The 57,671-nt window shown below is 61.8% G+C and carries 45 protein-coding genes and 1 riboswitch (2 of these 46 cut by a window edge); of the genes, 16 read left to right on the forward strand and 29 right to left on the reverse strand.

Annotated features, from left to right (window positions below):
* Both NCHOL11_RS15715 and NCHOL11_RS15720 read left to right on the forward strand, forming a co-directional pair.
* Positions 1 to 389 carry the 3' portion of a phage holin family protein gene (locus tag NCHOL11_RS15715; protein WP_097093518.1) on the forward strand. It extends 67 nt beyond the left edge of the window, so only the last 389 of its 456 coding nucleotides appear in the window; the start codon falls outside the window, past its left edge; its stop codon occupies positions 387 to 389.
* Positions 386 to 1,294: a DUF3618 domain-containing protein gene (locus NCHOL11_RS15720; RefSeq protein WP_097093519.1), complete on the forward strand. Its 909-nt coding sequence runs from the start codon at positions 386 to 388 to the stop codon at positions 1,292 to 1,294. Before NCHOL11_RS15715 ends, NCHOL11_RS15720 begins: the two co-directional genes overlap by 4 nt.
* A 59-nt stretch (positions 1,295 to 1,353) precedes the next feature.
* Here NCHOL11_RS15720 and NCHOL11_RS15725 read toward each other — a convergent pair whose 3' ends face one another.
* Together NCHOL11_RS15725 and NCHOL11_RS15730 are read right to left on the reverse strand one after the other, a co-directional pair.
* Positions 1,354 to 1,746: a VOC family protein gene (locus NCHOL11_RS15725; RefSeq protein WP_097093520.1), complete on the reverse strand. Its 393-nt coding sequence runs from the start codon at positions 1,744 to 1,746 to the stop codon at positions 1,354 to 1,356.
* Between the two features lie 70 nt (positions 1,747 to 1,816).
* Positions 1,817 to 4,240, reverse strand: coding sequence for a TonB-dependent receptor (locus NCHOL11_RS15730; RefSeq protein WP_097093521.1), 2,424 nt, complete (start codon positions 4,238 to 4,240; stop codon positions 1,817 to 1,819).
* A gap of 330 nt (positions 4,241 to 4,570) precedes the next feature.
* Here NCHOL11_RS15730 and NCHOL11_RS15735 point away from each other — a divergent pair, with 330 nt between their 5' ends.
* Entirely contained in the window at positions 4,571 to 5,992 is a 1,422-nt protein-coding gene (locus tag NCHOL11_RS15735) for an NAD-dependent epimerase/dehydratase family protein (protein WP_097093522.1), read from the forward strand.
* Between the two features lie 167 nt (positions 5,993 to 6,159).
* Here the strand turns inward: NCHOL11_RS15735 and NCHOL11_RS15740 are convergent, their stop codons facing one another.
* From NCHOL11_RS15740 to NCHOL11_RS15755, 4 genes are read right to left on the reverse strand one after another with little or no spacing between them, the layout of a single operon-like run.
* Complete coding sequence (locus NCHOL11_RS15740; protein WP_176502318.1) at positions 6,160 to 8,601, reverse strand: alpha-L-rhamnosidase-related protein; 2,442 nt, start codon at positions 8,599 to 8,601, stop codon at positions 6,160 to 6,162.
* Positions 8,601 to 9,593, reverse strand: a complete 993-nt coding sequence (locus NCHOL11_RS15745) for an alpha/beta hydrolase (RefSeq protein WP_176502319.1) — start codon at positions 9,591 to 9,593, stop codon at positions 8,601 to 8,603. Before NCHOL11_RS15745 ends, NCHOL11_RS15740 begins: the two co-directional genes overlap by 1 nt.
* An 11-nt stretch (positions 9,594 to 9,604) precedes the next feature.
* On the reverse strand, positions 9,605 to 12,472 hold the full coding sequence (locus NCHOL11_RS15750) for a glycosyl hydrolase (RefSeq protein ID WP_217991105.1): 2,868 nt from the start codon (positions 12,470 to 12,472) through the stop codon (positions 9,605 to 9,607).
* Positions 12,473 to 12,478: 6 nt separating this feature from the next.
* A complete protein-coding gene (locus NCHOL11_RS15755; protein ID WP_176502320.1) occupies positions 12,479 to 14,698 on the reverse strand; it encodes a glycoside hydrolase family 3 C-terminal domain-containing protein in 2,220 nt (739 codons plus the stop codon).
* 170 nt (positions 14,699 to 14,868) lie between these two features.
* Here NCHOL11_RS15755 and NCHOL11_RS15760 point away from each other — a divergent pair, with 170 nt between their 5' ends.
* Both NCHOL11_RS15760 and NCHOL11_RS15765 read left to right on the forward strand, forming a co-directional pair.
* Positions 14,869 to 15,504, forward strand: coding sequence for a TetR/AcrR family transcriptional regulator (locus NCHOL11_RS15760; RefSeq protein WP_217991106.1), 636 nt, complete (start codon positions 14,869 to 14,871; stop codon positions 15,502 to 15,504).
* Between the two features lie 58 nt (positions 15,505 to 15,562).
* Positions 15,563 to 15,874: a hypothetical protein gene (locus tag NCHOL11_RS15765; protein WP_097093526.1), complete on the forward strand. Its 312-nt coding sequence runs from the start codon at positions 15,563 to 15,565 to the stop codon at positions 15,872 to 15,874.
* 208 nt (positions 15,875 to 16,082) lie between these two features.
* Here the strand turns inward: NCHOL11_RS15765 and NCHOL11_RS15770 are convergent, their stop codons facing one another.
* The 3 genes from NCHOL11_RS15770 to NCHOL11_RS15780 are packed head-to-tail and all read right to left on the reverse strand — an operon-like array spanning position 16,083 to position 21,717.
* The gene (locus tag NCHOL11_RS15770; RefSeq protein ID WP_097093527.1) at positions 16,083 to 19,163 is read right to left on the reverse strand and encodes an efflux RND transporter permease subunit; all 3,081 of its coding nucleotides are present in this window, start codon (positions 19,161 to 19,163) and stop codon (positions 16,083 to 16,085) included.
* Between the two features lie 2 nt (positions 19,164 to 19,165).
* A complete protein-coding gene (locus NCHOL11_RS15775; protein WP_097093528.1) occupies positions 19,166 to 20,245 on the reverse strand; it encodes an efflux RND transporter periplasmic adaptor subunit in 1,080 nt (359 codons plus the stop codon).
* Entirely contained in the window at positions 20,242 to 21,717 is a 1,476-nt protein-coding gene (locus NCHOL11_RS15780) for an efflux transporter outer membrane subunit (protein ID WP_097093529.1), read from the reverse strand. Before NCHOL11_RS15780 ends, NCHOL11_RS15775 begins: the two co-directional genes overlap by 4 nt.
* A 92-nt stretch (positions 21,718 to 21,809) precedes the next feature.
* On the opposite strand from NCHOL11_RS15780, the gene NCHOL11_RS15785 reads away from it, so the two are divergent.
* Together NCHOL11_RS15785 and NCHOL11_RS15790 are read left to right on the forward strand one after the other, a co-directional pair.
* A complete protein-coding gene (locus NCHOL11_RS15785) occupies positions 21,810 to 22,460 on the forward strand; it encodes a TetR/AcrR family transcriptional regulator (RefSeq protein WP_176502322.1) in 651 nt (216 codons plus the stop codon).
* Positions 22,461 to 22,709: 249 nt separating this feature from the next.
* Complete coding sequence (locus NCHOL11_RS15790; protein ID WP_176502323.1) at positions 22,710 to 25,085, forward strand: TonB-dependent receptor; 2,376 nt, start codon at positions 22,710 to 22,712, stop codon at positions 25,083 to 25,085.
* 79 nt (positions 25,086 to 25,164) lie between these two features.
* Here NCHOL11_RS15790 and NCHOL11_RS15795 read toward each other — a convergent pair whose 3' ends face one another.
* Positions 25,165 to 26,187: a helix-turn-helix domain-containing protein gene (locus NCHOL11_RS15795; protein ID WP_176502324.1), complete on the reverse strand. Its 1,023-nt coding sequence runs from the start codon at positions 26,185 to 26,187 to the stop codon at positions 25,165 to 25,167.
* A gap of 224 nt (positions 26,188 to 26,411) precedes the next feature.
* Between NCHOL11_RS15795 and NCHOL11_RS15800 the strand changes: the two genes are divergently transcribed.
* The 5 genes from NCHOL11_RS15800 to NCHOL11_RS15820 are packed head-to-tail and all read left to right on the forward strand — an operon-like array spanning position 26,412 to position 31,855.
* A complete protein-coding gene (locus NCHOL11_RS15800; RefSeq protein WP_141397892.1) occupies positions 26,412 to 27,668 on the forward strand; it encodes a hypothetical protein in 1,257 nt (418 codons plus the stop codon).
* Entirely contained in the window at positions 27,665 to 29,320 is a 1,656-nt protein-coding gene (locus tag NCHOL11_RS15805) for a DUF1592 domain-containing protein (RefSeq protein WP_097093534.1), read from the forward strand. The genes NCHOL11_RS15800 and NCHOL11_RS15805 overlap by 4 nt, the downstream gene beginning before the upstream one ends.
* Entirely contained in the window at positions 29,320 to 30,675 is a 1,356-nt protein-coding gene (locus NCHOL11_RS15810; RefSeq protein ID WP_255254875.1) for a DUF1552 domain-containing protein, read from the forward strand. The genes NCHOL11_RS15805 and NCHOL11_RS15810 overlap by 1 nt, the downstream gene beginning before the upstream one ends.
* 26 nt (positions 30,676 to 30,701) lie before the next feature.
* Positions 30,702 to 31,163, forward strand: coding sequence for a c-type cytochrome (locus NCHOL11_RS15815; protein WP_176502325.1), 462 nt, complete (start codon positions 30,702 to 30,704; stop codon positions 31,161 to 31,163).
* Complete coding sequence (locus NCHOL11_RS15820; RefSeq protein ID WP_097093536.1) at positions 31,163 to 31,855, forward strand: cytochrome b/b6 domain-containing protein; 693 nt, start codon at positions 31,163 to 31,165, stop codon at positions 31,853 to 31,855. Before NCHOL11_RS15815 ends, NCHOL11_RS15820 begins: the two co-directional genes overlap by 1 nt.
* A gap of 84 nt (positions 31,856 to 31,939) precedes the next feature.
* Here NCHOL11_RS15820 and NCHOL11_RS15825 read toward each other — a convergent pair whose 3' ends face one another.
* The 15 genes from NCHOL11_RS15825 to NCHOL11_RS15895 form a co-directional block, all read right to left on the reverse strand.
* Positions 31,940 to 32,272 (reverse strand): SWIB/MDM2 domain-containing protein, encoded by a 333-nt coding sequence (locus tag NCHOL11_RS15825; protein ID WP_097093537.1) that lies wholly within the window; start codon positions 32,270 to 32,272, stop codon positions 31,940 to 31,942.
* Positions 32,273 to 32,361: 89 nt separating this feature from the next.
* A complete protein-coding gene (locus NCHOL11_RS15830; RefSeq protein WP_097093538.1) occupies positions 32,362 to 33,321 on the reverse strand; it encodes a YihY/virulence factor BrkB family protein in 960 nt (319 codons plus the stop codon).
* Between the two features lie 114 nt (positions 33,322 to 33,435).
* Entirely contained in the window at positions 33,436 to 34,272 is an 837-nt protein-coding gene (locus NCHOL11_RS15835) for an SDR family NAD(P)-dependent oxidoreductase (RefSeq protein WP_097093539.1), read from the reverse strand.
* A 20-nt stretch (positions 34,273 to 34,292) separates the two neighbouring features.
* Complete coding sequence (locus NCHOL11_RS15840; protein WP_097093540.1) at positions 34,293 to 34,664, reverse strand: PaaI family thioesterase; 372 nt, start codon at positions 34,662 to 34,664, stop codon at positions 34,293 to 34,295.
* A complete protein-coding gene (locus NCHOL11_RS15845) occupies positions 34,661 to 35,086 on the reverse strand; it encodes a PaaI family thioesterase (RefSeq protein WP_097093541.1) in 426 nt (141 codons plus the stop codon). The genes NCHOL11_RS15840 and NCHOL11_RS15845 overlap by 4 nt, the downstream gene beginning before the upstream one ends.
* 3 nt (positions 35,087 to 35,089) lie before the next feature.
* Positions 35,090 to 36,268 carry an acyl-CoA dehydrogenase family protein gene (locus tag NCHOL11_RS15850; protein ID WP_097093542.1) on the reverse strand — a complete coding sequence of 393 codons (1,179 nt, stop codon included), beginning with the start codon at positions 36,266 to 36,268 and terminating at the stop codon, positions 35,090 to 35,092.
* Complete coding sequence (locus NCHOL11_RS15855) at positions 36,265 to 37,323, reverse strand: acyl-CoA dehydrogenase family protein (protein WP_097093543.1); 1,059 nt, start codon at positions 37,321 to 37,323, stop codon at positions 36,265 to 36,267. The genes NCHOL11_RS15850 and NCHOL11_RS15855 overlap by 4 nt, the downstream gene beginning before the upstream one ends.
* Positions 37,324 to 37,549: 226 nt before the next feature.
* Complete coding sequence (locus NCHOL11_RS15860) at positions 37,550 to 38,035, reverse strand: Lrp/AsnC family transcriptional regulator (RefSeq protein WP_097093544.1); 486 nt, start codon at positions 38,033 to 38,035, stop codon at positions 37,550 to 37,552.
* Positions 38,032 to 38,511 carry an Lrp/AsnC family transcriptional regulator gene (locus NCHOL11_RS15865; RefSeq protein ID WP_097093545.1) on the reverse strand — a complete coding sequence of 160 codons (480 nt, stop codon included), beginning with the start codon at positions 38,509 to 38,511 and terminating at the stop codon, positions 38,032 to 38,034. Before NCHOL11_RS15865 ends, NCHOL11_RS15860 begins: the two co-directional genes overlap by 4 nt.
* Before the next feature lie 8 nt (positions 38,512 to 38,519).
* The gene (locus NCHOL11_RS15870; RefSeq protein WP_176502326.1) at positions 38,520 to 39,824 is read right to left on the reverse strand and encodes a spinster family MFS transporter; all 1,305 of its coding nucleotides are present in this window, start codon (positions 39,822 to 39,824) and stop codon (positions 38,520 to 38,522) included.
* A 5-nt stretch (positions 39,825 to 39,829) separates the two neighbouring features.
* On the reverse strand, positions 39,830 to 40,588 hold the full coding sequence (locus tag NCHOL11_RS15875; protein ID WP_097093667.1) for an SDR family NAD(P)-dependent oxidoreductase: 759 nt from the start codon (positions 40,586 to 40,588) through the stop codon (positions 39,830 to 39,832).
* Between the two features lie 16 nt (positions 40,589 to 40,604).
* Positions 40,605 to 42,104, reverse strand: a complete 1,500-nt coding sequence (locus NCHOL11_RS15880) for an amidase (protein WP_255254876.1) — start codon at positions 42,102 to 42,104, stop codon at positions 40,605 to 40,607.
* A 137-nt stretch (positions 42,105 to 42,241) separates the two neighbouring features.
* Complete coding sequence (locus NCHOL11_RS15885; protein WP_097093548.1) at positions 42,242 to 43,345, reverse strand: Rieske 2Fe-2S domain-containing protein; 1,104 nt, start codon at positions 43,343 to 43,345, stop codon at positions 42,242 to 42,244.
* A gap of 18 nt (positions 43,346 to 43,363) precedes the next feature.
* Positions 43,364 to 44,233, reverse strand: coding sequence for an amidohydrolase family protein (locus tag NCHOL11_RS15890; protein WP_097093549.1), 870 nt, complete (start codon positions 44,231 to 44,233; stop codon positions 43,364 to 43,366).
* A 15-nt stretch (positions 44,234 to 44,248) separates the two neighbouring features.
* Entirely contained in the window at positions 44,249 to 45,898 is a 1,650-nt protein-coding gene (locus tag NCHOL11_RS15895) for a class I adenylate-forming enzyme family protein (protein WP_097093668.1), read from the reverse strand.
* Between the two features lie 440 nt (positions 45,899 to 46,338).
* Between NCHOL11_RS15895 and NCHOL11_RS15900 the strand changes: the two genes are divergently transcribed.
* From NCHOL11_RS15900 to NCHOL11_RS15910, 3 genes are all read left to right on the forward strand, one after another.
* Positions 46,339 to 47,112 (forward strand): SDR family NAD(P)-dependent oxidoreductase, encoded by a 774-nt coding sequence (locus NCHOL11_RS15900; RefSeq protein WP_097093550.1) that lies wholly within the window; start codon positions 46,339 to 46,341, stop codon positions 47,110 to 47,112.
* Positions 47,113 to 47,221: 109 nt separating this feature from the next.
* Complete coding sequence (locus NCHOL11_RS15905) at positions 47,222 to 49,765, forward strand: TonB-dependent receptor (RefSeq protein ID WP_097093551.1); 2,544 nt, start codon at positions 47,222 to 47,224, stop codon at positions 49,763 to 49,765.
* Between the two features lie 257 nt (positions 49,766 to 50,022).
* Positions 50,023 to 51,555: a right-handed parallel beta-helix repeat-containing protein gene (locus NCHOL11_RS15910; protein WP_097093552.1), complete on the forward strand. Its 1,533-nt coding sequence runs from the start codon at positions 50,023 to 50,025 to the stop codon at positions 51,553 to 51,555.
* A 117-nt stretch (positions 51,556 to 51,672) separates the two neighbouring features.
* Here NCHOL11_RS15910 and fghA read toward each other — a convergent pair whose 3' ends face one another.
* The 4 genes from fghA to NCHOL11_RS15930 all read right to left on the reverse strand — a co-directional run bounded on the left by fghA (position 51,673) and on the right by NCHOL11_RS15930 (position 56,838).
* A complete protein-coding gene (gene fghA, locus NCHOL11_RS15915; RefSeq protein WP_097093553.1) occupies positions 51,673 to 52,515 on the reverse strand; it encodes an S-formylglutathione hydrolase in 843 nt (280 codons plus the stop codon).
* Positions 52,516 to 52,523: 8 nt separating this feature from the next.
* The gene (locus tag NCHOL11_RS15920; RefSeq protein WP_097093554.1) at positions 52,524 to 53,636 is read right to left on the reverse strand and encodes an S-(hydroxymethyl)glutathione dehydrogenase/class III alcohol dehydrogenase; all 1,113 of its coding nucleotides are present in this window, start codon (positions 53,634 to 53,636) and stop codon (positions 52,524 to 52,526) included.
* 407 nt (positions 53,637 to 54,043) lie between these two features.
* Positions 54,044 to 54,121: riboswitch (cyclic di-GMP riboswitch) on the reverse strand.
* A 127-nt stretch (positions 54,122 to 54,248) separates the two neighbouring features.
* The gene (locus NCHOL11_RS15925; protein WP_097093555.1) at positions 54,249 to 56,309 is read right to left on the reverse strand and encodes an NAD(+) synthase; all 2,061 of its coding nucleotides are present in this window, start codon (positions 56,307 to 56,309) and stop codon (positions 54,249 to 54,251) included.
* Positions 56,299 to 56,838, reverse strand: coding sequence for a CinA family protein (locus NCHOL11_RS15930; RefSeq protein WP_097093556.1), 540 nt, complete (start codon positions 56,836 to 56,838; stop codon positions 56,299 to 56,301). Before NCHOL11_RS15930 ends, NCHOL11_RS15925 begins: the two co-directional genes overlap by 11 nt.
* A gap of 149 nt (positions 56,839 to 56,987) precedes the next feature.
* Here NCHOL11_RS15930 and NCHOL11_RS15935 point away from each other — a divergent pair, with 149 nt between their 5' ends.
* Positions 56,988 to 57,671: the 5' portion of an enoyl-CoA hydratase/isomerase family protein gene (locus tag NCHOL11_RS15935; protein ID WP_097093557.1), read on the forward strand. Its footprint extends 405 nt past the window's final position; the window shows 684 of its 1,089 coding nt (coding positions 1-684); the start codon lies at positions 56,988 to 56,990; the stop codon falls past the right edge of the window.

A 57,671-nucleotide genomic window follows, 5' to 3' on the forward strand; every position in this document is an offset into this window, starting at 1 on the left:
ACAATATCGTCTCGCTTCTTAGGGACTTGACCAGTCAGGGGTCTCATCTTGCCGAACAGCAACTCGCGCTGATCAAGGCCGAAGTGCGCGAGACCGGCAATGACATGAAGAAGGCGATCGGTGCGATGGCAGGCGCGGCGGTCGTCGGCATTGCGGGCCTTGGCGTCCTGTTGATGGCCTTCGCTTATCTTCTTGCCGACGCGATCGACCATCTCGGCCTTGCGACCTTGATCGTAGGGGTCGTGACGCTGATCGTCGCCTACCTTCTTTACAGGGGCGGCGCGGCGAAGATGCGTGATGTCGATCTGGCCCCCGAACGCACCCAGCACAGCCTTGAAAGAACGCCCGCGGCCCTTCGCGGAGACCTTCACCCGGAGCATAAAAGATGACCGACACTCTCGAACGGGACCCCGATGCGATCGAGCGCGACATCCGCCGCACGCAGGAGGATATGAGCCGGACGATCGACAAGATCGGCGATCAGCTTACTCCCCGCAAGATTTTCGACGCTTTGCTGGACAAGGCGGACGAAAATAATGTCGATGCCCGCATGCTGCTCGACGGCGCGCGCCGCAATCCCATTGCCTTGGGATTGATTGCGGCAGGCACGATCTGGCTGATCAGCGACAAGGACTCCAAATTCCCCAGCCTTCCCTCCCGGAGTGGGGGGCGTGAGCAGCAGCCCCACGACCTTGACGTGCATCACCGCGATTATGTCAGCCACATGTCGGCGGTCGAGATGCGGGAGGGCGAAGATTTCGCCGCCTATCAGCGCCGCCGCGATCAGGCGCGCGCCAATTACCTGATGCTGGAACGGCGTGCCGATGAAGATGACAGCAGCTTCCGCCAACGGCTGGACGAACTGACCGACCGGTTCAGGGAGAAGCGCCATGCCTGGGCGGAAAGCTCCAGCAGAGCTGGGCAGGCAACGGCGCGCGGTGCGAGCCAGGCGGCAAGCAGAGCGCAGGATCTGTACGAAAGCAATCCGCTGGTCGGCGGCCTGATCGCTGCGGCTGTCGGCGCTGCTCTTGGTTCAGCCCTGCCGATCAGCCGGGTCGAGCAGGAAAAGCTCGGCTCCCTGGGCGAAAAGGCGCGCACAATGGCAAGCGAGCAAAAGCAAGGCCTGACCGACACATTGCGTGAAAAGAAGGACGATCTGGTCGGCCGCGTCGACGACAAGCTGCAACAGGGCGACAACACGGGAAGCCAGCCCGGCAACCAATCGACGGGAGACGCCTTCCACGCCCAACATGATCAGGGAAGCGCCCGGGATTTCGGAGCGCCCAAGATCTGACGACCGGCGGACATGGTTGGGAGTTGGCGGCGCGGGCTTCACCCATGCCGCCACTCGTATTATTTGGCCAGAAGCTCGACGACCTCGATCAGATGACCTTCGGGATCGGTCACGAAGGCGACCTTTACGCCATGCGCTTCCTTGACCTCGATCGGCTGCACCACGCCGCCGCCAGCTTTCTCGACCCGTTCGACAAAGGATACGAGATCTGTGGTCTGGAAACCCAGAATGACCTCATCTTTCGCGGGAGCGTCACGGTCGAGGAACTTGAACAGCACGAAGGTCGCGCCGCCCTCACCCGTGGCATTGAACAGGATTTCATCGATCTGCCGATCGCCGACCGCATCCTGCACGCGCGCCATTTCGACCAGGCCTGCGACTTCCTTGTAGAAGGTGCCCATGGCTTCGAGGTCCTGCACAACAAGCTTCGTGAAACCGAAATGTGACGTCATTCATCCTACCCTTGGTCATGCTTATGAAGAAGGGGCCGGTTGGTGATCCAACCGGCCCCTGCCTTTATCTTTAGAACTTGAAGTTGCCCGTCAAGCCAAACTCTCGTGGGTTGGTCACGTTGACCAGGCGATAGCCGGAGTCATAATCCAGTCCGGGAGTGGCTGTGCCAACGGTCGCATTGCCAAGGCTGATGTTGGCAATCCGCTTCTGGTTCAAGGCGTTCTTAGCGAACAGCGTGAACTCCCAACTGCTGTCCGGGGCGCGGACACCGACAAACAGGTTCAGCAGTTCGCGGCTGCGATAGTTGTAATCCACCCGATCCGAATAAAAGCCCGGGCGATAGGTGAACAATCCGCGCACGAACGGCGTGACATTGTCCATCGGGAACCGGATTTCCGTATTCGCGGTCAGGCTGAAGTCCGGCGTATCGCTGAGGCGGCCATTGCTGACGCAATAGCTGACATTGCCCGGCCCCCTGACGGTCGCCGGTCCATCCTGGTTGGGGCTACCCGTGCCCGCAAAGTCATTGCAGGGCAGGAGCGCATTCTTGAAGCGGGCCCGGGTATAGGCCGCGCTGATCCCGAAGTCCCAATCGCGCGTGATACGGCCGTCCAGCGATCCTTCGATGCCCTTGATCCGGGCATCGCCATTATAGTTGAAATCGAAGAAGCCGGTCGGCGGCGAGGCGATGGTCGATTCGTAATAGATGTTGGTGAAGCGGTTCAGGAAGTTGTTGAGCTTCTGATAGTAGACCGACACCGCATAATGCAGACGGCGGCCAGCGAAGCTGCCCTTGATGCCTGCTTCGATCGCGTCCGTCTTTTCCGGCTGGCCGACGATCAGATCATCGCTGAGCCCATCTGGCAGGCCGACACCGACAACGCCGGCACGGAACGAGTGGCCATAAGAGGCAAAGACGTTCATCGATGGCATCAACTGGTAGCTGATGGTCAGACCGCCGGTGATCGGCGTATCTTTCGTGCGGCGAAAGCGATCAGGAATGATTTCCGTAGCCGGATAGGTCGCAGGCAGGCAGCCGAAGGATACCGCATCAACCTGCGGATCGCCCGTGCAGGCCAGAATATTGCCCGGAGTGCTCAAGGTGAGCTGACTGCTGTTTACAGACTTGATGATCGAATAGCGGATGCCTCCTTCGATCGACAAGCCACCCCCACGGAAGTTCGCATTGGCATTGAACGACCAGACGCTACGGTCGACCGGGACTGCAATGGCAGTACCGATAGGCAGATAAGGCAAGGCACCGGCGGTATTCAGGCTGTCGTTCGGCTCCAGCGGGAAGAAGAAGCTGTCACCCGGCTGGTTGAGGCGTGTCGTACCACCCATCTTGTTGTAGAAAACGCCGATGCCGCCGCCGAAGCCTTCCTTGTTGTTCGTCGCCAGGCGCAGCTCGACCGTGTCATATTTGAAGGGAATGGATCCCGTCGAATTGGAGATGTATTTCGGAACGGCATTGGCGACATCCAGGTCGCGCTGGGTCTTCAGCTTTGTATATTGATGCGCGCCGACAAACGACAAGGTCGCCGGGCCCAGATCCCAATCCACCGCCAGGTTGACGATGTGACCTTCATTCTGGTTGCGGACCCTGCCTTCGCTGACTGCGGCATAGTCATCCGCCTCAAGCGGCGGACCTGAACGCACCGACGTGTTCGGCACAAGGACGCCGCCGAAGAACGGGCCGGCCTCAAACGTCGAATTATTGCCTGTCCCGATAACCTGCTGCGGCTGGAAGTTGTCTGCATACAGATACTGATAGGTCAAATAGGCTGTGACATTGTCCGTCGGACGCAGGCCTAGCGTCAGGCGCACGCTCTGGGTGCGGCTGCGCGAGCGTTCGCCGGTCGTGATGTTGCGCACGTTGTTCAGACGATTGCCATCCACCAGCGCCGCGACGCGCAGTGCCACCTTGTCAGAAAACGGCAGCGAAACGCCGCCCTGGACGTTGAAGCCGTCGCGCGTGGTCGCGGTAGCTTGCGCATAGCCTTCGATCTCGTCGAAGCTCGGGCGCGCCGTGGAAATGGTGATCGCACCGGCGGGGGCGGAGATACCACGCAGCTGGCCCTGCGGGCCGCGAAGCACTTCGATCTGCTTGATATCGTAAAGCGCCGTATAGACCGTCTGCGCATCAGTTGGAATTTCGTTGAAGTAAACCTGAACCGCCGGATCGGTACCCTGGTCAGGATCGAACGAAATACCACGCAGCGTGGTGGAATTGTTGCGGCCCGTGGTATTGGTCATTTCCAGCCCCGGAGCGAGCTGTTGCACGTCCTTGGCATCGAAAATGTTCAGTTTCTGCAACTGCTCGCCAGTGGCCACATTGACGCTCATGGGCACTGACTGGAGCGAGCGGGCTTCGCGCGTCGCCGTAACGACGATCTCGCCACCGCCATCGGCCGCATCCTGCGCCCGGGCGGCGGCAGGCACGATCAGCGCTGCACCGCACAACAACGCAGAAACATAATTCCCCTTTTTCATGACTGCTTCCTTCTATCTAGCAGGGCCAAGTCCACAATGTTGACAGTTGCTAACCATCGTGCAGGCACCCCGCAATCCGCGCAGTCATTTTTTTGTAAATTTTTCGAAATCCGCGTGCTTTATTAGCAACATCCCTTAATTCCGCAGCCGTGATATACGCGCATAAATCTGGCACGGGATGCGCATTTCTATGGAATACAACCAATATTATCGTGGAAATCGTGATATACCGCTCCTGTCGCTTTGGGGGCTGATCCGCGCCTGAAACCTCTCCCCTTGTTATTGATACGACGACGTGCGATTGTGTCGAAATTATTCGAGGGGAGCAAAATGATCGACACCCGCAAGACAGTTTTCCTTACCGGGGCCACCGGCAATATGGGCCGCGAGACGGTGAAGCGTATCGCCGCGAAGGCGGATTCGCTGCACTTGCGAATATTGGTGCGGCCGGAAGAAAAGGCGCATCCTGTGGTAAAGGATGTTCAGCGCCGGGGCCTTGCGGAGATCATCTGGGGGGATCTTACCGATCCGGCATCCATCCGCGAAGGCGTGAAGGGCGCCGACATCGTTCTGCACGTGGGCGCGCTGGTCTCGCCGCTCGCAGACCGCCTCCCCGCCGATCTGGTGACCCGCGTCAATGTGGGCGGCGCCCAGAACATCGTCGACGCGATCCACGCCGTGGGCGATCCCAAGCAGACCCGGCTCATATATATCGGTACGGTCGCCGAAACCGGCAGCCGCAATGCGCCTGTCCATTGGGGCAGGACCGGTGATCCGATCAAAATCAGCGCTTATGATCATTATGCGGTGACGAAGACGCAAGCAGAAGCGATCGTCGCGCAGAGCGGGATCACCCATTGGGCCTCGATACGCCAAAGCGGCATGGCGCATTTCGAGATGTGGAAGATTTTCGACCCCATCATGTTCCACAATCCGCTCAACGGCGTGTTCGAATGGTCCACCGCCAATGACAGCGGCCGCCTGATGGCCGCGCTCTGCGGCGATGATGTGCCCGGCACGTTCTGGCGCAACTTCTACAATCTGGGCGGCGGTGCTTCTTCGCGGGTGGTGAACCATGAGTTCATGGAGAAATCCATGCCCAACTACCGCAAGGTGCTGAAGCCGCACTGGTTCGCCACGCGGAACTTCCACGGCCAGTGGTACTCGGATTCCGATCGGCTCGAAGCCCTGGTGCCGTTCCGCGAACAATCGCTGGATGACTATTTCCGCGAAGCGCCCCGCCATATTCCATGGATCGCGCGCACAGTGCCAAAGCTGATGCCCGGCGTCGTGTCGAAGCAGATCGAAAAACTTGCGAAGGGGCCGGACGGCAGTCTCAACTGGTTCGCCACCAACAACGAAGCCAAGATCCGCGCTTATTTCGGATCGCGGGCAGCGTGGGAGGCCATTCCCCGCAACTGGGACGACTTCCGCTTCGCGCAGCCGTCGCGGGAACCGGCCTTGCTCGACCATGGCTATGACGAGAGCCGCTCGCCCGACGACTGGCGGGCCGACGACCTGAAGGCAGCGGCGGAATATCGCGGCGGCAAATATCTCGGCAGCTCGTTCGACGGCCCGGATGCGCCGGTGGAATGGCAGTCGGCGGCAGGCCATCGTTTCACCATGACGCCGCGCCTTTATCTCCAGGGCGGCCACTGGTGCCCGGTCACCATGCTGGATCCCGCAGCCTATGAAGCAGAGGCTGTGCGCAATCCCTTCTTCGCGCAGATATGGGGCGACGCAGCCGGTTAAGCTGCGCAGGGCCAGGGTGATCGGCCGTTCCGTCGGAGCGCAATGGACGATCCGCCTAACGCCAGCAGGGTGCGATCACCCAGGAGTGGACGGCGCGTTGTTCCGTTAAATCGACCTCAATGGCTTCGGGGCGAAGGACGCCCCGAAGCGCTGAGTGCGCTGCCCCTCTAGCGGAGCGGCACCTTGAGCTTTGTCGTCGTGCGAGTGAGCGGATAGCGCTTGCCGTTCCAAAGGAAATCCCCCGGCAATGCGGCTGGCCGGGTGATTTGCGCATTCAGGGTGCTGCCGGAAATCCGATAGCGAACGCTGACCGGCCCCTGCGGCGTGGCAGCGGTCGCGGACAGGCTCTTGAGCGAACCCAGCGCAGGCTCGACCTTCAGCCTCGCATAGCCCGGCGCGGCGGGGCCGATGCCTGCCACGATGCCGAGCAGATCGGCGCTTGGATGTGCGCTCCACGCGTGGCTGTCGGAACGGGTCGACTGGCCCTTCCCGCCTTGGCCCGCATCGTCGCGCTCTTCCGGCCAAGTCGTATAGTGCATTGCCAGCAGATCGCGCCACGTCTTGAGCATGTCGAGATAGCGGTCGTTCTTCCCGGCATGGACCAGAGCCTGAGCCAGATACCATGAGAAATAATAGCTGACGCTGGTGATCCCTTCCGGCGCGTCGATGCCTTTGCCCGGCACCATGATACGGTCGATGATCGCCCCGGCTTCGTCGCGGGTGGCGACATCATAGAGGATGGCCAGCGCATTCATATGCTGGCTGAACCGGTCGCCATCGGGATTGTCCGCGTAGAGACCCCGGGCGGGAACCCAGCAGCGGTTGCGGATCGCGGCCTTGACGGTGTCGGCACGCGCCGCGTAGCGCTGTGCCACGCTGCTGTCGCCAAAGGCAGTCTCGATCGCCGCCCCCTGCTGAAGCGCGCCAAGCCAGCTGACGCTCATCAAACAGCTTTCATCCGTCTTTCCGTAGGACGGGAAGATGGTGCGGTCGGTCGCCGGCTGGCCTACCCAATCGATGAAATTCCATTGCGGGTTCTTGCCGAGCAGGCCGCTCGGGCGGCGGTAGGCTTCGAACCAGTCCAACACCCGGCGCATGCGCGGGATGTTGCGGACGATCGGTGCAGCGTCAGGCTGGCGCAATCGCCAATCGTCCAGCATGCCTACCCACATCAGCGCGAAGGGCGCGATCACATTGTTGCCGCGCGTCGGCCATGCGCCTTCCATCAGGCCGCCTTCGGCATCCGACGCGGCGAAGGCGTCGATCGCCTGCTCGGCCAGGCGCGGATCGCCCGAAACGGCATAGGAAATCAGCATCTGAAGGCGCGTGTCGCCCGCATATTGCAGCTGTTCCCAATAGGCCGTGTCCATATAGGTTTCATGCGCGTCGATCCGCGCAGTGCGCCAGCCAATGTCGAAAATCCGTGCAAGTTCAAGATCATCGCTCGCGAACTTGCCAACCTGTTGAAACGGGTAGCCGGTTTCGTAGGCGCGCAATCCCTCTAATACCAGCGGCTGATCCTTGGTTTCGACCGTGATCTCCGCATAGCGCCAGGTCCGCCACCAGAGCGGCGCGAAGCTGCGCTTTTCCCCATCGGCTATGAAGCTGTCCCATATGCCGATCGGCTTGCGGTCCTCGATCAGGTTCCGGTCGCCCTTGCGGCTCTTCGCATCATACAGCGCCTCTGCCCACAGCAGCTTGATCGAAGCACCCTTCCCGCCCGACACATCGAGTTGCGGATAAGCTGAGACCATCGCGTCGCGCTGGATTAGCAATGTCGCCTTGCTGTTGGCGGGAATCGTCACCGCCCGCGCGGGGAAGGTCATGGCGGCGGGCAGGTCCGTCCGCACCACCTTGCCCGCTGCCACCGGGGTATAGGATTGCTGCGGCAGCCGGTCGGGCACCAACGTCCGCTTCGCCGCATCGGGAGCGGGAACCGCGTCCTGCCAGCCCTCGCCTTTCTCCTGCGGCCCGGCGGCGTCGAAGTCAGTCTTTGCCGCGTCGATCTTTTCGGGGTTTCCGGCGACATAATACCATCGCTTCACTTGCCCCCAGCCATTGACAAAGCCGCGGCCCTGGTCGCGCTTCACCCGCCAGCCCGCGCGATCTGTGGACAGCTCCGCCGCATCGCCTTCACCGATCAGGCGAAAGCCGGTCGCGACGCTCTGTTGAAACAACGGCGCTGTGTTGGTGAACAGCGAATTTCCCTGCGCCGCCGAAACTTGCGCAGGCGTTGGGTTAGCGGGCAGCTTCAGCGGCTGCACGCCGTTCCACACCGTCGCCGCGACGACATTGACGCCGCGCTTCATATAGGGGGCGAGGTCGATGCTCTCCTCACGCCAGTGAAGGATATCGCCTGTCGAAGGACCGGTCGCAACGCGGGCGCCGTTCACGAACAATATGAATCGGTTATCGGCCGTCACTCGCACCGTGTAGGCGCGCGGTTTGCCGGGCAGCGTGACGGTGCGGCGGAAATGCAGGACGATCGGACGCACCGCCGGCCCCGCCTCCGCATGACTGATCCAGCCCTCGGCTCCACCGGGCTGAGCGATAGCGGCGGGCGCAGCGCCCATCATCAGCGAAGCGGCCAGCAAGGTGCGCATTTTCATCATTTCTTCTCCGGCGATAAGGCACGGGCAAGCACTGTTTCCAGCGCGGCATTGAATTGCTGGGATATGGCCGCGCGCGGCGCGATCATCTGAAACCCGTGGAAGGCGCCCGGTATCACCAGCAATTCGGTAGGCACGTCCGCATCGATGAGGCGGCGGGCGAACTCCACATCCTCGTCGACGAACAGGTCGATCGACCCGACGCCGATGAAGGTCGGCGGAAGAGCCTTGAGGTTCTTCACGCGCGCGGGCACCGATCCTTCAGGCTGGGTGGCAGCACCGGGACGCCGCCCCAACAGCGCGTGCCAGCCCTTGCGGTTCGACTCCGCCGTCCAGATCAGCTGGCCGATATGCGGCGGCACCGGACGCGACGATCCCGTCCGATCGTCCAGCATGGGATAGACAAGCGCCTGGAACGCGACCGGCACTTCGCCCCTGTCCCGCGCGGCGATCGTCAGCATGGCAGCCAGGCCGCCGCCCGCGCTTTCGCCCATGACCACGATCCGGCGCGGATCGACGCCCAGCGTGGCGGCATTGCCGTGCAGCCATTTCAGGCCCGCATAGGCATCCTCTAGCGGCCCGGGAAAGCGTGTCCCCGGCGCCAACCGGTATTGCACCGACACGATCACGCAGTTCAGCCGCTCGGCCAGGCTCTTGAGCGCAGGCAGATTCTCCCGCGCGTCGCCGCCGATAAAGCCGCCGCCATGAACGAAGAAGATCGCCCCGCGCGGCGGCCCCTGCTCCGCACCGGCGTTCACGACGTAGACCGGCACGGGCGGATGCCCGCGCGATCCCGGCGCCTGCCGTTCCTCAACCCCTGCGGGCAGACGGCCGGGCTTCCAAGGCTTGTACGTCGCTCCTTTCCGCTGCGCCTGCATGATGCCGCGCGCGATAGGCCGCAACTCCGGGTTGACCGACTTCAGTTCCGTCTCTGGCGAAGGGGCGGCCGGGGCAGCCGCTATCAGCAGGCAGGAAGCAAGCGCAGCGGCCAAGCGCCGCCCTCTCAACGCTGTGCCTCCAGTTTCGCAGGTCCGACCCAGCCCGCCGGGACGGGCTTCAGCTTCTTGTAGATCGTGTCCTTGGGATCGATCATCGCATTTTGCGGAACGTTGGCGATCGCGACACTGATGTCGTTCTTGCCCGCGCGAACCAGCTTCGTCACATCGACGCGGAACGGAGCGCTGAACAGCGTGGGCAGGCTCTCCCCGTTGACCGTGACCGTCGCGACATCATGCACCTTGCCAAGGTCGAGGATGACGCGCGTACCCTTGGTCAGCCAGCCGGCATCGACGCTGATCGCTCGGCTATAGGTCGCCGTTCCCGCAAAGCGCGACAGTTCCGGCACCTCCGCCCAATCCTTCAAGCTGGCCGAAGCAAAGTCATGCGCATAGGGCTTGCGCTGCACATGACCATTGGCCTTAAGCCGCCAGCCATCCACCGGCAATGCCACGCTGCCCACCGTCGCCGCAGCCGCGATGGTGACAGCCTTGGTCTGCGGATCAAGCATCAGCAGGGCGCTTTCTCCCGCCGCCAGGCTAAGCGGCACGTCCGTGCCTTGTCCCCCGGCCTGCGCGGAAACGGGCGTCACCGTCCCATCCATCGCATTCCAACGCGTGACGCCGCCCGCGCCCGGCAACGTCACCGTCACCTGACGGTCGGCCTGCCCCCGGTTATAAACGAAGGTCGCCGTCCGGCCGTCGACGCGCCGCTGCACGAAATACAGGTCGGCTGCATCGCCGGTGAAGCGCAGATTGGCCGGGGTCGCCGCCGCGCGCAGACTATCCGTCAACCCGGCAGCGGGCACCACCTTTGCCCCCGCCTTCAAAGCGGCCGCGATCGCCTTCTTCACCCGCGCATCGCGTTGGCGCGCCTGGGCCAACCCCTCGTCACGTGATGGAGCGCGGTCGGTGAAGAATATCGGCAACCCCGCCTTTGCGAACCGCGCGATTGCCTCCGCCGTCTCTGCCTGGATGCCGTCGATCGGCGGCAGCACCAGCACCGGATAGCGCTGGCCGCCCTGCGAAACGAGCTGCTTTCCTTCGATCCGGGCATGCGCGATCGAATCGGGATTGATCCGGTCGAAATCATAGCCACCCGCCAGGAACGCCTTCTCGGCTGCCTGCTTGCCCGCGCCATCATCCTCGATGCCGATATAATAGCCGTAGCGGCCGTAGAAATAGGCGACCGGGACCACCGCCTCGCCTGCCTGCATCACGGCTTGCAAGCGGCCGATATAGGCCGCCATCGGCTTCATCGCGGGCCACACCGGATTGGTCTCGTTCAACATGCTGGAAAAGCCGCCCGCAAAGGGGCTTGGCTGGAAAGCGTGCCAACCGGGCCAGTCTTCGGCATGGAAACGGTAATTATATCCGTGCAGGATCATCGAATTGACCCCGCCCGAAATCAGCGCATCGATCCTGCGGCGCATCTCATCCGGCGTTACCTCATAGGGGCGGTTCGGCCATGCCAGGCTCTCTGCCGACACGATGGGCCGGCCATAAAGATGCGCGCCCGACCGCGCCATCCGCATGAAGAAGGGATCGCCTTCATGCGGCAGGTCCTCGGTCTCGGGGATATCAGCCAGCCCATATCCCCGGATCGTGTCGAACGCGCCACCATGCGCCTGGAACTTTGCCTTGAGCCCTCGCGCATGGTTCCATGCGACGAAAGGTTGGATGAACCCCTCGATCATCATGTCGGACACCGTGCGGCGATAGTCGGCGCGCACCCGCTCCGCCAGATCGCTGTTCGGCGTATCGAAATAGGGGGGCGACCAATGTTCGGCCCAGGCCTGCATCCATCCCGGCTGCACGACCAAAGGCAGATAGGGCGTCAGGTCATAGCCGCGCCGCTTCCTGAACTGCTGCAGCAATTCAGGTCCCCACTGAATATCCTGCATCAATTCCAGGCTGTCGACGAATGTCGACCGGATACCGGCCGGGTTCTTGCCCAATGGATCGCCAACCCTCGCGGCATGCGTCGCAAAGGCTTGCGGGTTCATATGGTCCAGGATCAGCTGCGGCCCCTGTCCCGCTGCACCCAGCACGCCGACATCGGACGCATATTGGCGGAACACGAAAATCTGCCAATCGCCCGGCGGCGGGGTCCAGTTCAGCGTGCCGTCATCGCTCATCTTGTCCGTAAGGAGGATGCTGGAGGACGGGTCCAGCGTTCCCGCCGTCACCACGTCCCGCCATGGCGTCAGTGTAAGGCCCATCGCGCCGGGCGCGGACGGCTGCAGCACAGGCGCCTTCCCCTTCACGGCAACCACAGCCACCGTGCGGGCGCGGGCGTCCATCCGCTTGCCCCAATCGGCAACCTTCGGGTCCTTGACGCGCGCATCCAGGAAACTCAGCGCACCCAGGCGGCGGGTGCGCTTGGGGATGTTCAGCTTGATTGGTCCTGCCTCGCCACCCTTCACCTCAGTGCTCGCCATGGCAAGCTCGGTAAAGGCCAGTTCCGGGGTGATGGCAAAGCCGCCGCCCGATGGCCAGGATGACCCAAGCGTATAGTCCAGCGTCAAACCAGCCTGCCTTGCGGCATCCGCAGCGGTGCGGACATGCGCGAAGAAGGACGGTTCGGCATATTGATTGACGCGCAGCTTCTCGTCCGGCGTCAACGTCACGAAATTGGGCGTGAAGGACTGAATTTCGGCACCGGCAAAGCCCGTGTCCGCCATCAACTTGATCTCACGCCGCAATTCTTCGTCCGTCACCGCATCGCCCGGCCACCACCAGCGTAGCCGGGGCCGCGCCTCCATGGGGGGGTGCTGGAAATGATCGTCGAGTGGAGCTGCAAAGGCCGGGGCCTCCGCAACCGCAAGTATCGCGGTGGCTGCCAGCAGGCAAGTTTTAATCAAACGCTTGGACATCATGGCTCAGGGCCTCCGGGTCATGCGGTTCAACCGAGCCGTGCCGGTCAGCACCGGATCGGCGGCAGATGTGCCCACCTCCACCTTGACGTCGCCCGCCGGGACCACCCAGCGCTTCGCCTTCGCATCATAGTCGGCCAGGACGCGCATGTCAGCGGTCACCGTGACTTCCTTGCTCTCGCCAGGCTTCAGGTTCGGTTTCGCCCATCCGATCAGCCGCTTGGCCTTGCCCGGCCGGGTCACATAGACCTGCGGCACGTCGGCGCCTTCCCGCTGGCCGCTGTTGGCCACGGTAAAGCGCACCGACAGCGTCTTGCCGCCGGTCACCTTCAGCCCTTCATAGCGGAACTGCGTGTAGCTGAGACCGTGGCCGAAGGGATAAAGCGGCTTCAACCCCTTTTTGTCGAACCAGCGATACCCGGCGTCCGATCCTTCGGGATATACGATGTCGAATGGCTTCAGACCGGCTTGCAGGCCATAAATGGCGCGGGTTTCCTTGTCCGCTGGCGGCGCGTCGGATCCCGGCAGCACCGGATTTGGCAACTGATCGACAGAGGCCGGGAAAGTCACGGGCAAGTGGCCGGACGGGTTCACCTTGCCGCTGATGACGCGCGCGATGGCTGCGCCGCCGCGTTGGCCACCATACCAGGCCGAAAGGATTGCCGGCACCTTGGCCTGCCAAGGCATCAGCACGGGATTGCCGGTTTCCAGGACGACGATCGTCTTGCCGTTCGCGCTTGCGACTGCATCGATCAGTTCGTCCTGACCTTCGCCCAGCGACATGTCCTTATGGTCCATTGCCTCGGTCGCATACTTCTCGGCAAAGGCGATGACGATGTCCGCAGCCTTCGCGGCCTGAACGGCGGCAGCGACGTCCTTACCGTCCAGATAGGTGATCGCCGCATTAGGGAATTCCGCGCGCAGTCCGTCGAGCGGCGGTGTGCCGCCATAGCCGCGCCGCGCAAATCCAGCGGCCGGACCACCCTCGGCAGGCTTGGAGACGCGCTTCAACCCACCCACGGGATTGACTTGGCTCGATCCGCCGCCGCTCGGGACGCCGACATCGGCATTTCCGCCGACAACCAGTATCTTCTTCGCCGTTGCGGCCAGGGGCAGGATGCCGCCTTCGTTGCGCAGCAGGACGATGCCTTGTTCGGCGGCCCGCTGTGCGATGTCGCCATTGGCGTCATAGTCGATCGGCTGCCCTGCCTTCAGCGGATTGTCGGCCACCCCATGGGCATAAATCGCGTAAAGGACGCGTCCTGCTGCCTTGTCTACAGCCGACTGCGGCACCTTGCCAGCCTTCACCGCTTCGACCATCAGGCTGGAGAAATAGGGCTTTCCATCGATCTGCTCGCCTGATTGCTGGTCGAGCCCGGCGACGATCGCTTCGGTCGAGTGCACCGCGCCCCAATCCGACATCACATAGCCCTTGAACCCCCAGTCGCGCCGCAGCACGTCGTTCAGCAGGAAGGGGTGCTCGCATGCATAAGTACCGCCGACGCGATTATAGCCGCACATGACTGAGCCAGGATTGCCGCGTTCCATGCCTATCTGGAATGCTAGCAGATCGCTTTCGCGCATGGCCTGCTCATCCATGTTTACCGACGCGATATTGCGTCCGGTTTCCTGATCGTTGAGCGCGAAATGCTTGATCGTGCCGATGATGTTGTTGGACTGCACGCCACTGATCTGATTGCCGACCAATTCACCCGCCAGCAGCGGATCTTCGCCCAGATATTCGAAATTGCGGCCCGCACGCGGATCGCGGACCAGATTGACGCCGCCAACCAGCATCACGTTGAAGCCCTTGGCGCGCGCTTCGGCACCAATCATCGCCCCGCCCGCGCGCGCGATTTCCGGGTCCCAGGTGGAAGCCAGCGAAAGTCCCGATGGCAGAGCCGTGGCCACGTCACCCTTGCGCTGTTCCATCAGATTGGACACGCCCAGGCTCGCATCGCTTTCGACCAGCATCGGAACGCCGAGCCGCTCGACGCCCTCGATATATCCCGCGCTGATGGGCACGTCCTTCGGCCTCTTGGCTACAGGCACCAGCGCGGTCATCGGCCCGTGGATCAGCCGGATCTTTTCTTCATCCGTCATTTTCGCGAGCGTTTCCGCCGCCCGGCGCTCTGCAGCGGTCTTGGTATCACGGGCATGTCCCGCAAGCGGCGTCAGCATCGTCCCGGCTATTGCGAGCAACAGGATTGATGAGGAATTCTTCATGATGTTCAGCCTCTCCGCTGGTGGGACATTTTGAGCATGTCGGCAGTTTTCATACTATGGGCTGAAACGACGGGCGTCAATATTCGATCGGGGGCGTTCGATTGATTTGGGACAGGCCATTGCTTCCGCCGATGGCTTGAGTCAGAGAAGTGATCATGCCAGCTACTAAGATGGAAAAAACCTTTACCCCCAAGCGGGGCCGCCCCGACGCAAAGCAGGTTGCGGCGATCGACAAAGCCATCCTTGCGACGGCGACGCGCATGTTCCTGGAATTGGGCTATGACGGCGTCGCGATGGAAAATATCGCGACGGAAACCGGCGTGTCCAAGGGTACGCTCTATGCGCGCTACCCTTCAAAGGAGGCGCTGTTCACCACCGTCATCCAGGACCGGGTCAGTCAATGGTCCCTCGCCTCGGCGCAGCAGGATCACCTGCTCACCGACGACATTGCCGAGCGGCTCCACCATCATGCCCAGACCATCGCCAGGTCCGTCCTTCAGACGGAGGTTCATGCGTTTCAACTCCTGACGCTCGCAAACCGGGAGCGATTCCCTGAACTTGCCCGCGCGATGTATGAGGCAGGCTATCTCTACATCGTCCGCCTGATCAGCAACGACATCAGCGAAGCGGCGAAGCGTGACGGCATTCCTGCGCGCGATCCCTCCGCGATCGCGCGGATGTTCGTATCCGCCATCACCGGGTGGGAATTGCAGGAAAGCAGCGCAGGCCCCATCAAGGAAGCGGAGTTCATTAAAGCTGCGCGCCAGACGGTCGAACTTTTTATGGCGGGCCGCGCAAGTTGGTGACTTGAATTTAGAACGTAGCCGTGCGATATAGGCCCGGTCATAATGGAGGATCCTGTTTATGCGTCTTTTGATTCTTGCCGCTGCTGCTCTGTCGGTTGCCACCCCCGCGCTCGCGCAGACGGCTGCCAGCCCGGCCCCCGCACATGCGGCCCATGCCAAGCTTAACACGACCGACACCGAACTCGGCGTCCTGCTGGACAACCCCGCCGCCAAGGCGATCATTGAAAAGCATATCCCGGGTATGACGGCCAATGATCAGGTCGACATGGCCCGCGCCATGACGCTGAAGTCGATCCAGCAATATGCGCCTGACGATGTCACCGACGCGCGCCTTGCCGCGATTGATGCGGACCTTGCCAAGCTGCCCTGAACCGGTCAGCCTGCAGCAATGAAAAGAAAAGGGGCGCGAAAGCGCCCTTTTTTGTGCCCGCTCCTCTTGCGTCCCATTGCAACAGGCAAAGAAAAGGCCGGCTTTTGGCCGGCCCAAGTAGGTGTAGGAGAGTGCCTAAAAGGCATCTCTAATTGAACATGCTTGTGCGATAGGTCAAGTAATTAGTGATCGCCTGTCAACTTTTTCATCATGTGGGAAAAGGATCGTCGTCCCCCGCTTGACGCGGCGTAACCAGGCGAGCGGCGCGCGGCGCGATCCACCTTTCGATACTATCGACAATCTCGTAAATCACAGGAACGAAGATGAGCGACAAGGCCGTCGAGGTGATCAGCCCCCCGATCACCGCCAGCGCCATCGGCTGACGGAACTCCGCGCCCTCGCCGATCCCCAGCGCAGTGGGCAACATGCCCGCGGCCATCGCGACCGTCGTCATGACGATCGGCCGCGCGCGCTCGCGGCAGGCATTGCGCAGCGCCTGCGTCATCGGCGTTCCCGCCCGCTCCTCCTCGATCGCGAATTCCACCAGCAGGATGGAGTTCTTCGCGCACAGCCCCAGCAGCATTAGCAAGCCGATCATCGCTGGCAGGTCCAGCGTCTTGCCGAACAGCACCAGCGCGGCAAAAGCGCCAAGCAGCGACAGCGGAAGCGCCGCCAGAATGACGGCCGGTTTGAAGAAGCCCTTGAACAGCAGCACCAGCACCGAAAATGTCAGCCCGATACCCGCCACGATCGCCAGCATGAAGCCGCCGAACAGTTCCGACATCGCCTCCGAATCGCCAACCTTGGCCTCTTGAACACCCTGGGGCAGGTTCCGCATCACGGGAAGCGCGGCGACCTCCTGCAGCGCCTGGCCAAGCGTTCGCCCGGCTACCAGGTCAGCCTCGACCGACACGCGCCGCTCCCGGTCATAACGCACGATCTTGCCCGGCCCCGCCTTGAACTGAATGTCCGCGACCGTCGACAAGGGCGTCGTCTGCCCATCAAGCGTGGGCACGCGCAGGTTCGCGATCGTGTCCAGATCCTGACGCGCGCCTTCGGGCAGGCGTACGCGAATCGGCACGCGTTCGTCGCCATCCGAATATTTGGCCACGCTGGCGTCGATGTCGCCGATGGTCGCGATGCGCAGTACCTGGGCAAGCGTCCGGCTGTCCACGTTCAGCCGCGCCGCTTCCTCTGCCCGAGGCGTCACGATCAGCTCGGGCCCGGCAGGCGGAGGCGCTGGGCGCGGGTCGGAAATGGACGGCACCTTGCGCATCTGTCGCAGCAATTCGGTCTGCGTGCGCTCCAGCGCCTGGCCGTCCTCACCGGCAAGGACGATGTTCACCGATGCCGATCCGAATGTACCCTGGTTCGACAGACGAACGTCCGGAATGTCGCGCAATTTCGGCCGGATGATCGATCGGAATTCGTCGGTCGTCACATCGCGATCATGCTTCAACACCACCGTCAACGTGCCGGTGCGCATGTCGTCGCCCGCGCTGAAGCCGCCCGATGTCGATCCCACCTGGGCGAAGACGCGCTCCACGGCGGGCTCTGCCGACAACATGCGGGTCGCATCATTGACCGCCCGCGCCATGTCGTCCCGCGTCGCGCCCGGCGGTCCCTGCACGGCGATGTAAAGATAACCCGGATTGCCGACTGGCTGGAAACCTACCGGAGCGAAGCTTGCGAGCAGAAGCGACAGGGCGAAAATTCCCGCGCCGATTCCCATCGTCTTCCAGCGATGCGCCAGCGCCCAATCCAATATGCGGCCATAGATCGGGTTGACCGGCCGCTTCTCCCGATGCGCGCGATCCTTCAACGGAACGAGGAAATAGGCAGCCATCAGCGGTGTCAACAGACGCGCGACCACCAGCGAGAAGAGCACCGCCACCGCGACCGTCAGGCCGAACTCGCGGAAAAACTGCCCCGCCTGTCCAGGGATAAGCGACACCGGCGCGAACACCGCGATAATCGTCGCGGTGGTGGCGATCACCGCAAGCCCGATGGCATCGGCACCGATCAGGGCTGCACGATAGGGCGTCTCTCCCGTCTCGATCCGCTTCTCGATATTCTCGACCTCCACGATCGCGTCATCTACCAGAATGCCGATGACCAACGTCAGTGCCAGCAAAGTGATGCTGTTGAGGCTGAACCCCATGGCCGACATCAGGACGAAGGTCGGGATTAGCGACAGGGGCATGGCCACTGCCGCAATGATCGTCGCGCGCCAGTTGCGCAGGAAGATGTAGACGACGATCACCGCCAGGAAGATGCCCTCGATCAGCACATGCTGGGTCGATGCAAAGGTCCGCCGCGTCGAATCCACCGTCGACACGAGCTTGGTGAAGGTGACGCCGGGATGATCGGCCTGAAGCTGGGCAATCACCTTGATCGCCCGGTCCTCGACACTGATGTCGCTTGCTTCACGCGTCTTGCTGACCTGAATCGCCGTAACCGGCCTGCCGTCCAGACGCGCAAAGCCGCGCTGCTCGGCCGATCCGTCGCCAATCTCCGCGATGTCGGCCAGGCGGACGTAGCGGCCCTGCACCGGAATGGCGAGTTCACGCAGTCGGTCGATGGTCATGGACGATCCAAGAACGCGGATCGTCTGTTCCACCGCACCCACATCGGCGCGGCCGCCCGGATCGTCGCTATGGAACGCGGCCAGGGCATTGTTCACCTGCGGCGCGGTGACGCCCAATGCCGCCATGCGCTGCGCATCCAGCACGATGTTGATTTCGCGGTCGGCCCCGCCAATGCGGTGAACCTGCGCGACGCCCGCCTGCGCCTGCAACGCGCGCGTCACCACCTTGTCGATGAAGCGCGACAGTTCCGTATCGCCCATTCCCGGCGCACTTACGGCATAAGTCAGGATCGGCGCGCTATCGATGTCCAACCGCTGCACCAGCGGCGGGTCGATGCCCGGCGGCAGATCGATGCGCGCTCTTTCGACAGCGGTGCGGACATCGTCCGTCGCCTTCTGCATGTCGCTGTGCAGTTCGAACTCGACCGTCGTGGTCGATGATCCCAGCACCGCCGTCGAACTGATGTGCTTGACCCCCGCGACGCTGCTCAGGGCATTTTCGATTGGCCGGGTGATTTGGTTTTCGACTTCGCTCGGCGCCGCGCCATTTTGCGTGACCGTCACGCTGACGACGGGAAAGTTCACATTGGGGAACTGCTTGATGGGCAGCCCCACATAGGCCACGATCCCCGCGATCGTGAGCAATATGAACAGCGAGACGACGGGGATCGGATTCCGGATCGCCCAGGCGGAAATGCGCATGTCTATGGCCTCCCGCTCGGCGCTATCCGCACGCGGTCGCCTTCGAGCAGGAAAGCGCCGCCGCCCAATACAGCCCGAACACCGGGCTTCGCGCCGCTCACTATCTCCACCATCCCTGCCGCGCGCCGTCCCGTGCGCACCGATGCGCGATGCACGCGGTCCTGTTTGTCGAGCAGCAGCATATAGGCGCCATCGGCATCATAATGGACCGCGCGTTCAGGCGCGCTCAGCACTGATCCTGTGGCCTTCACGAAATCCGCCTTGGCAAAACCGCCAGGGCGCAGTTCGGGATTTATCGGCAGCGCGATGCGCGCGCGTGACAAGCCTGTCTGATTATCCACCCGCGCGCCCAGCAGCCGGACCTTGCCGGTCAGCTTCGTGCCCGACGCCAAAGTCACCGCGACCGGATCGCCGATCGACAATGTGCCCATCGCCGCTTCGGGGACTTCCGCCTCCAGTTCGACCAGATCGTCCCGCGCGATGGTGAAGAGTATCGTGCCCGAGGCCGATGGTTCGCCCGGCCGTGCCGATCGTTGCAGCACCCGCCCCGCGACGGGCGACCGCACGATCAGCCTGCGTTGACGCGTCAGCAGGTCGTCAAGCTGCGCCTTCGCCACGCCGACGGCGGCTTGTGCCGACCGGGCAGCGATGCGGCGCTGGTCGATGGCTTCCTGTGAAAGCACGCCCTGATTGTCGAGCCCCGCGACGCGTCCTGCTTCCATGCGCGCTCGTTCATAGGCCACCTGCTGCTGGCTCAATTGCGCGCGCGCCTGATCGATCTGCGACCGCAGGAGTGTGTCGTCCAGCACCGCCAGCACCTGTCCGGCGCCTACGCGGGCATCCTCCTCCACCATGACGCGCGCAATGCGATAGCCGGAAAGCTCGGGCGCGACCGCCACTTCCTCGCGCGGGATCAACCGGCCCGAAGCGCTGAGCCCTCCTGCCAATCCCCGTTCGACGACCAGCGCGACACTGACGGTCGGCGGCGGCGGCTCCTTCGCCCCGTCCGTGCTCCCCCCGCAAGCGGCGAGCAGCAGCGTCAGGGAAAGCGTCATGGCAAGGGGACGCGGCTTGAAGATCACGGCAGTTCCTTGGACTGAATAGGCAAAGCGACGGCGGGCTGTTCAGGCGCCGTCGCGGGATCATCGGGATTCCATCCGCCGCCCAGCGCCCGGAAAGCGCCAACGACGTTGGTCAGCGCCTGCGTCCGCGCATTGGTGAGCGCCCGGCGCGCGGCGCGCCAGGTCTGTTCGGACTGGAGCAAGGTGGTGAGGTCGGTCAGGCCTGCGGCAAAGCCCTTGCGCCCAGCGTCGAACGCAAAGCGCGCCCGCTCCTCTGCAAAGCTGAGGTCAGCCAATCGCGCCCGATCGGCTGCAACCAGCGCAAGCGCGATGTCGGCATCGCGAAAGCCTGCCTGCACAGCCGCCTCATAGCTTACCACGGCGCGCTCACCCTGTGCCTGCGTGGCGCGCAGCTGTGCCATCAGCCGCGTGCGGTCCAGTACCGGCAGGCTCAATCCGGCTGCGATCGACCAGATGCTCGAAATGCCCACGGCCGGGCCGGCGGTGCGGCTGATATTGCCATTGCCTTGAAGGGTGAAGCGCGGGAACAGGGCCAGCCTGTCGACCTTGACCGCGCTCGTGGCTGCCGCGACCCGCGCCTCGGCGGCCAATATGTCTGGACGACGCGCCAGCAGCATGGCGGGCATCGAGGCCGGGACCGGCGGCGGCGTGTCGAGCCGCGCCTCGATGGCGAGGCTGCTCGTCGGCGCGCCCGGCGATCCGATCAGGACCAGCAGCGATCGCTTGGCGTTCCGCAGCGCTGTCTCGATTCGGGTAAGCTCTGCCTGCGCTGTCGCCTCGTCGCCTTCCAGCCGTGCGGTTTCCGACGCTGCGATCAGCCCGCGATCGCGCCCGAGTTTCGACGCGCGCGCCAGATCGCGCGCGATCCGCAAACCTTCCTGCGCATCGTCGCGCTGTACCGCCAGGCCGCGCGCCTCGAACAATGCGCTGGCGACGTCAGCGGCCAGGCTCAACCGCGCGGCGTGATAATCATAGGCTGCCGCCACATAGGTGGCTCGCGCCCCTTCCCCGATCGCACCAAGCCTGCCGAACAGGTCGATCTCCCAACTTGGGCTGAAGGCGAGCGACTGGCTATCGCTCTGTGCCGTGGAACCGAACAGGTCCACGCCGGACAATTGGCGGCCATTCTGCAGCTGCGCCGATCCGCTGATCGCACCCGTGGGCAACCGCTGCGACAGCGACTGGTCGCGTATCGCCCGCGCCTCCCGCAACCGGAAATAGGCTGACCGCGCATCGGTATTCTGCGCCAGCGCTTGTTCCACAAGTGCGGAAAGTTGCGGATCGCTGAAACGCTCCCACCATCGGTCGAGCTTTTCGTCAGCCACCGCTGAGGGCGCGGCCTCGAACCGCTCTGGCAGGCTGATGTTGGGACGCGCCAGCTTGACCGACGGCGCACAGCCGCACAGCAGCACACCCAGGAAGAGGGACAGGGGGCGCGAACCCGACAGGTGCGGCAAGTGGATGACCTCCAATCTCGATCAACGGCCTCTCGAATAGCGGACCGAAAAAAAGAAACAAGATTGTTTATTTTCATCCCAATCTTTTTTTGCCAATGCTTTCCTTCATGACTTCCCCTCCCCCCATCCGCCGTCCGGGCCGCCCCCGCCGCGAAGAAAGCGGCGACGTCGAACAGCGCCTGGTCGACACCGCGATGCAAATGCTCGCCGAACATGGTCCCAGCCTGACGATGAACTCCATCATCACCGCGTCCGGTTTGTCGCGTAAAACAGTCTACGCCTATTATCCCAACAAAACGGCGCTTTTTGCCGCTGTCGTCCGCCAAATGCTGGGTTACGCGCTCAGCCCCGTCACCATTCCACCGCGCCCCGACTGGCGGGAAAGTCTGCTCGCCTTCGTCGAAGCCTGCCTGGTCGAAGTCTGCGAACCCTATGCCACCAGCATGCGCCGCCTCCTAATGTTGAACCCGTCCTTCATGGAAGAAGCGCGGCCGCATATCGAGCAGGTGGTCGTGCGTCGTTATCTCGACCCGCTGATCGCTTTCCTCCAGTCATTGGTGGATCAGGGGACGATTCCTGAACAGGATGTCGCCTTCGCAGCGGAGTCCCTCACCAGCCTGATTCTGTCGGAATCCCACCGGCGCTTTTTCACCGGGGAAGCGGACAATATCATTGATCCGGTCCATCTGAATGCGCACGCACGCCGCCTGACAGGCCTTTTCTGCGGCGGCGTTTTTGCGCCGGGAGCCGTTCATTGATCAAGTGGCAGGCGTAGCCTGGACCACTCCTAACGCGTTGCGGAATCTTGCGCATGAGGTTCATTTCGCACGTAGCCGTTCAGAAAAACTATTGCCTACGTTTTTCCCTCCGATATAGTGCACGCAAACGGCCAATTCATAAGAGCCGTTTATCAGCAACACCTCTGGGGAGGATTATCGATGCGAATGAAGCGTGCTACACGCGTAGCGCTCCTGTGCACTGGCGTTTCTGCCTTTGGAGTTCCTGGCGTGGCTTACGCTCAGGCGGGCGCAGAAACATCCACTAGCGACATCATCGTTACCGCGACGCGGCGTGAAGAGCGGCTGCAAGACGTTCCCATGTCGGTGAACGTTGCTACCGGTGAGCAAATCCAGAAGTTCAATATTTTCGATGCGAAAGATGTACAGCAGCTCGCGCCAGGTCTTGAGCTGACCAACACGACCGGTCGAAACAACACGACGACCTTGCGCGGCATAACCTTCGATCCCGATCAAGGCACAGCACCGGCGGTCCGCGTCTATTATAATGAAATCCCCACCGACGCGCAGACGGTTTATACTGCAATATACGATATCGAGCAGATCGAAGTGCTGCGCGGCCCGCAGGGTCTTTTGCGAGGCCTTTCGGCTCCTGCTGGATCAATCACCATCCGCACACGCCGTCCCAACTTCGACCGCCCCGAAGGCTATGCCCAAGCGACTGCTACCGACCGAGCGGGATATAACGTCCAAGGCGGGGTTTCCTTGCCTTTCAACGAGCAGCTGGCGCTGCGAGTTGCCGCTGTGGTGGATGGTAATCGATTGAACCAGGTCAGGAACTTGAACCGCGACGGCGAACGTTCACGCAGTGACACGCAGAGTGTTCGCGCCACACTGGGCTGGCGCCCGAGTGACGCATTCAGCGCTTATTTGACCTACCAATATCTTCACGCTGACAACACCCAGTTTCAGCAGGTTATCGGCACCGGCAACGCGCCCTTTGCATTCAACCCAGCCCGATCTGGCCCTGCGCTGAGCGTATCCGATTACGGGGCGGTATCCGAAGGCACTTTCCGCATACAGAATAGGACCCATCTACTAAATCTCGCGCTCGACTATGATCTGGGCGGGTCCACTGTGTCGTTCGTAGGCGGCCATCAATTTAGTAAGCTAACCACCCTGCGTGACAATGATTCTGCGAACACGGTGCCCGGTTATATCTCATCGTCCAGTGTCAGAGTTCCGTATAAGGTGGGTACGGCGGAGTTACGCTGGCAGACAAATAACGACGAAGGTCTCGGTGGTGGCGTCAGCGCGTTCTACACCAAGCAGACTGGCACGACTGTAGTTAATCAGCGGGCCGACAGCTTCATCGCTCCGGTTTTGGGGCCTGATGCGATTATCCCAGTGCCGTTCGAGCTCCCGGACGGATCTCAGATCGTAATTCCATCGCCAAACACCGTTCCCATCGGTGTTAATGTAGTCGTCCCGGTTGACACTAAAACATGGTCGTTCGCAGCGAACCTCCGGTATAAGAGCGGCCCGCTGACAGTTGAGGGGGGCATCCGTTATTCAATTATAAAGGGCAACCAGACTACGCAGCAGACGCTGTTCTTCGGAGCCCATCCACTCCTTGCAACATTGCCGCCGGTCCTCGGGCCCACGGAAATCATCCCCGCGGATTTGCAAAGACGTACCGATAAGCCGCTTACCGGTGGCCTGACCATCAATTACGCCATCAGCGACGACTTGAATGTCTATGCTGCCTACGGTCGGGCTTTCCGAAGCGGCAGTACCGGCGTTTCGGTGCCCGCAGGCATCAGCGACGATCTCATTTCGACCCGTGGTGAAAAGACGGATTCATTCGAGGTTGGCCTGAAGGGCGCGCTGATGGACAAGCGTGTGAACTACAGCGTTGCGGCTTTTTATCAGAAGTTTGACGGCTTCCTCAGCCGTTTCACCAGCATCCAATACAACTGCCCTGAACTATCTGGCGCTTGCACTGCTTTCGGCCCGCCGATCCAGCCGGGCGAATCCACCAATGGCGCTTTTGACTTTAACTACAATGGCGACGCCAAGGTTAAGGGCATAGAAGCCACGATCGACGCCCGCTTCATCGACACCTGGGATCTAGGAATCGCGGCTGCTTATACCCGGGCGCGCTACAGCAATGCCTTGCTGCCCTGTAATGACTTTGACGGCTCAGGCGTTCCGAATCAGAATGGAACACCAGTCATTACTGGCAATGGAAATGTCAGCTATTGCGCGTCCAACGGCCGTCTCGCTGAGACTCCCGATTTCTCCCTTACTGCTAACACGGAGCTGCGCTTCCCCGTCGGCGACTATACGCCGTTTGTCCGCGCATTGTTCAACTATCGCCCGGGCTTCACCTCTGAGCGTGTGAACTTTAGATATCAGGATCGCGAACTGCTGAACCTGTTCGTCGGCTTGCGCGGACCAGACAGCAAGTGGGAAATCACTGCCTTCGCGCGCAACCTTCTGAACCAAAAGCGGATAACCAATATCTCGCTAGGGAATGCGGTCACCCCGACACAGACGCCTGGCGCGGTGTTGGATTCCGGCTATCGTACTGTGAACGTGACGAACCCGCGGGAATTTGGAGCGACGCTGAACTTCAAATGGTGAAACTAAAGCTTTTTGAGCAGTAAGCGTTCAATAATGTTCGAACTTAAACCCTGCTTCCGGATTGCGGAGGCAGGGTTTTTTATCTCCGTCCGCCTACGCCATGACCATCACGATAAGCTGTCGGTGAATACCCGGTCCACGCTCGAAAAGCCTGGCGAAAAGCGTCCGAGTCACAATAGTCAAGCTGACCAGCGATATCTTCGATCGAAATATATGTCCGACGTAAAAGGTGCAGCGCCAATTCACGGCGGCAGCTTTCGCGCACTTGCCGATAACTGGTACCCTCGCGCGCCAATTGGCGCCGCAACGTAGCCTCACTGCCTCCCAAGGCGCTGACGAGTTCTCCGAAGGCGGGAAGCCGCCCTTCATTCTTGAGCGCTGCCATGGCAATGCCACGCACGCGGGTTTCAACCGGCATACGATCCGTGTCCCTTGCGCTTGAAACGAACAACAGATTGCTGAGCGGACGCTGCTGCTGGTCTTCCCAACTGCGCATCACTGGATAGTCGAGAAGCGACGCGTGAAATTGAAAGCCGTTCCAACCCTCATCGAGACGGAGAAGAAATGGCAGGTCAGGCAAATCAAGCCCTTCGAATATTTCCGGGGCATGATTCAGCCATGCATCGCGAACCGCTATGGGATGATCGATTAGCCAGCCAAGCAGGCCGTGAACCTCGGTCATGCCAAACAGGTCAATCAAGCAGCCTCCTAGTGTAGATCCGCCCGCCCGTACCGCTTCAAGTTCAAGCTGAGCCGTGTCGCCATGCGTGCGCAGTGTCATCTTGCCGCATCGCCAGTCGATGGCTTCGAAGCACTCGCAACATCGCACGATTGCTTCACGCAGAGTGCGTGCACTCGTCAGGCTGTACATCACCACGCGCCAGTCGCATCCGCGTAAACCTTGGCGGCCCGCCATCACCGCGTCGCGACGAGCCAGTTGATTGATGGCGAAGCTGGTCATGCGGGCAAGATCTGCCACGGGCAGGCTGCTCAGCGTACGTCGGCCGTCAGGCCTCTGCCCCACATGTTCGAAGAGGGGTTCAATCGATCCAAAAGCTTCAGAATAGATCGCGAAAACACGTTCGGCGACGCTTTCGGCCAAGTGCCATTTGCTTGATTCCGCCTGTGCTGACCGCATCACTGCCTCCCGTTATTTTCGATCAGTCTATTATATGACGCGTGCAAGATAAATCTTTCGCTTTCCTACACCGCTCAGCTTCCCATGCGCGAAATTGCCGCGTCGGATGATCGTTTTTGGGGTGGTGGCCAGTTGCGGGAAGAGTCATGAAAATAGCAATGCCCGTTGAAGCGGCATGAAAGGACGACATGAAGGGCAGAGAGGACTTAACCGGCCATATGCCGGCCAAGGCATATTGGGCCTTACCCCTGATCGCTGCATCCCTGGTTGGCGCCGACGCGCCGACAGGCGGCGAAGAGGGCGTGCACGCCTTTGTCCTCAGCAATGTCTATCTTGCGCAGGGGGGTGAAAAGGACAGCTGTCCCAGCCCCGACATCGGTGATCTTGATCGTTTCTACGCCATGCTCTCGCCCGCGGAGCAGGCCAAATATGCGGGCAAGGAAAAACGGCAAGCACTTGAAGAGCGGATGAATGAATATTTCAAGTTCCGCCGTATATTCATCCGGGGCGAACGCGCCTCTTCCGTGAAATTCCCGCCGAACTATGATCCTAAGGCAGAACCGACACAGGAACTTGCGGCAGCGATCGGCGCGCTGAATGGCTTGCCCAAAGGCGCCGGCCGCCTCGCGTTCCAGAAGCGCGAGGTGGTCTATAGCGCCTGCTCGAACCCCGCTGACTTCCCGATGTTGGGGAAAGGCTTCAAGACCTACGAAGGCAAGATCGCGGCAGGCATGAACCTCGACGGCAAAGTCGGGAAATCCGACTTTGACGGGCCAAATGGTGAAAAGGGAATCGACAATCGGCTGTGGCGCGCTGTCGGGTGCGTTTCTGCATTTCGCGAGAGCAGCAAGGAAGAGCTTGCGCGCAAGACGATGATGTCCATGCGGGCGCCTACCGTGGTAGAGTTGAGGGGCGTCGATAGTCTTCAGGATGATCCTGATGTGACTGTGACTGTTCTGGCCGTCAACGAACCGCTGACCCGCGACGGCCGCGGTGAGCCTCTCGCCCGCGTAACCTTCACGCCCGATCCCAACCCGCAGCTTCGCGCATCGGTGAAAGGGCGCATCACAGGCGGGGTGCTGACGACCGATCCCGTCGATCTGACGCTGAATTACAAGGAACAGATATTGGACACGCCGCGCCATATCCGGGGCGCGCGGATAAAGGCGAAGTTTGGTGCCGATGGCTCCATCGACGGCAGCATATTCGGCTATTACACGCTCGACAGCTTCTATGACTCGATCGAACAGATGACGCAGAATGGCGCCAACCTGTCGCACGTGTCCTGCCCCGGCATTCGAAGAGCCATCGATCATTTCGCGGACGGCTATCGCGATCCCCGCACCGGCCGGTTCACCGCCATATCATCCGCTTATGACTTCGTCGGCGTCAGGGCGTTCCTCGCCAAACCCGATCAGGTCGCGCAAAGAGAGACATTGCCATGAAGATCAGGGCACTGCCGTCGCTGGCACTTGCAGGCGCTTGCCTGACCCTAGGCATCAGTATCGCTTTCAGTGGGGCGCGAGCCGACGAAAGCCACGCCGATACGCCGCCCAGCCAGATCCGCCGCCTGACCGAAAGCCAATATCGCAACGTCATCGCGGATGTTTTCGGCCCGGACATCAAGATTGTCGGCCGGTTCGAACCCGATCTGCGGATAGATGGACTTCAGGCGGTCGGGACCAGCGCCGTTTCGGTAACTGCCGCTGGACTTGAACAATATGAAAATCTGGCGCGCAGCATTTCGGCACAGGTGACGGACGAACAGCATCGCGCGAAACTGGTCGGTTGCGCGCCCACCCCCGCCGATCGGAATGGTGTTGCCTGTGCTCGCCAGTTCTTCCAAAGCGTGGGCTTGCAACTCTACAGGCGGCCACTGAGCGATGCGGAGGTCGCGGCTCTCACGAAAGCCACGACTGACGCGACAACGACGCTCGGCGACTTCCATGCGGGGCTTGCTGCGACGCTCAGCGGCATGCTGACCAGCCCCGAATTCCTGTTCCGCATCGATCGGCCCGCACCCTCGCGTCGCAATATCGATGCCTGGTCGAAAGCCAGTCGCCTATCCTTCCTGTTCTGGAACAGCATGCCTGACCAGACGCTGCTTGACGAAGCGCGCAGCGGAGCGCTCGATACGCAGGCGGGGCTCACGAAAGCAGTCGATCGCCTGATCGCCTCTCCGCGTTTCGAACAGGGCGTCCGCGCCTTCTTCACCGATTATCTCCGCCTCGACGGAATGGACGAGCTGGCAAAGGACTCGCTCATCTATCCCGCCTTTTCGCAGGCGATCAGCACGTCGCTGCGCGAACAGACGCTGCGCACCATCAGCTGGTTTCTGGTGGAGCGCAAGGGCGACTATCGCGATCTGTTCACGGCCCGATCGATCGCCATGAATCGCTCGCTCGGCCCGATCTACGATATACCGGTCAGCAAGGCCGACTGGTTCATGTATGAATTCCCGCAGGGTGATCCCCGCAGCGGGCTGCTCACCCACGCCAGCATGTTGGCGCAACATTCCCACCCAGGCCGTACATCGCCCACGCTGCGCGGGGTAGCGCTGCGCGAGATATTCCTGTGCGAGAAAATCCCTGCTCCCCCAGCGAACGTGAATTTTGCGGTCGTGCAGAATGTCGATAACCCGACGCTAAAGACCACACGGGCACGGCTGCAGGCACATCTGGATGACGAGGAATGCGCAAGCTGTCACCGGCGGACTGATCCTATTGGTCTGGGGCTCGAACAATTTGACGGTGCAGGACAGTTCCGCAAGGTCGAACATGACGAGGTGATCGACGTCAGCGGCAATTTCGAAAAGCAGGCGTTCAATGGTGCAGCAGCCCTCGGTCAGCTGTTCCGCAACAATCCGCGCGTCAGCAGCTGCCTCGTTCAGTCCGCATGGCGCTACGCCAATGGCCGCAATCCGTCCGGCACGGATGGGGCGGAAATCGCCAAGCTGGACCAGAGCTTTGCGGCAGGCGGACATCGCTTTCCGTCGCTGATGCGCGCCATCGCTCTTGATCCCGCCTTTTACACGATGCCGCGCCTTGGGCCGGAGCGCCGCGTGGCTACTGTTCGCAGAATGAAGGAGACTGGCTGATGCTGATGCATGGAACGACGCGGCGCGGTTTCCTGCTGCGCGGCATTATGGGCGGCGGCGCGGTGACGCTTGGCCTGCCCCTGCTCGACGCATTTCTCGACAATAACGGCACCGCCTTTGCCGCGACGCTTGGCGGAGGGCGCCTGCCCGTCCGCTTCGGCACATGGTTCTGGGGATGCGGGATGATCCCGGATCGCTGGCAACCGAAAAAGACCGGGGCGGATTACGACCTGCCGCCGCAACTCGCGCCGATCGCCAATGTGAAGCAGCATGTCAGTGTCCTGACCGGCTTCGACGTGGTGCTGGACGGCAAAGGCAATCTGCCGCACCTGACGGGAAATACCGGCGTGCGCACGGGCGCTCCCACCGACGACTGGCTCGCGATCCGCGCGCCCACGATCGATGTGCTGATCGCCGACGCGATCGGCGGCGGCTCCTTCTTCCGCTCGCTCGAACTGTCGGCGGATGGCAATCCTCGTACCAGCTATTCCTTCCGCGACGGCCGGAGCATGAATTCGGCGACGCCCAACGCTGTCGAATTCTATCGCAAGATTTTCGGCCCCGACTTCAACGATCCCAACAAGGCTGACTTCAAGCCGGACCCCCGCATCATGGTTCGGCGCAGCGTCCTCTCCGGCGTGACGGAGCAGCGGCGCGCCTTGGAAAGCAGCCTCGGCGCGACCGACAAGGCGCGTCTCGATCAATATTTCACCTCCGTCCGCGAGATGGAAGGAAAGCTGGCCCTGCAACTGCAAAAGCCGCCCCCGGCCGAAGCTTGCGTCGTGCCAGCGGACGCTCCTGCCGTATCCGGAGACACGACCGATGTGGAGCAGCGCAAGACCAATCACCGGTTGATGGCGCAGATGCTGGCTATGGCGCTCGCCTGCAATCAGACCCGCGTATTCAACATGAGTTTCTCGACGGCAGCGTCCGATCTGCGCCAAGCGGGGCAGACAACCGGATACCACCAGAACACGCATGAAGAGCTGATCGACCGCTCCATCGGCTATCAACCGACGGTCGATTTCTTCGCCATCCGCAACATGGAGGCATGGGCCGATTTCGTGTCGGCACTCGCGGCCATTAAGGAAGGCGACGGCACCCTGCTCGACAATACGCTGGTTTTCGCTCATTCCGACGTTTCCTATGCGAAGAACCATGATGTACTGGGTATCCCGGTGATGCTCGCCGGGCGCGCTGGCGGAAAGGTGAAGACCGGCCTGCATATCCAGGGCAATGGTGAAACGATCAGCCGCGTCGGCTTGACTCTTCAACAAGTCATGGGAATTTCGGTCGATAGCTGGGGTATCGATGCGATGAACACCAAACGGCCCATCAGCGAAATATTGGCGTGACGATCACAGAAAGAATGAGGCAGATGATGAAGCTCCCCTACTCCCTGGCCTTGGCGACCGCCGGTTTGGCCGCAAGCTACGCTGCTTATGCCGCCACGCCCGCAGTCACCAACGCGATCAAGGCGCGTCAGGCCAGCTACAAGGAAATCGGCGGAGCGTTCAAAAGCGTCAATGACGAAATCAAGTCCGGATCGCCGGACATGAACAGCGTCCGCCCGCTCGCGCGCGATCTCGCCACGCGCGCAGCGCTGCTGCCCAAATATTTCCCGAAGGGCAGCGGCCCGGAATCGGGCGTGAAGACCCGCGCCAAGGCTGAGATCTGGAAGGACAATGCCGCCTTCGTGAAGCTTCAGGGCGACATGATCACCGCTGCAAAGGCGCTTGATGCGGCCGCCGCCAGCGGCAATGTCGCGGGCCTTACTGCGGCCCGCAACAGCTTGGGCGGCACCTGCAAAAGCTGCCACGACCGCTTCCGCGCGGAGCTTTGATGGTGAAGGCGGACGCGAGCAGCGGGGCTGTGCGCCTGCGCATCTGGGATTTGCCGACCCGCCTCTTCCACTGGACGCTTGTGCCGCTGCTGGCCTTCGCCTGGTGGACTGCTGAAGAGCGCATGCTCGACTGGCACCGGCTGGCTGGCTACAGTATCTTCACCCTGCTGCTGTTCCGCATCATCTGGGGCGTCGCGGGCAGCAGCACGGCTCGCTTCGCCAATTTCGTGGGCGGCCCCTCCAGGCTATTCCATTATATCCGCGGCCATATGTTCAACCGGTCGGCCGCTCCAGCGCCGGGGCACAATCCCGTGGGTGGATGGAGTGTGATCGCGATGATCGCCATATTGGCGGTTCAGGTGGGCCTCGGCTTCTTTTCCGTCGACATCGACGGCATGGAATCCGGCCCCTTCTCCTATCTGGTCGATTTCGAAACAGGCAGGGTTGCCGCGGAGTGGCACGCCTTCATCTTCAACATCATCCTTGCCTTGACGGCCTTGCACGTCGTCGCGATCCTCTTCTACCTGCTTCACAGGCGGGACAATCTGGTCGGTCCGATGATCAGCGGACGGCGAAAATGGACGGGAGACCATCCCACCCTGCATTTCGCGTCATCCTGGACAGCGCTCGTCCTCTTCCTGCTGGTCGCGGGTGGGACATGGTGGCTTATCGCTCAGTTCGGCCGGGCCTGAGGCCGGGCCAAATCTTTTGAAGGACATTAAAAAACCTCTCCCCGCATATGCGAGGAGAGGTTTTTTCTACGCATGACCGGCCGGTCAGGCTTTGAGATGCTTCGCCAGGTGCTTGTTCATCTCGAACATGCTGGCCTTCTTGCCGCCGAAGATTTTCTCCAGCTTGTCGTCCGCCAATATTTCCCGCTTGTCCTTCGGGTTTTGAAGATCATTGGCCTTGATATAGTCCCAGATCTTCTTGACCACCTCACTACGCGGGATCTTCTTGTCGCCGATGATGTCCGCGAGTTCCGGCGACGGCGTGACCGGAGCCGTAATGCCGCCACGCGCGCCGCCCGTCGCCTTGCCGGTCTTCTTCACCTTGGCGACGGCCGCCTTCGTCTCCTGTTCGCCACGTTGCTCACGAGTCCGCGCCATGAAATTCTCCCTTGCTGATCGCTCGCGGGTCCATGATCACGCTAAGTCATGAGCGGCGAAAAAGTTGCCTCTCCTGTAATAATCGCTGATCAAGGCACCTTTCCAACCGTGTCGGCGACATAGGCGTCCCGCTCGCCCATCGGCTTCGGGCGGCCGACTGTCGTGTCCTCCGCCGTCTGATGTTCTATCTCGCTATTCAGTTCAGCGCCCAGGATCAGGATATAGGCGGACAGATACAGCCACATCAACGTCACCACCACCGCGCTCAGCGCACCGTAAGTAGCGCCGTAATTCCCGAAGTTGGACGCATAGAGGCCAAAGCCCAGGCTCACCGCCAGCCAGCCCACGGTCGCCAGCAGGGACCCGGGCGTCAGCCAGCGCCAGCGCGCCCGCTTACGATCCGGAGCGAAGCGGTAAATGGTGCTGAGCAACATGCTCGCGGCCAGCGCGGCCAATATCCAGAAGCCAATGCGTATCGCCGTGATGAGGATCGCAGGTGCGCCAGGCATCAGTTGCTCCAGGAAAGCGAGCGCAGCGATCGCAAAAATGGCGATGATCCCTGCCAATAACAGTCCGAGCGTCATCAGACAGGCCAGGGCCGTCAGCCTGATGAAGCTGCGGGTCTCTTCCTCATCATAGGCAATGTTCACCGCCGTGACGATCGCGCTCGCGCCGTTCATCGCACCGTAGATGGAAAGCGCCAGCGAAAGAACGAGCCCAAACCCCTTCTTTCCGTTGCCCGTGTTGACCACCGACAGAAGCTGCTCCCCGATCAGCCGAGCAGCTTCTTCCGGGAGCAGCCGGAACAGGGATTGCAGATGTCCGGCGATCGCCGCCGGGTCAGCGAACAGGCCATAGCATAATACCAGCGCTGCCAAGGTAGGGACAAAGGCGAGGAAGCCGTAAAACGCCACCCCTGCGGAGATCAGTCCGATATTGTCGCTGCCACTTTCATTCCATGTCCGGATCAGAATGTCCCGCCAAGCGGCCTTGGGCATTTCCCGTGGGCTCGTCGCCGTTCGGCCTCGAGCGCTATCGGTATCTGACATCTTAACTCCCTCCTGTGTTGGGGAGCAAACAACTGAGGGGCGAGACTGATCCAGTGATTGGTGGGAGTTGATTATCGCCTACCGATCCCGCGACCTCTCCTCAAACCATCGCGGTCACGCAAAAGCCGTCCCGTCCAGCGCTCGCACGGGCACGTTCAGCCGCTCAAGGAGGCGGAGGCTGCGGACGATATTGCCGCTGAGTTCACTCGCGGGCCGATGGCAAAGCTGAAGCGCGGCTTCCGCCATCGCCTCGACTGGTTCCAGATGATCGCGTTCATCCCATCCACCGACCGACAAGGCCCCCTCGCTCGCGACTGCCCCGACAGGGGCAAGCGAATTGACGGCGATATTCTCGCGCGACAGCTCCACCGCCCATCCTGCAGTCAATCGGTCGAGCGCAGCCTTGGTCGTGCCGTAGAGCGTGGCGTGACCATCGCGATTGAATTTAATGTACCGATCTTCCGGATCATAGGGTGCAGGCGGCGGCACGTCTGCAGTTGCGCTGGAAATGTTCAGGATCCATCCTTGGCCCCGATCGCGAAAATGAGGCAGCGCCTGCTGCGATAGCTCCTGCGGCGCATGGACATTCATCTGGAACGCCAGCTGAAAATGCTTGGGCTGAGCCTCCCAGATCGGCACGAAACGGGACCAGGCGGCATTGTTCACCAAAATGTCCAACCTGCCGAAGTGCCCCACGGTTTCAGCGACGATACGGGACCGATCATCCGCATCGACAAGATTGGCGCCGATGGAGAGGCACTCGCCTCCGGCTGCGCGGATCAGCGCGGCTGTTTCGGCTAATGAACCCGGCAGGCTGCTGCCTCCAGCCTCTACCGTCCGTGCGACAATGGCGACCCTCGCTCCCTCAGCGGCGAAGCGTCGTGCAATGGCGGCGCCGATCCCCCGGCTGGCACCGGTGATGATCGCGACCCGTCCATCCAACAGCGCCATGGCTCTCTTCCTTTTCGTTCTCAGTCCAGCAGCAGATGCATCCGACCCGTGGCGATCGGCTTGTCCCGATCCGCCTGCCAGCAAATCGCATCGGCGTTCACGACCCGGCGCCCCACGCGAACGAGCCGCGCCTGAGCATAGCTATCGATCATCTTGCCGCCGCGCAGGAAATCGAACGACATGTTGATCGGCTTGGGCCAGGGCTCCCCTCGATCCTGGGCGACAGCCTCAAGACATGCGAGTTCCAGAAGGCTGGCAATGACACCGCCATAAAGGAAACCCGACCGTCCTTCGAGCGACGCGGCAGCCGGCATCATCAGGACGTCGGTGTCGCCATCCAGCCCAACGCTCCGGATGCCCAGCATCTGCGCATAGGGGGTGCGAACGATCATGACTCGTCCGTGAAGAAGAAGCTGGCGGTTGCCGTCGCGATCGGCGCCTGCGGGTCGCCATCATGCACATCGCAACGGGTGAACGCGACCTTGCGCGTGATATGATGGCAATGAGCACGCGCATGCAGGCTGTGCCCTGCCCTTGCGGGCCGCAAATAGTCGATATGCAGGTCGAGCGTGGCCATGGGCCGCCACTGGCGCGTGCGCGCGATGATGGCGGAACCGGCCGCCGCATCGACCAGCGATATGATCGGCCCGGAAGATACCAGGCCCGCGTCCGCATCCATCAGAAATCCGGGAGCGAAAGGACAAGCCAGTTCCGCCCAATCCGGTCCGTGATCGACATTGTAGATGCCTAGCAACGCATGATGCCCCCGCGGCGGCAGGTTCTTCAATCGCTCAAAGGCATCTTCCTCGTCCACCGTTCAGGCGTTCCCGCGCGGCTCTCGCGGCAGGCCCAGTCCCCGCTCCGCGATCAGGTTGCGCTGGATCTGGTTGGTGCCGCCGTAAATCGTGTCAGCGCGAGAGAAGAGGAACAGGTTGGGCAGCGTATCCCATTCATATTCGGCATGATCGCTGATCTCGCCGCCCTGGCCCAATACGTCCATGGCCAGTTCCCCAAGGCTGCGGCGCCAGCTCGCCCACTGGATCTTGTAGGTCAGGGCAGCGCCATCGATCTTGGCATGATCCGTTTGCGACAGCATGCGCAAGGCCCCATACCGCATCAGGCGCAGGCCCACTTCGGCCTTGGCGAGGCGCTGGCGGACCAGCGGGTCATTCGCCGCGCCATTGGCCTTGGCCGCCGCGATGATCTCATCCAGTTCATTGCGGAAACCCATCTGCTGGCCCAGCGTCGACACGCCGCGTTCGAATGCCAGCAGGCCCATGGCGATGCGCCACCCATCGCCTACTGCGCCGATCAGGCTGTCAGCCGGGCACCGCGCATCGGTGAAGAAGGTTTCGTTGAACTCCGCGTCGCCGTTGATCTGGCGGATACCGCGTATCTCGATTCCGGGCTGGTCGATCGGCATCATCAGGAAGGTCAGGCCCTTTGGCCCCTGCGACCCCTCCTCCGTGCGAGTCACGACGAAAATCCAGTCGGAGATATGGGCAAGGCTGGTCCAGATCTTCTGGCCGTTCACGACCCATTCGCCGCCTTCAAGCCGCGCTTTCGTCCGCACGCTCGCCAGGTCCGAACCGGCATTGGGTTCGGAAAAGCCCTGGCAGAAAATGGTCTTGCCGCCTGCGATCCCCGGCAGGAAGCGCTGCTTTTGCTCCTCGGTGCCGAATGTCAGGATCGTAGGACCGGCAAGCTCGATGCCGATATGGTTCACCCGCCCTGGAACGCCAGCGCGGGCATATTCCTCGGCAAAGATCACCTGCTGCGCCAATGTCGCGTCGCGCCCTCCCCATTGTGACGGCCAACCGATGCAGGACCAGCGGTGCTCGGCGAGCTGCTGCTCCCACTCCTTGCGCCGTTCGGGACTGCCGGTCAGCTTGGTGATGCCCTTGATGTCGCGAAATTCGCCCGCCATCTGGCCGTTCAACCAGTCCGCGCACTCCTGCCGGAACAGTTCCTCTTCCGGGGAAAATCCGAGTTTCATGCCGCTTCTCCCAGGATCATCGTGGCAATCTTTTCACGATGCCAAACATTGGTGCCAAGCATCGTCTGAAGCGCACGGGCGCGCTTGAAATACAGATGCGCGTCATGCTCCCACGTGAAGCCGATGCCGCCGTGCAGCTGGATCATGTCACCGGCGCAGCGGAAAAATGTGTCGGTGGCAAAGGATTTGGCGGCGTGAATGGCCATCTCGGCCTCTTCCGCCCCCTCGTCCACGGCGCAGGCAGCCCAATATACCGCTGACCGGGCCTGTTCGATCTCGATCATCATGTCGGCCAGCCTGTGCTTATAGGCCTGGAAAGACCCGATCGGCCGACCGAACTGGATGCGCTCCTTGGAATAATCGACGGTCCGATCCAGGCAAGCCTGCGCGCCGCCCAACGCTTCTGCGGCCGTAGCGATAAAGGCCGCGCGATGAACAGCGGCCAGAGCCGCCGCCGGATCGCCAAGCCGCTCCCCCGTCACATTGTCCAGCTGCACATGAGCCAAGGGACGGGTCTGGTCCATGCTCGTCTGGCTCGTCACACTAACGCCCGGCGCATTCGCGGAGACAATCCAGACCTGCCGCATGTCGGTAACCACGAACATGTCGGCAGAGGCACCATGGGCAACGAAACGTGATCCGCCCGTCAGCCGATCGCCATCCGACTGGATGTCCGCACCATAGAAATAACCGCCGATCACCTCGCCAGAGATCAGGCGCGGCAGCCATTGATCCTGCTGCTCGGCATCGCCGCCCGCCGCAATCGCCTGAGCCGCTTGCACAAGACTGCTGAGCATGGGCAATGCCGCCACCTGAGCGCCTGCCGCTTCCGCGATGATCGCCAGTTCCACCATGCCCAGACCCGCGCCGCCAGCGCTTTCCGGAAGCCCGATGCCGGACAGGCCCAGCTCCTGGCAGAAAGCCTGCCAAAGCGCCCGGTCAACGCCGTCGCCCGCCATAGCCTTGCGCGTGCGCTCGCTTGTGGCATTCTCCGCGAAGAAGCTGCGCGCCGTCTCCGCGATCATCTGTTGTTCGTCGGTAAATGCGAATTCCATCTCGACCGCCTTTAAATATGTTGGCGGAGCTTCTCGCCCCGGCACTCGTCGGGGTCGCACGTCAGCCGCCCGGTAGACCGGCCGCTCTCTCCTGCCATCGGCGGTCGACGGCAATATGCCGCAAGCGCCGTTCAGATAGTGCTATATGAGCTTAATTTTCTTTTCAAGCACTCATATGCGGAATTTTGAAATATTTAAATTCCGAATTTATTTGTTCGACCTAGCCTCACAAGCTGCTGACGGTTTGCGCGTCCGTGATCCGCACCACCCGATTGCTGAACTTGACAGTCCTGACCGCCAGCGAGGTTTCGACATGATTAACCCCCTCCATCGCCAGGATCTGTCCCGACGCCATCCTGTGAAGATTGTCGAGGTCATCATAAAGGCATGTCGCCATGATGTTGCACGGCCCCAATGTGATCATCACGGCCTTGACCAGTGGGATATGCGCGATGTCACGTGCGATATGCCGGACATGACTGACATCGGCCTGTACCGCGATGAAGGCCACATTGGTTGCCTTCTCAAGCTTCAACCCTGTCAGCGCCGTGAAGGCGATCAGCTTTTCCTGCTGCAGCCGCTTGATGCGGCCCCTGACGGTGCCTTCATTCACGCCAAGATCCGCTGCGATCTTGCGGTTGGAAACGCGCGCATCCTGCGCCAAGATGGCGATCAGCTGGTGGTCCAGCTCGTCCAGGTCCGGCCTCCTCATGCAAGCCTCCTGCGATCGATCGGAGCGGTGTCCAAGCCATAGCGGACGATATCGAGCCCGATCGCGGGTATCATCGATCTTATTCCCGGCACCTTCGATAAACGATCCGTTATCAAAGAGGGAAGCTCGTCAATGTCATGGAGCGTCAGAAGCAGGCTGATCTCATAACTACCCGTCACCAGATGCGCGGCGAAGACTTCAGGAAATACAGCGAGTTCTTCCGCTACGTCCAATGCCGACCGGCCACTCACCTGCACCGCCAGGTGAATGAGGACATGATATCCGTGCACCGCGAAATCGGACACTGCCACGACGCGCAGCATCCCCGCATCCTCCATCCGCCGGATGCGCGTCGAAACGGTGGAAGCAATCAGGTTGAGGGATTCCGCGATCTGTTGATTGGTGGCTCGGCCATTTTGCCGCAGCTGTTCGACAATCTTCCGGTCCGTCTCATCGAACGCAAAAGTCTCACTCATATACTCGCTCAACCTCTTTCTGCCGCCACTCTTGCCAGCAAAGGGTCAGAAGGTCGAATCGAAAGAGCATCATTCAGTCGCGCACGGTCATGCTCCACCCGGCTCGCCGCCGCCCAACCGAGCAGCGCCGACAGAAAGCCGAAGGGAATGATGAGGGTCAGCGCCATGCGGAGCGATGCCGCGTCATGGCCCAGCATCTGGCTGATCGCTCCGGTCGCCCATGGCCCGACGAAGAAGCCCAGCAGCGTCGTGACCGCCAGAAACAGAGCCGTCGACGCCGCCCTGATGCGCGCAGGCAGCATATATTGCAGTGTCGCGATAAAGCCGACGGACCAGCCTCCGCCCAGCAGCCCGGCAGGGATGGCCGCCAGCTTCGCCATATCGAAGCTGCCAGCCCAGCTGGACATCAAGATCGCGCAGGTGGCGGCGCCCAGCGCCAATGCGGAAAGGCGCGACGGCCAGATCATGCTGCGCTTGGCGAGCCGGTCGGACAGCGCGCCGAACAACAGCATGCCGATCAGCCCAGACAGACCGAAGTTGATCGCGAAGGCCGACTTGGCCGCCACCGGATCAAGCCCATAAGCCCGGGTGAAGAGTTCCGGCCCCCAAAAGCCGAAGGACACGCCGGACAAAACACCAAAGCCAAAGGCGAACATCATCAGCAGATAGGCTGGACTGCGGGCGAGGCATCCGACCAGCTTACCAAGCGGCAGCGCTCCCGTCTGCTCTCCACCCGTACCGCTACGCCGCGGCTCGCGGATCAGCAGGAGCGCGCCAAGGCCCAGAAGGACCCCGACAAGGCCCATGCTGTGAAAGGCCATGCGCCAATCATGCGCAGCCGCAATCGCTGGGCCTCCCGCTTGTCCCGCAATCTGGCCGACATAGGCTGCCAGCCCCAATACCGCAAAGGCGAGCCCACGCCTCTCCGGCCGGAAATAGTCGGACAGCAGCGAATAGGCCGGCGCTACGAAGGCCGCTTCCCCTACGCCCACGCCAACCCGGGCGAGGGTCAGGCTGACCGGGCCGCTCGCAAGACCGGTCGCGACCGTCGCCGCGCTCCAGAGGATGCAGCCAGCCGCGATGATCCGCACGCGCGACGTGCGATCCGCCAACCGCGCGAACGGCACACCGAGCACCACATATAGCAGCACGAAGGCGGGACCCATCAACATGCCCATCATCGCATCGCCGATGCCGAACTCGGCCTTGATCGGGCCGATCAATCCGGTGATCAGGTAGCGGTCGGCATAGTTGACGATGTAGATCGCCAGCAGCATCGCCAGCACGACCCAGGGGTTGGAAGCAGGGCGCATGTCTTTCAATCTCGCAAAAGCGAGCCGCCATTGACGTGCCAGAGTTGCCCGTTGACCCATTCACCATCGTCGGAGGCCAGGAAAGCGACCGCGCCTGCAATATCGTCCGGCTTGCCGAGGCGGCGGTGAGGCAGATTTTCCAGCATCCTGTCCACATAGTCCTGCGTCAGATGCTGGGCGACCGCTTCTGTCAGTACCACGCCAGGGCAGATGCCGTTGGCGCGAATGCCCTGCTTCCCGAATTTTCGCGCGACGTGGCGGACAAGGGCATGCAGCGCATTCTTGGTCATCGGATAGGCAACCTGCAACGGGTTCCCTGAAATCGCCGCGCCAGAGGAGGTGTAGATCATCGCCCCGCCGCCCCGCTCCAGCAGCACTGGAAGAGCGGCCTGCGTCGCCAGGAAATGACTCTTGGCATTGATCGCGAACGAACGGTCCAGCACCTCTTCCGTGCAGTTCAGCACGTCGATGTCGCCTTCGGTCCCACCCGCCAGATTGCTGTGGTAGAAGTCGAGCCGCCCGAACTCGGACAAGGCCGCCTCCACGATCGCGCCCTGCGACGCTGCCTTGGTCCCATCGAGTACGACGCCGATCGCCCGCCCGCCTTCCTCACGGATTGCGCGCGCCGTTTCCTCGGCCCAGTCGCCAACGATGTCGCCGATTACGACCGATGCGCCTTCGGCGACCAGCCGCCGCGCCGTGGCCGCGCCGATACCGCGCCCGCCGCCCGCGACGATCCCTGCCTTGCCTTCCAATCCGCGCATCATTCTCTCCAATATCTTAAACCGCCGGACGCCTGTTCTTCCAGGGCGCAGCGCTTTCCAGCTGACCGGCTAAGCGGAACAGCGTCGCCTCGTCGCCATAACGGCCCGTGAACATCACGCCGATCGGCAGACCTGCCGACGACATGGCGAGCGGCACAGACATGGCGGGCTGGCCGGTCATGTTCGCGACCTGCGTAAAGGGCGAGAAGACCGCCGCCCGCTGTCCCCATGCCGCAAAATCGACGTCGGGAGTGAGGTTGATCTGACCCAGCTTCAACGGCGGAGCGGCCAGTGTCGGCGACAGGATCACATCATAATTCGCCATGAACTGCGCCATGCTGATAGCCGCAGTCTGAAGCGTGTTGTTCGCACGGGCGAAGTCCATGCCGGTCGCCTTCTGCCCATAGCCGACGAAACCCAGCGTGATCGGTTCCAGCACGTCCGGCCCTATCGCCATGCCGGTCGCCTTCGCGCGATCCGTCATGTCCGCTGCAACCGATGAACCGATCAGCACGAAACTCGCCGCGCCCATCGCCGCGACGTCCAGCTTCGGCGCAGCTTCCTCGACATGATGACCCAGGCTCTCGCACAGCCGTGCCGCCTTGCGCGCCGCTTCGACGCATTCGGGGTCGACGGGCGATCCCGCAGGCGCATTCAGCATCAATGCTATCCGCAACCGGCCCGGAGCCTTGCCGACTTGCGACAGGAAAGTCTCGCCCGGCGTCGGCGCGGCATAGCGGGCGCCGGGCTCCGGCCCCTGCGTTGCATCCAATATCGCGGCGGAGTCCCTCACGCTGCGGGTGACGGCATGATGCACCGACAATCCGCCCCACCCTTCGGTGCGCGGCGGCCCCATCGGCACGCGCCCCCGGCTCGGCTTCAAGCCGAAGAGCCCGCAGCAGGACGCCGGAATGCGGATCGACCCGCCACCGTCGGTAGCGTGCGCGGCGGGGAGCACGCCCGCCGCCACTGCCGCTGCAGCGCCGCCTGACGATCCGCCTGTGATCCGGCTCCTGTCCCACGGGTTGCGCGTGTCGCCGGTCAGCTTGTTTTCAGTCGTGCCGGTCAGGCCCAGTTCGGGCACTGTCGTCTTGCCGAAGATGACAAAGCCAGCCTTCTCGATGCGCCGGACCAGCTCGGAGGTTACCTCAGGCCTGTAGCCCTTGTAGAAACGGCTGCCATTCTCGGTCGGCAGGCCCGCGATATAGGTGTTCAGATCCTTCAGCAGCCATGGAACGCCGCTGAATGGCCCCTGCGGCAACCCCTTGGCGATCGCCGCGCGGCCATAGTCATAATGTTTCTGCGCAAGAAAGTTGAACCGCGGGTTCAGCGCCTCCGCCTTGCCGATCGCCGCTTCCAGCAATTCGCTTGGCGAAACCTTGCGCTTGGCGACCAGTTCGGCCAGCCCGAGCGCGTCGTGCGTGTCGAGCGGAGTGGAACGCGGCGTCGCCGCCTTGGCAGTGCCCGCCAGCCCCACAAGCGCCGCACCGCCCGCCATCGTTTCCCGGCGTGTCATGTCCATTCCTATCTCTCCAAGAGCTTCTTTTGGCGTGACAGCCATAGGGGATCATCTATCCCCCGCCCCGCTCGCCCTGAGCTTGTCGAAGGGCTTAGCCAGGACGGGGGTGGCGGTGCAGCTGCTCGTAATCCGCTTTATTCCGCGGCCGCCACGCTCTGATCCGCATAGTAGCGCGCATAATATTTGCGGAACTGCGGGATCGGCCCGTCGCCATCGCAGATGATCGGGTTGGGCTCGAACTTCTGCCGGTCCCACACCACCTTGTCCTGGTCGAACTGCTTGCAAATGTCGCGAATGATCGCCCGCGCAACGCCCGCTCGCTCGCCCTCGGCCTGCGCCTTGGGCTGCGTGAAGCAGAAGCGCACATGGACATGGTCCAGCTCTACCGGAGCGAGACAGGCGACCAGCAGCGTCTCCGAAATGCCGGTAAAGCGCGTCCAGCTTTGTCCCGGCCCCATCGTGTCATAGCTGATGCAGCCATCCACCTCGCCCCATGGCGTGCCCATTTTCGCCTTCACGTCAGCGCCGCGGCCCCAGTCTCCCCACCGCAGTTCGCCCAGCGGCACATTGGCGGTGCCATGGATGAAACGGAAATGCGCGACGTCGACGCCATTTTCCGCCATATTCTGGAGCGATCCCCAGACATTCCATTCGTGAACCTCATAGTCGGTCCATTCAGGATCGCTCGCCTCGGGCAGCACCGCGACTTCGAACAGCGGCGCTTCATCCTGCGGGTGATACCAGGCCCAGATGAAACGATTGGCTTCGGTAATGTGCCAGTTGCGCGTGCACTTGCGCTTCACCTGCGGCGGGATATTCCGGGCATAGGGCACGTCCTTGACCACCGCCTCGTCGCCATCATAGCGCCAGGCATGGAAGGGGCACTCCAGCAGATTGCCGTGCACCTTGCCGCCATGTCCCATATGCGCACCCAGATGCTTGCAATAGGCGTCGAGCATGCGGACCTTGCCGTCCTCGCCGCGCCAGATCGCCAGATCCTTCGAGAAATAGCGCAGTGGCTTCACTTCTCCGACCTGCAGTTCCGAAGACAGGAGGATCGGATACCAGCCAAAAGGAATGCCGATATCGAGGTTGCGCTCCTTGATCGAAGCGCGGTCCTTCACTTCGGCCAGCCGCCAGTCGAGCAAGTCCTGCCCTTTGAGCTTCTCAAGGATCTGCCATACGGCAACCGGCGGCGTGCGCGCATCGGATGCGGATGCGATTTCGGGGTTAGACATGGAAAAGGCTCCGTCAGATTATTTGAGGTCAAAGACCTTGATGGCGTTTTCACGCAGGAACTTCGGCCATACCTCGTCCTTGAAGGGGACGTTCTGCATGTCGCTGAAGATCCGCTCCAGGCTGAGGCCCATGGGGAAGTAGCCCGCATAGATGATCTTGTCCGCGCCGCGCGTATTGGCGTAGTCGATGATCGCCTTGGGATAGTGCTTGGGCGCAAAGGCGCTGGTCGAATAATAGAGGTTCGGCCATTTCAGCATCAGCTTGACCGCCAAAGCCTCCCACGGCTCCGCGCCATGACGCATGACGACCTTCAAGTCCGGGAAGAACCAGCAGACCTCGTCCAGATGTTCGACCTTCTGCGTTTCCATCGGGATACGCGGACCCGGAATGCCCGCATTCAGCAACACCGGCAGCCCCAGTTCCGCCGCACAGGTATAGAGTGGGAACATATATTTGTGATTGATCGCCACCTGCGGCAGCGTGCCCGCCGGAAAGACGCTGATCGCCGACAGTCCGACTTCCGCATGGATGCGCTTGATCCGCTTTACTTCCTCCATGCCCCGGTTGGGATCACAGGGCAGGTCGAAGAAGAAGCGGTCGCCATACATTTCCTTGGCGCGGTAGGATGTCGCATTGTCGTTCCATCCGACCAGCGCCTTGTCGATACCATATTGGTCCATCTGCTCGACGGTCCATGATACGAAGTCATCAACCTTGCCGGTCTGCGGAATGTCCTTGAACATATATTGCGCGGGCATCGCGAATTGCTGAAGCGTCTGCTGGTCCTTGATCAGCGGACGAAAGGGATCGAACCATGCGGAGCGGTCTTCCGCCTCGGGAATGCCCAGCATGCAGTCGATTATCTTTATGTCCTTGGGCATGCCCATGCGGAACTCTCCTGTTCAGTTGTTGCCGGCCAGTTCAGGCCACAGCGCACGAAGCGCGATCTTGTTGATTTTCTGCGATTGGTTGCGCGGCAGGGGCTCGGCGGAAAAGGCGACGCGCACCGGCGCCTTGTAGGGCGCAAGCCTGCCCGCCACCCAATCGATGACGCTGCGTTCGTCCAGGCCATCCGCCTGAACCACCGCTACCAGCGCCTCGCCCAATCGCTCATCCGCTATCCCGAATGTCGCGCATTCAGCGATCTGCGGCATTTCGCTCAGGACGCGCTCGACTTCGGCGCAATAGATATTCTCGCCGCCTGAAATGACCATGTCCTTGGCGCGATCGACGATGAAGATGTACCCGTCCTTATCCTGATAGCCGATGTCGCCGGTACGCAGCCAACCGTCAGGCGTGAAGGTCTTCGCCGTATCCTCCGGCCGGTTCCAATATCCGCTCATGGTCATGGCGCTGCGCACGATGATCTCGCCGGTTTCGTTGGGACCGCAGACCGTGCCGTCCTCCCGCTCGATCCGCAGGTCGACCAACGGCAGCACCCGTCCCGCCGAAGCCCGGGCTGCCAGGAAGTCCGCTCCCACAGCCTGGGCGATCGCGCCCGATGTCTCGGTCATGCCATAGCCGGTCCCGATCATCGAATGGGGGCACAGCTTCTGCACCTCCTCCAGCAGGTTGAGCGGCAGCGCCTGGCCGCCCGATCCGATGTTCCGCACCGAACTCAGGTCAGCATCCTTGGTGCGCGCCCGATGCACCATGTCCCACAGCATGGTCGGCACGGTCGAAAGCTGCGTAACCCGCTCCCGCTCGATCAGCCGGACAGCCTCTTCCGCATCCCAGCGGCGCATGATGACGATCTTGCCGCCTGACAGGAATGGCGCGAGGAAACCGGAGCCCAACCCGGAAATATGGAAAAGCGGATAGACGAGCAAAATGGCCAGGGGCGGCACCTGCGACGCAATGGCGTCCACCGAAACCCCATATTGTTGGGCCATGTTATGCAGCACCATCGTTCCGGTCAGCTGCGTGCCCAGCAGCCCGGTGATCAGGCTGCGATGGGACAGAACCGCGCCCTTCACCCGTCCCGTCGTGCCTGATGTAAACAGAATGGCGCAGGGATCATTCGGCGCTGCGGTCTTATCGGGTTCTACGGCAGTGGGCGCACCCTCCAGAGGGTGCGTTACATCGATCAACCGGCCCGCATAACCGCCATCGCGCAGAAGCGCGGCTCTGTCGGTATCCGCCAGCACAAGCTCCGGCGTCACCTCTTTGACCATCGCGTTCAGCTCTGCGGGCGATCCCCGGCTATTGAGCAGCGCCGCAACGCCACCCTGCTTCACCACGGCGAGAAAAGCGACCATCCATTCGGCACGGTTGCGCATGCAAATCGCAACCCTCTGCCCCCGCGTGATGCCGAGCCGAGCCGCCAAATCGTCGCGCCAGGCGAACAACTGGGTGAAGCTCACCCGCCGCTCGCCCTCTGCGCCGTCGAAATCGACGATGCATGTCTGGTCGCCGAAGCGCCGCGCCCCTTCGATCAACTGGTTGAGGTCCGAAGGCGCGTTCACGAAGAAGCGGAGGCCATCCTGCTCGCCGATTTCGAAAGGCGTGCCGGGGGCGGTGACGGCCGCGAAAATGGGATCGATCTTGCTCATGCTATCCTTGGGGATCACCTCACCGCCGCAGGGATCGTCCGATGGGGAATTGCGCCGGAGCCTTGGCCTCGGTTCGATTCCGGCATCCTCTATCCTCGACTCATCGCCGTTCTGCTTGAACACGACTCTATTCCGCCGCCCGCGTAATTCAACAACATTTTTTTTCCGCATGATCAGTGCACTTGATTGATGCCGGCATTTTCTGGGCCAACAACGTGATTGCCCCTGTATTTACTAGACTTTCTCTAAGCCGGGAGCCGCCCATATCACGATCTATAAATGGCTCATTCGCCTGTTAGGCCCCTTCCATGCCACCTCCAGAACATTCAAGTTCGGAATTTATCGATTTACAAATTCCGTATTTTTGGGAATCTTGAGTCGCATCGCACCGACACTCGGAGCAGAGTGCGATTCTGTTAGGTGAGGTTCTGGACGTCGACATGAGCGAGGATTTTCAAGGCCGCGTCGCCATCATCACGGGCGGCAGCGATGGCATCGGCCTCGCCACTGCCAGCTTGCTGGCGCAGCGCGGCGCGCAGGTTGTCATCTGCGGGCGCAGGCAGGCGCTGCTGGACAGCGCGCGCGACAGCATTTCGGCGCAAGGCGGCCTGATCGAGGCGATCCAGTTGGACGTCGCCGACACCGACGCGCTGACGGCCATGATCGAGGGCGTAGCCCAGAAATATGGCCGGCTCGACATGCTGGTGAACAACGCCATGTCGACCCATTATGCGCCGATCAGCAAGTTGACGCTCGAACATTGGCGCAAGGATTTCGCCGTCAACAGCGACGCCGCATTCGTCAGCACCAAGGCCGCGCTGAAAGTGATGACTGCGGCGGGGAAGGGATCGATCGTCAATATCGCCTCGACCTGCGGCATCCGCGCGACCGTGAACATGGCGAGCTACTCCGCTTCGAAGGCCGCGCTGGTGCATTTCACGGCGGCCGCGGCGATGGAGGCCGCACCCCTTGGCATCCGGATCAATGCCATCATTCCGGGGCAGGTTCAGACAGCCCCCACGGAACTGTTCTCCGCGCGCGCGTCCGACACCGCCGCTCGCACGACGGCCGCCATACCGATGCAGCGTGGCGGGCAGCCTGAAGAACTGGCGCGCGCCATCGTCTTCATGCTTTCCGACGCTGCAAGTTACATCACGGGAACGGCATTGCCTGTAGACGGCGGAAAGGCCGCTCAACTGTATATGCCCGGCTGATACCTTCCAGGATCAGATCAACACTGCCTGATCGGCGCATGCGCGAAGATTTCGTGCGCCCACGTTCATCCTCATCACCAACTTCATAATATCCAAGGGAGAGATATTCATGGCCAAGACATATAGATATGCTGCGCTACAACTGATCATGGGGGTCAGCGGCCTCGCACTTGCCAGTCAGTCGATGGCACAGACCGACGCCGAACCGGCAACGTCTGGTCTCGAGGAAATCGTCGTCACCGCCCAGAAGCGCGCCCAGAATCTTCAGGACGTTCCCATCGCCATCAGCGCGATCAGTTCTGAAAAGGTGGAGCAGCTCGGCATCCGCGACAGCCGTGACTTGAGCGGCCTTGCCCCCAACGTCGTCGTGACCCAGGGGACGACCAGCAACGCCGCCGCCGTCTTCTCCATTCGCGGCATCTCCAACGGTGGCAGCGAAAGCTTCGGCATCGACGCTGCCAACGGCCTGTATGTGGACGGCGTGTATATTGCTCGCGGTGGCGCCCTGGGCCTTGGCGTCACGGACATCGAACGCGTCGAAGTGCTGCGCGGGCCGCAGGGCACCTTGTTCGGCCGCAACACGACTGGCGGCGCGATCCATTTCATCACCCGCGCGCCTTCATCCACCTTCCGGCTGAAGGCCGAGGCTGGCTATGGCAATTTCAATGCCTGGAACGGCAAGCTGTCGATCGATCCGGGTGAGATTGCGGGCATATCAACCAGCTTCTCCTACAGCCACAGCGAACGCGACGGCGTCATCGACAACATCCTCCAACCACGCGACTCTCGCGATCCGGGCGCCCGCACGTCCGACGCGTTCCGCGGCGCTGCCCGCATCGATCTCGGCGGAACCGGCAGCATCCAGTATATTTTCGACTGGAACCGGATCAAGGGCACGCCCCTTCCCTTCATCCTGACCAATGTCTCGGACGGCACGCCCAACGCGCCGATCACCGTCGACGGCCGCCAGGCCTTGGTCACGCAGCAGGCCCCGGTCGCCCAGTATCTGGCGGGCGCGACCTTCGCCGATCCGGAATGCGCAGCGCTCGCAACGCCGGAGCGCAGATACCGCCATGAAGTCTGCAACAACATCCTCAGCCGCGCCGTCGACAAGACCTGGGGTCACAATCTGCAGGTTCAGAATGATTTTGGCGGCTTCAAGGTCAAGTCGACCACCGGCTACCGGTTCTGGAACAGTGACAATGTGACCGACCTGGACGGCCTCGGCGCGTTCAGCGGCCCGGCCTTCTCCAACGCGACCCTGTTCAACGGCATGCCCGCGTCGCTGTTGCAGTTCATTCCAACCATCCCGGCAGCGGCCATTCCGTTCATCTCCGCTGCGCCAGTGCCGACAATCACGCAGGATCTATTCTCCGTTGAGAATAGCCGGCGGCACAAGCAGTTCAGCCAGGAAGTCGAAATCTCCGGTGACAGCAGTTCACTGGACTGGGTCGTTGGCGGCTTCTACTTCTGGGAAAAGGGCACGGAAAATGGCCGTCAGAACAGCGGCTTCATTCTCGACACCAATTCCGTTTTCCTCGGAAACTTCGGCCCGCTTGGCCCCAGCTTTGTTGCTGCAAATCCGGCGCGCTACCGCCTTGTCCAGACGCTCGCCCGCCTGAGATACACGGCATGGAGCGAAAGCACCGCAGTTTATGGCCAGTTTACCTTCTATCCGGGTGGCCGTGACAGTGGCATCCGCCTGACCGCAGGCGGCCGCTACACCTGGGACGAAAAGAAGATGCTCCGCCTCCAGAACGGCGCAGTCGCACCCGCCGTGCCGGAATATGGCAAAGCCAAGTTCAGCAAGTTCACCTGGAACCTGATGGCGGGCTATGATGTCGCCGACGGCATCAACCTGTATGCCCGCGCGGCCACCGGCTATCGCTCGGGCGGCTTCAATTCCCAAGATCCGGCAATCACTGGCACGAGCCAGCTCGGCAGCTTCGAACCGGAAAAGGTGACCTCCTATGAAGTGGGCGTGAAGACCGAGCTTCTCGATCGCCGCCTGCGCCTGAACCTTGCAGCCTACCACAATATCTACGACAATCTTGCCGTCATCGGCCCCGTCACCAACGCCCCCGTCGGGACGTTCGCCACGCGCATCATCAATGCGGGCAAGGTGGTTTACAACGGCGTTGAAGCAGAGGCGCAGGCTGTCCTTTCGGACAATTTCTCGCTCGACGGCAGCATTGGCTATATCGACATAAAATATAAGGAGTTCCTCGCAGGCCAGTCGCCCGTAGCCGGGGAACCGCCGGTCAACATCGCGTCGATCGCCACGCCCGGCTACACGTCTCCGCTCACCGCCAATGTGGCGCTAAACGCGCAGTTCCCGTTGAACTGGCGCAACGCCACCCTGCGCGCACGGATCGGCTACACGCATGAAGACGGCAAATATAATTTCAGCAGTCCGCTGGGATCGCCGTTCAATGAGCAGATCAAGGGCGACGATATCGACCTGATCGATGCCCAGATCGGCATCGACGGCTTCGCGCTTGGCTCGGGCGAAGGCGAAGTCCGCCTGTGGGTCAAGAACCTCACCAATGCGAAGGATTTCGTCCGCGGCATCGACTATGGTCAGCTCGGCTTTGCAGGCGGCTATTATGCCGAACCGCGCACCTACGGCATGACCGTGGGCGTCAAATTCTAAAGCATCGTGCGCAAAAGTGGGAACCGGTTTTGCGCTTGTAACGACGCGACGACGAACAACTAGAGCGCGCGACCTGCGTCCGATTAAACGCAGCGCGCTCTAACAAGCTTTCGGGGCATTCTTGCCTCCCTCCCCATGCCCCGTCTCCTTTTTGGAGGCGGGGCTTTTTTTGCTGCTCCGGCCGCCCATTTCACTTCGCATTCAGCCCGGCGGCGCTAAAAACTGCCTGAGGTTAATAGCAAAGTGAGAGGGTAAAGTTGCTGAAATCATTGGGTGCTGCTTCGCTTCTTGCCCTGTCATTGGCGGCTACCGTCGCCCATGCCGAAACCTATTATGTCAGCTCGACAATTGGCGATGACCGTTCCACAGGTACGTCCCCCACACAGCCATGGGCGTCGCTCTCCCGCGTAGCCGCCTTCCCTTTGCAACCCGGTGATGAAGTCAAGCTGATGGCCGGATCGTTGTGGCGCGAACCGCTCACTCTCACCCGATCAGGCAGCGAAAATGCACCGATCCTCGTCACGGCCGAAGGCATAGGATCCCTTCCGCGCATCGACGCAGGCGGCATCTCTCCCTACGGCGTCGCGATCGTGAACGCCGATTATGTGACGGTCAGCGGCCTGGAAGTCACGAACGACAGCATGACGCCCGCCGCCCGCACCGGCGTCCTCGTATCGGCCGAAGATCGGGGCATCACGCGCGGCATCCGCATACGCGACATGTATATCCATGATGTGCGCGGGACGAACGATCGCAAGGACAATGGCGGCCTAGTCTTCCGCGTAGCAGGGCAGAAGACACCGACGAAGTTTGAAGACCTCATCATCGAACGGAACATCGTCTGGAACGTGGACCGTTCGGGCATTGCAGGCATCAGCGACCAGGTAACGTCCGCCAACTGGTTCCCGAGCGAGAAGGTCGTCATCCGCGACAATTATGTGGAGGATGTGGGCGGCGACGGCATCGTGCCGCGCGGAACCGATGGAGCGCTCATCGAACATAATATCGTTCGCTATGCAGGCAGCCGCGCGCCCGGCTATAATGCGGGCATCTGGCAATGGAGCACCGACAACAGCCTCATCCAGCTCAACGAAGCTGCCTATACCCGCACCCGCTATGATGGCCAGGGCTTCGATTCAGACTTCAACTCCCGCCGTACGACATTCCTCTACAATTACAGCCATGACAATGCCGGTGGCTTTCTGCTCATCTGCTCGCCCCGGCATGATGACAGCGGCAATATCGGCAATCATGGAACGGTCGCCCGCTTCAACGTCAGCCGCAATGACGGCACGCGCATATTCCAGATCGCAGGCAATGTGACAGGAGCTTTGGTCGAAAGGAATGTCGTCCATGTCGGCAAGGCGATGGACGTTCAGATGGTCGTCGCGACCCAGTGGGACGGATGGGCGCGCGACATCCGATTTCGCGACAATGTCTTCAAGGTCGCGGGCACTGCCCGTTACGGCAGCGAGATTGGACGGAAGGGCCCAGACTATCTGATCAAGGCTGGCTTCGACCCGGCGGAGTCTTTCCGGTTCAAAGGCAACAGCTATTTCGGCAGCCATGTCGATGCCCCGGACGACGGATCAGCCCGGATCGAAGCGAATTACGAGGAACAGCCATCGGACTGGCAGGTGCCGGTCTTCGATCCATCCAGCGCCAGGGGCTTTCCCGAATTCATCGCGAACCACCGCAGCTGGATGCTGGCCATGCTCCGCCGGGAACTCGGCACCTTCGTCAAACTGAAGCAACCCCGCCGCCTCCAGCTCTCAGAGGAGCGGCGGTAGTGCGCCATCCGGAATCCAGTGCCCACCCCCCATCCGTTCGGGCTGAGCCTGTCGAAGCCTGCCCGCTCGCCCCGACAGCCTCAGGGCGAACGGTTCACGCAAAGGTGCCGCTTAAAATCACTCCGCGCCAAGCCGCGCCGCATGCCAGCGCAGATGATCCGTCATAAAGCTCGATATGAAATAATAGCTATGGTCATAGCCCTCGCGCATGTTGAGCGTCAGCCCGATCCCCGCCGCATCGCAAGCCGTCTGCAACAATTCCGAGCGCAACTGCTGCTCCAGAAACTGGTCGGCCGTCCCCTGATCCACCAATAATTCGGGCACGCGCGCGCCATCCTCGATCAGGGCGACGGCGTCATGCTTGCGCCACGCGGCCGGGTCGTCCCCCAAATAGCCGCCCAACGCCTTCTCGCCCCAGGCCACCTGACTGGGCGCGACGATCGGCGCGAAAGCAGACACCGCCTTGAACCGGCCCGGATGACGCAAGCCGATGGTCAGCGCGCCATGGCCGCCCATCGAATGTCCCATGATCGACTGGCGGCTCATGTCGGCCGGAAAATGCTCCGCGATCAGGGCGGGCAGTTCCTCCGTCACATAAGACCACATCCGATAATTGCGATTGAAGGGCGCCTGAGTGGCATCGACGTAAAAGCCGGCGCCAAGACCGAAATCATAGGCGCCCGCAGGATCATCGGGCACACCCTCCCCGCGCGGCGACGTGTCCGGTGCGACGAAGATCAGCCCCAATTCCGCACAGGCTTTTCTGAACTCGCCCTTTTCCGTCACATTCGCATGCGTACAGGTCAGGCCCGACAAATACCAGACCACGGGCAGCTTCGCGCCCTCTTCATGCGGCGGCACATAGACCGAAAAGCTCATGTCCGTCGCGGTTTCAGCGGAGGCATGGCGATAGACGCCCTGCACGCCGCCAAAGGCCTTGTTGGCGCTGACCTGTTCCATGCCGCTGCTCAAAACACGACAACGCTGCGGATGCTCTCGCCCGCATGCATCAGGTCGAAACCCTTGTTGATCTCCTCCAGCGTCAGCACGTGGGTGATCATCGGATCGATCTCGATCTTGCCGTTCATGTACCAATCGACGATCTTGGGAACGTCCGTGCGGCCCTTTGCGCCGCCGAAAGCGCTTCCCTGCCACACTCGGCCAGTAACCAGCTGGAAAGGCCGGGTAGAAATTTCCTTGCCCGCTTCCGCCACGCCGATCACGGTCGAAACGCCCCATCCCCGATGGCATGCTTCCAGCGCCTGCCGCATCACTTCCGTATTGCCGGTGCAATCGAACGTGTAATCCGCCCCGCCGTCGGTCAATGCGACCAGATCAGCAACCACTTCCGCCGTGCTCTTCCCCCTGGGGTTGTAGAAATGGGTCATGCCGAAGCGCTTGCCCCACTCGGCCTTGCCGTCATTCACATCGACACCGATGATTCGGTCCGCCCCCACCATGCGCGCCGCCTGCAGGACATTGAGGCCGATACCGCCCAGGCCGAAGACGATGACATTGCTGCCGGGCGTCACCTTCGCCGTATTGATGACCGCCCCGATGCCGGTCGTCACGCCGCAGCCGACATAGCAACTCTTGTCGAAAGGCGCGTCTTCCCGGATCTTCGCCACGGCGATCTCGGGCAGCACCGTGAAGTTCGAAAAGGTCGAGCAGCCCATATAATGGAAGATCGTCTGCCCCTTGTAGCTGAACCGGCTCGTCCCATCCGGCATCAGCCCCTGGCCCTGGGTCGCGCGGATCGCCGTGCACAGGTTGGTCTTGCCCGACAGGCAGCTTTTGCACTGGCGGCATTCGGGCGTGTAGAGCGGGATCACATGATCGCCCGCCTTGACCGAAGTCACGCCCGGCCCAACCTCACGCACGACACCTGCGCCCTCATGGCCAAGGATCGACGGGAATATGCCCTCGCTGTCGAACCCGTCGAGCGTGTAGGCATCGGTATGGCAGATGCCGGTCGCCATGATCTCGACCAGGACCTCGCCTGCCTTCGGGCCTTCCAGATCGACCTCTACGATCTCCAGGGGCTTCTTCGCTTCAAATGCGACGGCGGCGCGGGTCTTCATGCAGCGTTCCTCATCTCGAATGTGGGGCTGCACCAGCAGTGGTTCAATTTGGCCGCGCGATCAAGCCGCCGGTCTGCTTCATCCGTCAGGATTTGCAGCGATCATGACGAAGTTCTTACGCCTTCGCCGGTAAAAAATGAAGCACAGCGTCCCGGGTGGGGAGATGGGTCTTTGGGACGCTGTGCTTCTCTCCCATAGTGCGACCCGAGGGAGTTAAAGGAGATAGTGCCCGGCAGAACCGGCCAAGAAATGCTGCAATCTGGCTGGTGGCGAGCTGGCCTGATCAAGGCCCGCGCCATCCAGAACGAATAGCGAGTTTAAGGCCGACGCCATATTGCGCGCCCAGGCGGCCCGAAGATCATGAATGAAGAAAAGAGGCTAAGCGACTGCATTGCGTCATGTCCTGCTTCGGTAACCCCGCTGTCTCAATCATGAGACCGGAAGCTTTGCGTCTTGCCGTCACCGGCAGTTTGCCTTTTCGGTCAGATCACTCGCTATCGCGCGCTTTTCTGCCTTAGCAATTGCTTAACCCAATTATGCCCTCGGGTCAATGATTTGTGGCGGAAAAAAGATGCGTCGTGGAAACTATGCCATCGATCCACCTGTATTTGTTCACCGCTCATCGGCAGGCCCGATGCGCCGCTCCAATTCCTCAAGCCATAGCGTCGCCGTACCGTCTGAAGGCGCTCGCCAATCCCCCCGCGGCGACAGCGCGCCGCCTCCTGAAACTTTTGGCCCGTTCGGCAGCGCGGATCGCTTGAACTGGCTGATCGTGAAGAAGCGGTAGAGAAAATTGTCGAGCCAGTGCCGGATCGTGGGCAAGTCATAGGCCTGCTTTGCACTGTCGGGATAACCGGGCGGCCAGCTGCCCTCCTTCATGTCGCGCCACGCATGCCAGGCAAGGAAGGCCACCTTGGACGGCGGCTGTCCCCAGCGCACGATATGGTGCAGGAAAAAGTCGTTGAGCGCATATGGCCCGACCCTGCTCTCCGTGCTCTGCATCGCACCCGACGCATCGGCGGGCACCAGTTCGGGCGAGATTTCCTGATCGACGATCGCCTGCAATATCCCGTCCGTCTCCGCATCGAACTGGTTCGTCGCGATGCACCAGCGGATCAGATATTGGATCAGCGTCTTGGGCACGCCGCTGTTGACCGCATAATGGCTCATCTGGTCGCCGACGCCATAGGTGCACCAGCCGAGCGCCAGTTCGGAAAGGTCGCCCGTCCCGACGACGAAACCGCCATGCCGGTTGGCTAGGCGGAACAGATAATCGGTCCTTAACCCCGCCTGGACATTCTCGAACGTTACATCATACACCGCCTCACCCCGCGCAAAGGGATGGTTCATGTCGGCCAGCATCTGCCGCGCCGCCGGACGGATATCGATCGCTTCGCCGGTCACGCCCAGCGCCTTCATCAGCGCCCAGGCATTGGCCTTGGTCGTCTCACCCGTGGCAAAGCCGGGCATCGTGTAGCCAAGGATCGCCGATCGCGGCAGCCCCAGCCGGTCGCAAGCCTTCGCCGCGACGATCAGCGCATGGGTAGAATCCAGACCGCCCGACACGCCGATCACCAGATGCTTGCCAGACGTCGCGCGGAAACGGGTGACCAGCCCCTCCACCTGAATGTTGAACGCCTCATAACAGTCCGCATCCAGCCGCGCCGGATCAGCCGGGACGAAGGGGAAGCGGCGCACGGGCCGGTAGAGCCCTTCCCGCTTCCCAGCGGCCACAGCCTCGAACGCCACTTTCCGGAACCGCTGCTCGGGATGCCCCATCGCCTCGGCCGTATCGTTGAACGTGCCGTTGCGCATCCGCTCCAGCCGCAGCCTTTGCGCATCGATATCGGCATAGATGATCTCCGGCGCATCGCCGAAGCGTGCTGATTCCGCCAGCAGGTCGCCCATCTCATGCACCATCGCCTGCCCGTCCCAGGCCATGTCCGTCGTGCTCTCGCCATAGCCCGCCGCCGAATAGGCATAGGCAGCGATGCACCGCATGGATTGCGCCGCCGACAAAAGGTCGCGGTCCCGCGCCTTGCCCACGATGATGTTCGACGCCGACAGGTTGCACAGGATCAGCGCGCCCGCCAGCGCGCCAAAGGTGGACGGCGGCAGCGGCGCCCAATAATCCTCGCAGATCTCGACATGGAATATGAAGTCGCCGCGTCCCTCTGCCTCAAAGATCAGGTCCGGCCCGAACGGCGCCCGATGCCCTGCGAGGTCGATGTCCAGCCCGGCCAACCCAGCTCCCGGCGCGAACCAGCGTTTTTCATAATATTCCCGGTAATTGGGCAGGTAGCTTTTGGGAACGACGCCCAGCAGTTTCCCCCCCGCAATCACCAATGCGGCATTGTAAAGCCGCCCCGCCCGTCGAACCGGCGCGCCCACGAGCAGCACCGGCAGATCAGCGCTCTCCTCGACCAGCCGCCCGATCTCCGCCTCCACCCGATCGAGCAGCGCGTCCTGCAGATGCAGGTCATCGATGGCGTAGGAGGACAGGGACAGTTCCGGAAACAGGATGATGTCCGCCCCGTTGCCAGCCGCCTCACGCGCCAAACGCAAGATCGCCGCTGCATTGGCGCCCACATCGGCAACGCTCGCTTCGGGGGTCGCGGCAGCCAGCCGCACCAGCCCATGGGTTTCAATCGCCTCGAACCGTTCAGCCCCCATGCACCGCCTCCCTCATCATGTCCAAGGCGACCGCGATTGTTTTCAACCGGATCGGCCCGCGTCCCAGGTCACCGAAATGCTCCTCCCGATGCCGTGTTTCGCCGCCGCGCCGGGCGCACCCGAAGTGCACCAAGCCCGGCTCATCTCCCGGCGGCGCAGAGCCCGCATAGCCCGTCACCGCCAAGGCAATGTCCGCACTGGACTTCGCTATCGCGCCTTCCGCCATCGCGATCGCGACATCGCGGCTCACCGCGCCGCACGAATCGATCTTCTCCCGCGCTATGCCCAGCAGTTCGCACTTGGCATCCTCGCTATACACGACGAACCCGCGCTCGAACGCATGGCTCGCGCCTTCCACATCGGTCAGCAGCGACGCCAGCAGCCCGCCCGTGCAACTCTCCGCCGTCGCGATTTTCAGGTCGGCGTCGCAACAGAGTTTCAGCAAGGCTTCGGCGGCCTCTTCCGTCGCGTTCGGCAGAGCAGGGGACAGGGTTTCAGCAGGCCCGCCGCCATTCGGATCGCCGTTCATCCTTTCCTCCCTCTAATGGACATTCGCTTTTTCAACGACACGGGCGGCGCCGCCGTTCCCTGCCGGGCCCCTTCCCCGGAACGATCTGAACCGATAACAGCTGTTCGGATAATCTAGATAAGAAGCTCGGACGGCAGGCAGGATGAGAAATGACTGATCAATTGATCATCTTCGTGCAAAATGGCGTCGGCCGCATCCGCCTTAACCGGCCAAGGGCTCTCCATGCGCTGACGACCGAAATGTGCGCTGCCATGATCGATGCGCTGCTCGCCTGGCGTCACGATGACGACGTGTTCGCTGTCATGCTCGACCATGCCGTTTCCCCCGATGGCGATCCCAAATTATCGCGGGGCTTCTGCGCAGGCGGCGACATCGCCATGATGGCCAATAGCGCGAAGGGCGACTGTTCGGAGGCCGAACGCTTCTTCCACACCGAATATCGGCTGAACCATCTGCTCTTCATATATGAAAAGCCCGTCATAGCGTTCATCGACGGCATAGTGATGGGCGGCGGCGTCGGCATATCCGATCCCGCGCGTTTCCGCGTCGCCACGGAACGCACCATCTATGCCATGCCCGAAACGGGCATCGGCCTTTTCCCCGATGTAGGCGGCGGCTGGTTCCTGCCGCGCATGCCGGGCCGAACCGGCACCTGGCTCGCCACCACCGGAGCGCGCATCAATGGAGCCGATTGCGTGGCGATCGGCATCGCCACCCATTATATGGCCTCGGAAAAGCTCGACGCCGTCAAGGCGCGGATCATCGCCGACCCTGATGGCATTGGCGAGATTTTGGATGAAATGAGCGACCCGCCGCCCCCCTCCCCCTGGGAA

Source organism: Novosphingobium sp. Chol11, from assembly GCF_900218065.1.
Lineage (GTDB): Bacteria > Pseudomonadota > Alphaproteobacteria > Sphingomonadales > Sphingomonadaceae > Sphingobium > Sphingobium agri.

What these genes read in the sequence shown, in the direction of transcription:
- NCHOL11_RS15720 (WP_097093519.1), top strand. Translation starts at nt 386, where the DNA reads ATGACCGACACTCTCGAACGGGACCCCGATGCGATCGAGCGCGACATC.
- NCHOL11_RS15725 (WP_097093520.1), bottom strand. Translation starts at nt 1,746, where the DNA reads ATGACGTCACATTTCGGTTTCACGAAGCTTGTTGTGCAGGACCTCGAA.
- NCHOL11_RS15730 (WP_097093521.1), bottom strand. Translation starts at nt 4,240, where the DNA reads ATGAAAAAGGGGAATTATGTTTCTGCGTTGTTGTGCGGTGCAGCGCTG.
- NCHOL11_RS15735 (WP_097093522.1), top strand. Translation starts at nt 4,571, where the DNA reads ATGATCGACACCCGCAAGACAGTTTTCCTTACCGGGGCCACCGGCAAT.
- NCHOL11_RS15740 (WP_176502318.1), bottom strand. Translation starts at nt 8,601, where the DNA reads ATGAAAATGCGCACCTTGCTGGCCGCTTCGCTGATGATGGGCGCTGCG.
- NCHOL11_RS15750 (WP_217991105.1), bottom strand. Translation starts at nt 12,472, where the DNA reads ATGTCCAAGCGTTTGATTAAAACTTGCCTGCTGGCAGCCACCGCGATA.
- NCHOL11_RS15755 (WP_176502320.1), bottom strand. Translation starts at nt 14,698, where the DNA reads ATGAAGAATTCCTCATCAATCCTGTTGCTCGCAATAGCCGGGACGATG.
- NCHOL11_RS15760 (WP_217991106.1), top strand. Translation starts at nt 14,869, where the DNA reads ATGGAAAAAACCTTTACCCCCAAGCGGGGCCGCCCCGACGCAAAGCAG.
- NCHOL11_RS15765 (WP_097093526.1), top strand. Translation starts at nt 15,563, where the DNA reads ATGCGTCTTTTGATTCTTGCCGCTGCTGCTCTGTCGGTTGCCACCCCC.
- NCHOL11_RS15770 (WP_097093527.1), bottom strand. Translation starts at nt 19,163, where the DNA reads ATGCGCATTTCCGCCTGGGCGATCCGGAATCCGATCCCCGTCGTCTCG.
- NCHOL11_RS15785 (WP_176502322.1), top strand. Translation starts at nt 21,810, where the DNA reads ATGACTTCCCCTCCCCCCATCCGCCGTCCGGGCCGCCCCCGCCGCGAA.
- NCHOL11_RS15800 (WP_141397892.1), top strand. Translation starts at nt 26,412, where the DNA reads ATGAAGGGCAGAGAGGACTTAACCGGCCATATGCCGGCCAAGGCATAT.
- NCHOL11_RS15805 (WP_097093534.1), top strand. Translation starts at nt 27,665, where the DNA reads ATGAAGATCAGGGCACTGCCGTCGCTGGCACTTGCAGGCGCTTGCCTG.
- NCHOL11_RS15810 (WP_255254875.1), top strand. Translation starts at nt 29,320, where the DNA reads ATGCTGATGCATGGAACGACGCGGCGCGGTTTCCTGCTGCGCGGCATT.
- NCHOL11_RS15815 (WP_176502325.1), top strand. Translation starts at nt 30,702, where the DNA reads ATGAAGCTCCCCTACTCCCTGGCCTTGGCGACCGCCGGTTTGGCCGCA.
- NCHOL11_RS15820 (WP_097093536.1), top strand. Translation starts at nt 31,163, where the DNA reads ATGGTGAAGGCGGACGCGAGCAGCGGGGCTGTGCGCCTGCGCATCTGG.
- NCHOL11_RS15825 (WP_097093537.1), bottom strand. Translation starts at nt 32,272, where the DNA reads ATGGCGCGGACTCGTGAGCAACGTGGCGAACAGGAGACGAAGGCGGCC.
- NCHOL11_RS15830 (WP_097093538.1), bottom strand. Translation starts at nt 33,321, where the DNA reads ATGTCAGATACCGATAGCGCTCGAGGCCGAACGGCGACGAGCCCACGG.
- NCHOL11_RS15835 (WP_097093539.1), bottom strand. Translation starts at nt 34,272, where the DNA reads ATGGCGCTGTTGGATGGACGGGTCGCGATCATCACCGGTGCCAGCCGG.
- NCHOL11_RS15840 (WP_097093540.1), bottom strand. Translation starts at nt 34,664, where the DNA reads ATGATCGTTCGCACCCCCTATGCGCAGATGCTGGGCATCCGGAGCGTT.
- NCHOL11_RS15850 (WP_097093542.1), bottom strand. Translation starts at nt 36,268, where the DNA reads ATGAAACTCGGATTTTCCCCGGAAGAGGAACTGTTCCGGCAGGAGTGC.
- NCHOL11_RS15855 (WP_097093543.1), bottom strand. Translation starts at nt 37,323, where the DNA reads ATGGAATTCGCATTTACCGACGAACAACAGATGATCGCGGAGACGGCG.
- NCHOL11_RS15860 (WP_097093544.1), bottom strand. Translation starts at nt 38,035, where the DNA reads ATGAGGAGGCCGGACCTGGACGAGCTGGACCACCAGCTGATCGCCATC.
- NCHOL11_RS15865 (WP_097093545.1), bottom strand. Translation starts at nt 38,511, where the DNA reads ATGAGTGAGACTTTTGCGTTCGATGAGACGGACCGGAAGATTGTCGAA.
- NCHOL11_RS15870 (WP_176502326.1), bottom strand. Translation starts at nt 39,824, where the DNA reads ATGCGCCCTGCTTCCAACCCCTGGGTCGTGCTGGCGATGCTGCTGGCG.
- NCHOL11_RS15875 (WP_097093667.1), bottom strand. Translation starts at nt 40,588, where the DNA reads ATGCGCGGATTGGAAGGCAAGGCAGGGATCGTCGCGGGCGGCGGGCGC.
- NCHOL11_RS15880 (WP_255254876.1), bottom strand. Translation starts at nt 42,104, where the DNA reads ATGACACGCCGGGAAACGATGGCGGGCGGTGCGGCGCTTGTGGGGCTG.
- NCHOL11_RS15885 (WP_097093548.1), bottom strand. Translation starts at nt 43,345, where the DNA reads ATGTCTAACCCCGAAATCGCATCCGCATCCGATGCGCGCACGCCGCCG.
- NCHOL11_RS15890 (WP_097093549.1), bottom strand. Translation starts at nt 44,233, where the DNA reads ATGGGCATGCCCAAGGACATAAAGATAATCGACTGCATGCTGGGCATT.
- NCHOL11_RS15895 (WP_097093668.1), bottom strand. Translation starts at nt 45,898, where the DNA reads ATGAGCAAGATCGATCCCATTTTCGCGGCCGTCACCGCCCCCGGCACG.
- NCHOL11_RS15900 (WP_097093550.1), top strand. Translation starts at nt 46,339, where the DNA reads ATGAGCGAGGATTTTCAAGGCCGCGTCGCCATCATCACGGGCGGCAGC.
- NCHOL11_RS15905 (WP_097093551.1), top strand. Translation starts at nt 47,222, where the DNA reads ATGGCCAAGACATATAGATATGCTGCGCTACAACTGATCATGGGGGTC.
- fghA (WP_097093553.1), bottom strand. Translation starts at nt 52,515, where the DNA reads ATGGAACAGGTCAGCGCCAACAAGGCCTTTGGCGGCGTGCAGGGCGTC.
- NCHOL11_RS15920 (WP_097093554.1), bottom strand. Translation starts at nt 53,636, where the DNA reads ATGAAGACCCGCGCCGCCGTCGCATTTGAAGCGAAGAAGCCCCTGGAG.
- NCHOL11_RS15925 (WP_097093555.1), bottom strand. Translation starts at nt 56,309, where the DNA reads ATGGGGGCTGAACGGTTCGAGGCGATTGAAACCCATGGGCTGGTGCGG.
- NCHOL11_RS15930 (WP_097093556.1), bottom strand. Translation starts at nt 56,838, where the DNA reads ATGAACGGCGATCCGAATGGCGGCGGGCCTGCTGAAACCCTGTCCCCT.